43 protein-coding genes (1 of these 43 only partly in view) are annotated in these 57,671 nt (G+C 74.0%); 22 read left to right on the top strand and 21 right to left on the bottom strand.

Going from position 1 to position 57,671, the window contains the following annotated elements; translation table 11 throughout:
* From BMZ16_RS00455 to BMZ16_RS00445, 3 genes are all read right to left on the bottom strand, one after another.
* A protein-coding gene (locus BMZ16_RS00455) for an FG-GAP repeat domain-containing protein (RefSeq protein ID WP_089797476.1) crosses the window boundary here: on the bottom strand, positions 1-3,510 show its 5' portion. Its footprint begins 108 nt before the window's first position; the window shows 3,510 of its 3,618 coding nt (coding positions 1-3,510); it begins with the start codon at positions 3,508-3,510; the stop codon falls past the left edge of the window.
* A 289-nt stretch (positions 3,511-3,799) separates the two neighbouring features.
* Positions 3,800-4,366 (bottom strand): HEAT repeat domain-containing protein, encoded by a 567-nt coding sequence (locus BMZ16_RS00450; RefSeq protein WP_143082692.1) that lies wholly within the window; start codon positions 4,364-4,366, stop codon positions 3,800-3,802.
* A gap of 30 nt (positions 4,367-4,396) precedes the next feature.
* Positions 4,397-11,440, bottom strand: a complete 7,044-nt coding sequence (locus BMZ16_RS00445) for a putative toxin (protein WP_143082691.1) — start codon at positions 11,438-11,440, stop codon at positions 4,397-4,399.
* Positions 11,441-11,826: 386 nt separating this feature from the next.
* Here BMZ16_RS00445 and BMZ16_RS00440 point away from each other — a divergent pair, with 386 nt between their 5' ends.
* The gene (locus tag BMZ16_RS00440) at positions 11,827-13,314 is read left to right on the top strand and encodes a cellulose binding domain-containing protein (RefSeq protein ID WP_089797470.1); all 1,488 of its coding nucleotides are present in this window, start codon (positions 11,827-11,829) and stop codon (positions 13,312-13,314) included.
* Positions 13,315-13,405: 91 nt separating this feature from the next.
* Here the strand turns inward: BMZ16_RS00440 and BMZ16_RS00435 are convergent, their stop codons facing one another.
* From BMZ16_RS00435 to BMZ16_RS00425, 3 genes are all read right to left on the bottom strand, one after another.
* Positions 13,406-14,158: an HAD-IIB family hydrolase gene (locus tag BMZ16_RS00435; protein ID WP_089797468.1), complete on the bottom strand. Its 753-nt coding sequence runs from the start codon at positions 14,156-14,158 to the stop codon at positions 13,406-13,408.
* A gap of 231 nt (positions 14,159-14,389) precedes the next feature.
* On the bottom strand, positions 14,390-15,058 hold the full coding sequence (locus BMZ16_RS00430) for a YceI family protein (protein ID WP_089797466.1): 669 nt from the start codon (positions 15,056-15,058) through the stop codon (positions 14,390-14,392).
* A gap of 35 nt (positions 15,059-15,093) precedes the next feature.
* Positions 15,094-15,618, bottom strand: a complete 525-nt coding sequence (locus tag BMZ16_RS00425; protein WP_089797463.1) for a GNAT family N-acetyltransferase — start codon at positions 15,616-15,618, stop codon at positions 15,094-15,096.
* 138 nt (positions 15,619-15,756) lie between these two features.
* On the opposite strand from BMZ16_RS00425, the gene BMZ16_RS00420 reads away from it, so the two are divergent.
* Positions 15,757-16,371: a VanZ family protein gene (locus tag BMZ16_RS00420; protein ID WP_143082690.1), complete on the top strand. Its 615-nt coding sequence runs from the start codon at positions 15,757-15,759 to the stop codon at positions 16,369-16,371.
* Here BMZ16_RS00420 and BMZ16_RS00415 read toward each other — a convergent pair.
* Together BMZ16_RS00415 and BMZ16_RS00410 are read right to left on the bottom strand one after the other, a co-directional pair.
* A complete protein-coding gene (locus tag BMZ16_RS00415; protein WP_089797459.1) occupies positions 16,361-17,149 on the bottom strand; it encodes an alpha/beta fold hydrolase in 789 nt (262 codons plus the stop codon). The genes BMZ16_RS00420 and BMZ16_RS00415 overlap by 11 nt on opposite strands.
* Positions 17,146-18,672, bottom strand: coding sequence for an alpha-N-arabinofuranosidase (locus tag BMZ16_RS00410; RefSeq protein ID WP_089797456.1), 1,527 nt, complete (start codon positions 18,670-18,672; stop codon positions 17,146-17,148). Before BMZ16_RS00410 ends, BMZ16_RS00415 begins: the two co-directional genes overlap by 4 nt.
* A 240-nt stretch (positions 18,673-18,912) precedes the next feature.
* Here BMZ16_RS00410 and BMZ16_RS00405 point away from each other — a divergent pair, with 240 nt between their 5' ends.
* The gene (locus BMZ16_RS00405) at positions 18,913-19,914 is read left to right on the top strand and encodes a LacI family DNA-binding transcriptional regulator (protein WP_089797453.1); all 1,002 of its coding nucleotides are present in this window, start codon (positions 18,913-18,915) and stop codon (positions 19,912-19,914) included.
* 49 nt (positions 19,915-19,963) lie between these two features.
* Here the strand turns inward: BMZ16_RS00405 and BMZ16_RS00400 are convergent, their stop codons facing one another.
* Positions 19,964-21,613 carry an FAD-binding protein gene (locus BMZ16_RS00400; protein WP_089797451.1) on the bottom strand — a complete coding sequence of 550 codons (1,650 nt, stop codon included), beginning with the start codon at positions 21,611-21,613 and terminating at the stop codon, positions 19,964-19,966.
* A 54-nt stretch (positions 21,614-21,667) separates the two neighbouring features.
* Between BMZ16_RS00400 and BMZ16_RS00395 the strand changes: the two genes are divergently transcribed.
* On the top strand, positions 21,668-22,252 hold the full coding sequence (locus BMZ16_RS00395; protein WP_089797449.1) for a TetR/AcrR family transcriptional regulator: 585 nt from the start codon (positions 21,668-21,670) through the stop codon (positions 22,250-22,252).
* Here BMZ16_RS00395 and BMZ16_RS00390 read toward each other — a convergent pair.
* Positions 22,240-22,695, bottom strand: a complete 456-nt coding sequence (locus tag BMZ16_RS00390) for a ScoMcrA-related endonuclease (protein ID WP_089797447.1) — start codon at positions 22,693-22,695, stop codon at positions 22,240-22,242. The two genes, BMZ16_RS00395 and BMZ16_RS00390, sit on opposite strands and share 13 nt — an antisense overlap.
* Before the next feature lie 78 nt (positions 22,696-22,773).
* On the opposite strand from BMZ16_RS00390, the gene BMZ16_RS00385 reads away from it, so the two are divergent.
* Positions 22,774-23,448, top strand: a complete 675-nt coding sequence (locus tag BMZ16_RS00385) for a class I SAM-dependent methyltransferase (protein WP_089797445.1) — start codon at positions 22,774-22,776, stop codon at positions 23,446-23,448.
* Here the strand turns inward: BMZ16_RS00385 and BMZ16_RS00380 are convergent.
* On the bottom strand, positions 23,445-24,506 hold the full coding sequence (locus tag BMZ16_RS00380) for a hypothetical protein (protein WP_089797444.1): 1,062 nt from the start codon (positions 24,504-24,506) through the stop codon (positions 23,445-23,447). The genes BMZ16_RS00385 and BMZ16_RS00380 overlap by 4 nt on opposite strands.
* Before the next feature lie 218 nt (positions 24,507-24,724).
* Here BMZ16_RS00380 and BMZ16_RS00375 point away from each other — a divergent pair, with 218 nt between their 5' ends.
* The 5 genes from BMZ16_RS00375 (at position 24,725) to BMZ16_RS00355 (ending at position 32,205) form a co-directional block, all read left to right on the top strand.
* Positions 24,725-26,929, top strand: a complete 2,205-nt coding sequence (locus BMZ16_RS00375) for a catalase (protein ID WP_089797441.1) — start codon at positions 24,725-24,727, stop codon at positions 26,927-26,929.
* Positions 26,930-27,164: 235 nt separating this feature from the next.
* On the top strand, positions 27,165-28,649 hold the full coding sequence (locus BMZ16_RS00370; RefSeq protein ID WP_089797439.1) for a hypothetical protein: 1,485 nt from the start codon (positions 27,165-27,167) through the stop codon (positions 28,647-28,649).
* A 66-nt stretch (positions 28,650-28,715) separates the two neighbouring features.
* Complete coding sequence (locus BMZ16_RS00365) at positions 28,716-30,521, top strand: FAD-dependent oxidoreductase (protein WP_089797437.1); 1,806 nt, start codon at positions 28,716-28,718, stop codon at positions 30,519-30,521.
* Positions 30,518-30,811 (top strand): GNAT family N-acetyltransferase, encoded by a 294-nt coding sequence (locus tag BMZ16_RS00360; protein WP_089797435.1) that lies wholly within the window; start codon positions 30,518-30,520, stop codon positions 30,809-30,811. The genes BMZ16_RS00365 and BMZ16_RS00360 overlap by 4 nt, the downstream gene beginning before the upstream one ends.
* Before the next feature lie 125 nt (positions 30,812-30,936).
* On the top strand, positions 30,937-32,205 hold the full coding sequence (locus BMZ16_RS00355) for an FAD-dependent oxidoreductase (protein ID WP_089797433.1): 1,269 nt from the start codon (positions 30,937-30,939) through the stop codon (positions 32,203-32,205).
* Positions 32,206-32,252: 47 nt separating this feature from the next.
* On the opposite strand, the gene BMZ16_RS00350 is transcribed toward BMZ16_RS00355, so the two are convergent.
* The 5 genes from BMZ16_RS00350 to BMZ16_RS00330 form a co-directional block, all read right to left on the bottom strand.
* Positions 32,253-33,434: a hypothetical protein gene (locus BMZ16_RS00350; protein WP_089797431.1), complete on the bottom strand. Its 1,182-nt coding sequence runs from the start codon at positions 33,432-33,434 to the stop codon at positions 32,253-32,255.
* Positions 33,431-34,579 carry a hypothetical protein gene (locus tag BMZ16_RS00345; RefSeq protein ID WP_218143288.1) on the bottom strand — a complete coding sequence of 383 codons (1,149 nt, stop codon included), beginning with the start codon at positions 34,577-34,579 and terminating at the stop codon, positions 33,431-33,433. The genes BMZ16_RS00350 and BMZ16_RS00345 overlap by 4 nt, the downstream gene beginning before the upstream one ends.
* Complete coding sequence (locus BMZ16_RS19085) at positions 34,576-35,388, bottom strand: hypothetical protein (RefSeq protein ID WP_177199540.1); 813 nt, start codon at positions 35,386-35,388, stop codon at positions 34,576-34,578. The genes BMZ16_RS00345 and BMZ16_RS19085 overlap by 4 nt, the downstream gene beginning before the upstream one ends.
* Positions 35,388-37,049 carry a phenylacetate--CoA ligase family protein gene (locus BMZ16_RS00335; protein WP_255366269.1) on the bottom strand — a complete coding sequence of 554 codons (1,662 nt, stop codon included), beginning with the start codon at positions 37,047-37,049 and terminating at the stop codon, positions 35,388-35,390. Before BMZ16_RS00335 ends, BMZ16_RS19085 begins: the two co-directional genes overlap by 1 nt.
* A 114-nt stretch (positions 37,050-37,163) precedes the next feature.
* Positions 37,164-38,006 (bottom strand): SMP-30/gluconolactonase/LRE family protein, encoded by an 843-nt coding sequence (locus tag BMZ16_RS00330; protein ID WP_177199539.1) that lies wholly within the window; start codon positions 38,004-38,006, stop codon positions 37,164-37,166.
* A gap of 98 nt (positions 38,007-38,104) precedes the next feature.
* Between BMZ16_RS00330 and BMZ16_RS00325 the strand changes: the two genes are divergently transcribed.
* Entirely contained in the window at positions 38,105-39,250 is a 1,146-nt protein-coding gene (locus tag BMZ16_RS00325; protein WP_089797429.1) for an endo-1,4-beta-xylanase, read from the top strand.
* Positions 39,251-39,307: 57 nt separating this feature from the next.
* Here BMZ16_RS00325 and BMZ16_RS00320 read toward each other — a convergent pair whose 3' ends face one another.
* Positions 39,308-39,889, bottom strand: coding sequence for a DinB family protein (locus tag BMZ16_RS00320; protein ID WP_089798621.1), 582 nt, complete (start codon positions 39,887-39,889; stop codon positions 39,308-39,310).
* 196 nt (positions 39,890-40,085) lie between these two features.
* Between BMZ16_RS00320 and BMZ16_RS00315 the strand changes: the two genes are divergently transcribed.
* Positions 40,086-41,507, top strand: a complete 1,422-nt coding sequence (locus BMZ16_RS00315) for a glycoside hydrolase family 10 protein (RefSeq protein WP_089797428.1) — start codon at positions 40,086-40,088, stop codon at positions 41,505-41,507.
* Positions 41,508-41,654: 147 nt separating this feature from the next.
* Positions 41,655-42,599 (top strand): pseudouridine synthase, encoded by a 945-nt coding sequence (locus BMZ16_RS00310; protein WP_089797426.1) that lies wholly within the window; start codon positions 41,655-41,657, stop codon positions 42,597-42,599.
* A gap of 47 nt (positions 42,600-42,646) precedes the next feature.
* On the opposite strand, the gene BMZ16_RS00305 is transcribed toward BMZ16_RS00310, so the two are convergent.
* Positions 42,647-43,483, bottom strand: a complete 837-nt coding sequence (locus tag BMZ16_RS00305) for an ALF repeat-containing protein (protein WP_177199538.1) — start codon at positions 43,481-43,483, stop codon at positions 42,647-42,649.
* A 179-nt stretch (positions 43,484-43,662) separates the two neighbouring features.
* Positions 43,663-45,297 (bottom strand): MFS transporter, encoded by a 1,635-nt coding sequence (locus BMZ16_RS00300; protein WP_177199537.1) that lies wholly within the window; start codon positions 45,295-45,297, stop codon positions 43,663-43,665.
* A 175-nt stretch (positions 45,298-45,472) separates the two neighbouring features.
* Between BMZ16_RS00300 and BMZ16_RS00295 the strand changes: the two genes are divergently transcribed.
* Positions 45,473-46,279, top strand: a complete 807-nt coding sequence (locus BMZ16_RS00295; protein ID WP_089797422.1) for an MBL fold metallo-hydrolase — start codon at positions 45,473-45,475, stop codon at positions 46,277-46,279.
* A gap of 30 nt (positions 46,280-46,309) precedes the next feature.
* Here the strand turns inward: BMZ16_RS00295 and BMZ16_RS00290 are convergent, their stop codons facing one another.
* Both BMZ16_RS00290 and BMZ16_RS00285 read right to left on the bottom strand, forming a co-directional pair.
* Positions 46,310-48,418, bottom strand: coding sequence for an endo-1,4-beta-xylanase (locus BMZ16_RS00290; protein ID WP_177199536.1), 2,109 nt, complete (start codon positions 48,416-48,418; stop codon positions 46,310-46,312).
* A 219-nt stretch (positions 48,419-48,637) separates the two neighbouring features.
* Complete coding sequence (locus BMZ16_RS00285) at positions 48,638-49,897, bottom strand: MFS transporter (RefSeq protein ID WP_218143287.1); 1,260 nt, start codon at positions 49,895-49,897, stop codon at positions 48,638-48,640.
* A gap of 331 nt (positions 49,898-50,228) precedes the next feature.
* Here BMZ16_RS00285 and BMZ16_RS00280 point away from each other — a divergent pair, with 331 nt between their 5' ends.
* The 8 genes from BMZ16_RS00280 to BMZ16_RS19075 form a co-directional block, all read left to right on the top strand.
* On the top strand, positions 50,229-51,656 hold the full coding sequence (locus BMZ16_RS00280; RefSeq protein ID WP_089797418.1) for a serine hydrolase domain-containing protein: 1,428 nt from the start codon (positions 50,229-50,231) through the stop codon (positions 51,654-51,656).
* Positions 51,657-51,752: 96 nt separating this feature from the next.
* Positions 51,753-52,070: an ArsR/SmtB family transcription factor gene (locus tag BMZ16_RS00275; RefSeq protein WP_089797416.1), complete on the top strand. Its 318-nt coding sequence runs from the start codon at positions 51,753-51,755 to the stop codon at positions 52,068-52,070.
* A complete protein-coding gene (locus BMZ16_RS00270; protein WP_089797414.1) occupies positions 52,067-52,594 on the top strand; it encodes an SRPBCC domain-containing protein in 528 nt (175 codons plus the stop codon). Before BMZ16_RS00275 ends, BMZ16_RS00270 begins: the two co-directional genes overlap by 4 nt.
* Positions 52,591-53,013 carry a VOC family protein gene (locus BMZ16_RS00265; protein ID WP_089797412.1) on the top strand — a complete coding sequence of 141 codons (423 nt, stop codon included), beginning with the start codon at positions 52,591-52,593 and terminating at the stop codon, positions 53,011-53,013. The genes BMZ16_RS00270 and BMZ16_RS00265 overlap by 4 nt, the downstream gene beginning before the upstream one ends.
* Positions 53,014-53,141: 128 nt before the next feature.
* On the top strand, positions 53,142-53,309 hold the full coding sequence (locus BMZ16_RS19080) for a hypothetical protein (RefSeq protein ID WP_177199535.1): 168 nt from the start codon (positions 53,142-53,144) through the stop codon (positions 53,307-53,309).
* 163 nt (positions 53,310-53,472) lie between these two features.
* Positions 53,473-56,253, top strand: a complete 2,781-nt coding sequence (locus BMZ16_RS00260) for a glycoside hydrolase family 9 protein (protein ID WP_089797410.1) — start codon at positions 53,473-53,475, stop codon at positions 56,251-56,253.
* A gap of 212 nt (positions 56,254-56,465) precedes the next feature.
* Positions 56,466-57,092, top strand: a complete 627-nt coding sequence (locus tag BMZ16_RS00255; protein WP_143082689.1) for a hypothetical protein — start codon at positions 56,466-56,468, stop codon at positions 57,090-57,092.
* Positions 57,089-57,671, top strand: a 583-nt coding sequence (locus BMZ16_RS19075; RefSeq protein ID WP_218143286.1) for a zinc metalloprotease, incomplete at its 3' end; no start/stop codon positions are given. The genes BMZ16_RS00255 and BMZ16_RS19075, both read left to right, overlap by 4 nt.

Genomic DNA, 57,671 nt, shown 5'->3' with positions numbered 1-57,671 from the left:
GACGTCGTCCTTGCCGTCCCCGTCGAAGTCGGCGAGCTGCAGCTGCTGCGTCGTCACACCGGTCACGCCGGTCCGCAGGACCTTCCACCCGGCCCTGCCGCCGGACGACATCCGCCACGTGCCGTCGCCCGAGGCCCAGAAGATGTCGGCCTTGCCGTCACCGTCGAGGTCGCCGAGCTTCACACCCGGGCCCGAGGCGCTGCCGCCCGTGCCGTAGACCTGCCAGGCGCTCGTGCCGTTGTGCGACACGAGGTACCGGCCGTCGTGGACGAGGAAGACGTCGTCCGCGCCGTCGCCGTTCATGTCCGCCAGCTGGAAGCTCTCGGTGCCGAAGGCGCCCGCGTTGTTGACGACCTTCCAGGCCCGGCGGCCCTCGTACGACACCCGCCAGTTCCCGTCGGCGCTGTTCGACCAGAAGATGTCGCCCTTGCCGTCACCGTCGAGGTCGCCGATCTTGACGTTGCCCCTCGGGGATGAGTCGCCGCCGTACCGCTCCCAGCCCGTGACACCGCTGTGGGAGACGAGGAAGCGCCCGTCCGGGTGCGTGAGCACGACGTCGTCCTTGCCGTCGCCGTCCATGTCGGCGAAGTGGAACCAGCTCATGTCGGTGACGCCCGCGTTGCCGATCGTGGCCCACGGGGCCGCGCCGCCGAACGAGGTGCGCCAGTAGGCCGACGGGTCGATCCAGAACGCGTCGGCGGTGCCGCTGCCGTCGAGGTCGATACCGGCGGCGTTCCTCGCGGCGGGGCGCGGCGGCGCCGGGTCGAACGACGTGGGCTCGGTGTACGGGTTGCCGCACGCCGTGCGGACCTTGAGTGTCGACAGCACGTCCGTGTAGGTCAGGACTCGACCGACGGCACCACGCCAGGGACGAGTCACCGAGCCTGCGGCCAGCCCGCCCCCGACGCGGAACGCCCCGCCGCTGCTCCAGCTGGTCGCCGTCTGTCCGTCGGCCGTGACCGGTGCCGTACTGGCCAACGGGTTCGCGCTGATCGAGCAGACGTGCAGGGCGAGCGCCCCGGTCGCGCTGCGCGACCCGATGAGCTGCACCCACTCCCCCTTCTCGACCTCCTGTGACGACCGGACGACGACCTGGTCCCCTCCGGCGGCGTCGGCGTCCGGCACGGTGAACGCCCAGCAGCTGCCCGAGGTGGTCGGGCAGTCCGCGTCGACGCGGTGCCCCAGCTCGAACCCGCTCACGACCGTGCCGTCCTGGCTGACGGCGGTCCGGGACGCCGAGGTGTCGTCGAGCCGGACGTGCGCCACGACGGTGTAGGCGCCGTCGCTCTGCAGCACGGGCCCCGCGGTCGCCGCGCGGGCGGTGTCCGCGCCGAACAGCGCTGCGCGGTCACCGGCGAGCTTGCCCGTGACGATGCCGGGACCGTCGACGCCCAGCTGCACGTTCGACAGCGTCAGCGGTCGCGGAGCGCCCGGTGCGGCGTCTGCGGCCGTCGTGCCGCTCGTCTCGTCGAGCCGCCACATGTCACCGGCGGGCGCGAACTGCACGGTGAACCGGTACAGGCGCTCGGGGCCCGTGTTGCCGGCGCGGTCGACCGCCTTCACGCGCAGGGTCTGGCTCCCGACGGTGGAAGGGGTGAACGTCGCGACCGCGGCGTCGGCGGGCGCGGACCTGTCCAGCGCGCTCGAGTTGAAGGAGTACCGGTAGGACGTCACGTCCGCGGAGCCCGGCGTCGAGAACCGGAAGAGGCCCGGCTGGCCGATGCCGCCCGCCCACGCGTCCTCCGCGTAGACCGCCGCCTGGCCGGCGATCGCCGCGACCTGCGGCCCCGGCGGCGGGGTGAGGTCGACCGTGAACTCGCACGCGACGGTGGCGCTCGCGGCACCCGAGGGGTCGACACCCAGCACGAGCCACCGATACTGGCCGCCGTCCTGCAGCTTGCCGGACGGTATCTGGAGCGCGTGCTCAGCCCCGGATCCCTGCGCGGGCAGCGCGCCCGGGTCCCAGACGACGACGTTGGTGTTCACCGCGCTGACGACCGCGAAGTCCGCTGCGGCGTTCCCCCCGTCGGGGTCGCTGATCACAGCGCGCAGAGTGGGCGTCGTCGAGCGGATCGCGGGACGGCTCCCGCCGACGACGCAGCCGGCGTCGGGAGCCGTGACGCGCACGTTCGACGGCCGCGCCGGGGGGCGGTTGTACGTGACGGAGAACGACGCGTCCCAGGCGTAGCGCTTCCACGAGGCCATCGCCCCCTCGTCGGCGGCCATGCCGAACGACGCGACACCGGTGTTCGCGGCGGCCACGTCACGGGCCTGCTGGGTCGCGTCGAACTCGATACGACGCGGCTCCTTGCCCGCACCGCAGCCGGACCGGTGCGTGATGGTCTGCGTCTGCAGCGCCTTCCAGTACCCGCCACCGGGGTAGACCGTGCCCGCGTCGAAGTCCGCGACCGCGTGCAACGTCACGGGCATCGGGGTGCAGGAGTACGAGTGGGTCCCCGTGACGGCGAACACAGCGCTCTGGACGTCGGACGGCTCGAGGTTGCCCACGCCCTGCAGACCGGCGAACTGCCACAGGATGCGCGCCCTGTACGTCGCGTCGCAGTCGGCGATGACCCGTACGTCGCACACCCCGACACCCTCGTCTCCGGTGAAGTTGTACCGGTTGCCGAACGACGTGCGCAGCCCCATCCGCTGGTTCAACGACCCCGAGACGCCCGGGTCGATGAAGACCGGCCACCGGGTCGTGGGATCCGTGAGCAGGTCTGCGTCGGGGGTGACCACGACGGCGTCCTCGCCGACCTCCGCCTGCATCGCCACGACGTCCGCCCCGTCCGCCGGCGCCACCGCAGGATCCACGCTGTCAGGCGCCACACCCCCGACCAGGTCGGGCCCTTGCAGCCACGGCGAGGTGGCCGACGAGGCAGGACCGGCGTCCCACATCGTCGGCACCGGGCTGGTGAAGACGGGCTCCCCGGAGTCGTCGGCCGCGACGAAGCCGCCGTCGGCCGCCTCCAGCTCGATCCCCTCGGACGTCTCGACGTCGAACGTCAGCTCCGCCAGCGCGGGGTGCGCGGCTGCCTCCGGGGACTCCACGCGCAGGACCTCGGAGAACCCGGTCGCGTCCTCGTTGACCGTGACCACCAGGTCCACACCCGGAAGCACCTGCGCGTAGGTCACCTGCGACCCCTCCACGCCCGGGACCGGCAGGTCGAACGGCGCGTCGAACACCACCTCGTGCCCGTCGCGCTCGATCCGCGCCAACGGCGCACCGTCCGACCCGTCGGAGAACGTCATCGGGGTCACCGCCGAGGCGACCACCAGACCCCCGTCACCCTCGACGACGGACGGATCGACCGGAGCCCACTCCCCCGACACGTCCGTGCGCACCGCCGCGATCGACGTGTCCACCCGCATCGACCCGTCCGGCAACGCGAAGGTGGTCGCCCACTCGCTCCGCGCGTCCAGGACCTCGACCTCACGGTCGCACGCCACTGCGGCCACCGCCGCCGCCGCGGCGTCCGGGGCACGCTCGACGCAGTCGACCGGCAACAGAGTCGGCGATGACGGCGCCATCCCCGGTTCGGTCATCTCGGCTGCGGCACTGGCGGGGATGCCACACGACAGAACCAGGACAACACCGAGGGGAGCGACCCACAAGCCCGTCCTCGATCGATCACTCTGCGTCACGCCGGTCACATCCTTTGGTGTATGCCAGACCGCTCGATCAAGCTCTTCATAGAAAACACATCTCACGCTCGCCGCGAGACGCTCTTCGAGACATATCTCACCTGCGCTGGGCTCCGCGACGCCTGCGGGCGTGACATCGCCCGTGCAGCCATCATTCGAGATTTCTGAGCGCTCTTTCGGCGGCCTTCCGCACCCAACTCCGTGAGTCCGACGACATGCGCTCCAAGCCCGACCTGGCACGCGGCACCTTGAATTTTGTGAGCGCCTTCACAGCATGGCCGTTAACGTCGGCGTCGTCAAGGAGTTCAATGAGGATGTCGGGAGCCTCGGGACGCTTGGACCGCGCCATTCCAAGGACGACCATCTCGCGGCTCCGCCCGTACGAATCATCCTTGACGATGTCTGCCAACTGATCGAAGTAGCGGTCGTCCCACACGACTTCCAGCGCGTTTCCTATAGTCCATCGCAAGCCCAGTTCGCGCGGATCATCTACGTCTCGAAAAAGTCTGATGAGGGGCTCCGTCGCGGCCGGACGCGCCCACGGGACAGTGAGGGCCCGTACGATCTCCTCGGTCCGCTTCCCGTCTTCCAGAGCCGCACTGAGCGATTCGACAAGAATCGGAACAGCCTTCGTGTACTTGACACCAGAACGCCGCAGCTCTGCCAACGACTGGACGTCGTACCCCGCATCCCGGACCTTCTCCAAAAGTGCATCCATCTGGCGCACACTATCACCGGCCAGGACAAGTCACGGTAGCCCTCGGATCAGATTGATCGTGCCGTTATCGACCGCCTCCTGCAGCGGCCCACTCAGCCTCGTTCCCGCCCGAACCGTGAGGTCGAAGCGGAGGCCTTTCTCCCCCGCATAGGCAGCAAAGTCTCGAAGCTGGCGCGTATAGCTCAGTCGTGACACGTTCTTCACCTCGCCGATCGCGATCTCGCTCAACGAGTCAGGGATCCGATACGCCGCCGTTCCTGACGCCGACGGGATTCGCTCCGTGTTCTTGACGATGCCTGCGGCTTCCTCGCCAGCACGCCCATCGGCTCGAACATTCTCCATTCGGGACGCGGCGCTCTCACCACAGTTGTGCACAAGGACCGGCGACTCTCCGACGTAGTACGTGTGGAGCTCGTCGACCGTGAGGTTGTAGGCGGTGAGGTCGGCGGTGTAGGAGATCGCGGAGACGATCGCAACGGCGGCGCCGGCCGAGAGGACCGTTTGCCCTGCCTTGAGGTCGACCGCGTCAGCGAACCTCCGCCTCGTGGCATCCCAGAACGGGTGGCGGTCCGTCGCGTGGAGCGTCACGCCGTTGGCGAGGGTGAGCTCGACCATCCGATGGTCGCCCGAGTTCCGGATCAGGCGCGTGACCGGACGGTTGCCGGTCACGCCGGTGGCAGGGTCGGTGGCGATGACCAGGTCATCCAGCTTGACGTCCTTGATCGGCTTCTTGCCACCGTCGGCCATCAGGACGAGGGTTCCGGCCGTGAAGCTGTTGGGCGCACAGCTCGGCGCATCAGCCTTGCCTGCTTGCGGCTCGGCTTTCGACGCGGCGTTCGTGTTCGGCTTCGCCGCCGGCGGTACCGCGTTCGGTTTCGACCCGGACTGCGTCACGTTCGACGCGCGGTTGGTCACCGCCGTGGTAGGTCGCCTGGTGGCTCCCCTGAGAGCGTTGCCCGCAGCCGTCGCCGCCCTCTGCACGCCCGGGATCTTCATCACCAGACGCCCGGCCACCCCGCCCGCGGCCGCGGTGAGACCGCCGATCGCGGTGTCTCGCGCGAGCGACCGCCACGAGAACTTCTGGGTCTTCTGGACCTTCGCCTTCCACAGGTTCGTGGCGGCGGACCCGGCGGCGCCGCCGAGCGCCATGCAGCCGATGCTGCCGGCGCCACCGGTCGCCGCGAGGCAGCCGGCAGTGACGATCGAGCCGACGGCGAAGCCGACGATCTCGCCCTGGTACCGCTTGACGAACCCGCCGACCTTGCCGAAGCCCTTCTTGACGCCCTTCCAGATCGAGCCCCACGACCGCAGGCCCGTCGGGTCCCAGAAGGTCATCGGGTTGTTCTCGGCGTACGTGTACGCCGCCCACTGCTGCGGCTGGCCCATGTCCATCACCGGGTCGACGGAGATGAACCTGCCGATCGCGGCGTCGTAGTACCGCGCCCCGACCTGGGTGAGCCCGGTGGTGTCGGTCGGCTTGTCGAGGAAGCCGTGGTCACCGGGCCACGTGGGCGCCGCCCCGCCGCGCGGGTTGCCGTACGGGTCCATGCGCCGGGCGGTGACGACGTGCGTCTCGTTCGCGATCGACAGGCTCGCGGTCTGGTGCGGGTCGTTGACCAGGCTCGTGACGTCCTTGTAGTCCGGCCCGGTGCGCACGGCGACGGTGTTGCCGCCGAAGGCGTAGTAGCGCACCGCCTTGACCGCACCGGTCGCCACCGTGAGGTTGAGCTCCTGCCCACCCGGCAGGTAGACGGTGGTCACGCCGTCCTGGCGCCGGATCAGCCGGTCACCCTCGGGCGTGTAGACGTACGAGCCCGCGGAGTTCACGCCCGACTCGGTGACCGTCGACAGGCGGCCGTCGGCGTCCCACGTCAGCGTCTGCGACGCCTTGCCCGCACGGTTGCGGGTGGTGGTGTTGCCGGCGGCGTCGTAGCCGTAGCTGCTGGTCGTCGTGCCCGTCGGGCCCGTCGCCGTCACCTTGGTGACGCCGTGCGGGCGCGGCTGGCCGGGTGCCGGGTACGTGTACGCGTAGGTCGTCGTGCCGACGGCGGTGTTCTGCACCTCGCTGGTGCGGTTGCCGACGGTGTCGAACCCGTACTCGTGCCAGTACGGCGCGGGGCCACCCAGCCTGGCGATGCTCGGTGCGGCGGTGCAGCTCGCGTTGGCGGGCGTCCACGCACGGTTCAGGCGCTGCAGACCGTCGTAGCCGTAGCACTGGGCGTCGGCGGGCTTGCCGGTCGGCCGGTCGACGACGGACGTCGGGTTGCCCGCGTCGTCGTACGCGTAGGTGATGTCCTGGTCGTAACCGTCGACGCCCTCGCGCTGCGTCCACGTCTTGGCCAGACGCCGCGTGCCCGTCTCGTAGGAGTAGTTGACGAAGTCGACGAACGTGTTGCCGACGCTGTAGCGCAGCAGCTCGCCGTAGACGTCGTACAGCGACCCCGACACGTACGTGCCGTGGTTGCCGCTGCCACCCATCCACTCCGGCACGGACAGGTCGTCGAAGAACGTCTCGACCCGCTCGGCCTCCAGCCCGCCCGCGGCGGGCAGGGTGACGGCCTTGACCTGGCCGTCGACCGCGTACTCGTACGACGTGGTGTACGTGCCGGCGACGGCGCCCTCGACCGACGGGATCGTGACCTTCTGGCCGAGCGGCTGGTACGCGTCGTCGTAGCCGGTGACGGCCGTGGTGTATGCGGCGCCGGAGACGTGCCGCGTCGACGACGTCAGCTGGCCCTTCGCGAGCGTGTCGTACACCCACGACGCCTGCACCGTGCCGGTCGCCGAGCCGAGGCGCTGCTCGACCGGACGTCCCAGCAGGTCACGGACCACCACGGACGTCACGCCGCGCGCGTCGGTGGTCGAGACGACCTGGTCCGCCACGTCGTACGTCGTGCTCGACGCACCCTTGTCGGGGTCGGTCGTGGCGATCTGCCGGCCGCGCACGTCGTACGTGTACGTCCAGCGGTTGCCCGCGGCGTCCTGGACCGCCGTGCGTCGCCCGGCCCGGTCGTACTCGAACGTCGCGGCGGTGTACGCACCGGCCGGACCCGACCCGGTGTACTGGCGCAGCTCGACGAGCTGCCCCCGCGCGTCGGTGATCGACGTCTCCGGCACCGTGCCCGCCGGCGGGTCGACGCTGACGCGGTCGCCCTCGTACGTCGTCGTCGTGCGCCAGCGCTCCTGCTCGCCGACGTCGAAGATCTCCGCCGTGGTGCGGCCCGCGCCGTCGTACAGGTAGCGGGTGCGCGAGGGCACGGCGACCGTGGACCGCACCAGCGTCGAGCTCGGCGCCCCGGTGGTGAACCACGGGCCGTTCTCGTACGCCACGAGGCCGCGGCTGTCGTACGCCGTGTCCGTGATGATGCGGCCGGTCGTGCCGCGCGCGGCGGACACCGACTGCGTCTGACGCGGGCGCAGCATGCCGTCGTACAGCTCGACGGTCGCCTGGTAGCCGCCGCGGGCCGTCAGGGACCTGGTGGTCACCGTGTTGGGACCGGTCGCGGACACCGTGTACGCGAACGTCATGTTCGCGGTCGACGTCAACGGGCGCTCCGGCAGCCACACGGCCGTGGTGCGACCGAGCGCGTCGACCGTCGCCGTGGTGACCTTGCCGTTCGGGTCGGTCTGCTTGGTGGGCGTGCCCCACGCGGGGTGGACGACGGTCGACGTCGTCAAGGCGGTCCTCGGCCCCGAGCCGTCCGGGTCGGGCGTCGTCTGCGACACGCCCGTGACGGGACCGCCGGTGGCCGGGGTGTACGCGGTGGTCGAGGTGCGACCGAGCGCGTCCGTCGAGGTCAGCGCCCGGCCGTGCACGTCGTGCGTGACCGTGGAGGTCGTCTGGTAGGTCGGCGTCGAGCCGTTCCACCCCGACAGGCTCTGCGACGACGTCAGCAGACCGCGCGTGGGGGCGACCCCGACGGCCTGGCCGTCGTACGCCGCCCGCGAGTCACTGATGACGTCCGCGGGGCGCGCGGGCGTCGCACCGCAGCCCACGGCCACGACCTCGGTGCGCAGCGACGTCGCCACGATGTACGCGGCGGTGTTGCGGACGTACTCGATGCGCGTGCAGCGGTCGTCGTCGGCACGGGCGACGTCGCCCTGGTCGTCGACCTGCGTCGGCAGCCCGTAGGTGCCGTCGTAGGTGGTCGCGATGCGGGTCGTGCGCCGGCCGCCGGGCAGCGCGGGGGCCGCCGTGCGCTCCTCGACCGCACCGACGCCGATGAACGTCGCCTTCAGACCGTCCGCACCGGTGGCCGTCGGCGCCGACACCCACGGCGTGTTCAGCGTGCCGGTGATCTCCGCGCCGCCGACGCCGTCGTACGTGACCTCCTCGCGGACGAACCCGTTGAGCCGGTCGTCGTCCGGGATGCCGTCGACCAGCACGCTGCGGGTGCCGCCCGCCGCCAGCTTGTCGCCGTGCATGCCGCGGAAGTACCGCGTGCGGGACATGGAGCGCTGCGCCGTCGAGGCACCCGTGACCACGTCGACCGTGGCGTACCCGCGGAACTCGTTCCACGTGCGCTCCGCGACCGGGACCAGCGGGTTGTCGTCGAACCGCCACGCCGCGTCACCGTGGTACGTGTACGCCGTCTGGACCGACAGGCTGCCGTCGTCGTTCGGGTTCTCCACGACGGACGCCACGAGGTACTTGTGGAAGTACTCGACGATCGGGCCGCCGGTCCCCACGGGCTGCCAGCGCACCGGGAAGCACCGGCGGGTGTTGGAGTCCGGCGACGCGGGCAGGCTCGCGGTCGTGCAGTCCCGCGGCGTGTAGTTGACCGACACCCGCGAGCCCGTCTCGCTGTCGATCGCGTTGATGCGGTACCGGTTCATCGGCGGCCCGGCGTCACCGAGGGTGTCCACGCGGTTGGCCATCTGCGTGCCGTAGAAGCGCACGTCCGGCAGCGTGATGGCGGTGCCGACGACGCCCTGGTGACCGATCCGGTCCAGCCACAGGGCCTTGTCCGTCGAGTCGCCGGGGTCCGGGAACGCGTGCATGAGCGTCCACACGTCGACCGACTGGTACGTCGAGCCCGAGCGCACCTTGGTGGTGACGCCCGTCAGCCGCTTGCGCGTGAAGAAGGACGGCGAGGTGACCGACGGGCACGACGTCGTGGAGGCGCAGATGAGGTCGGCCGGCACGTCCGGCCACGAGGACGCCGTCGAGGCCGTGAGGCCCGACTCGGCGCAGGTGACGCCCGAGGTCGGCAGGCACCGCTCGGCGACCGTGAAGTCGACGCGCTGGGGGGCCGGCGTGGACGCCTCGGTGCCCGCCCGCTGGCCGTACTCGATGGACGTCGGGTAGCCGCCGCGGACGTAGGACGAGACGCCCTCGCCGAGGTTCCGCGCGTAGTTGTTCGTCTCCTTCGCGTACGTCGTCGTCAGCGAGTTGCCCGACGTGTCGACGATGTACTCGAGGTTCCAGCGCCACGTCTGGTGGCACACCGACGCCCCGAACGTCGCCGCGTAGCAGGGCTCACCGGGGTGGTTGCCGTAGACCGGCACCGACCACGCCGAGTTCGTCGCCGTCGTGTCGCTCGCCGACCGCTGCCCGCGCCCGAAGAAGTACTGGGTGCCGTCGGTCGTCGTGACCTTCCAGTACTCCTTGTCGTTGTCGTCGTTGAAGCCGCCCGTGAGCCGCTCGACGCGCGTGCCGTCGTCCTCCTTGAGCCGCCAGGCGCCCGTCGCGGCGTCCTTGACGAGCTCGCTGGAGTGGCCCGCCAGGGCGAGCGTCGCGTTGTCGGACTGCCAGCACAGGTCACCCGTCACGCGGTTCGCGTTGTTGGCGGCGCCGGCCCGGTCCTGCGCGCAGGAGACGTACTTGCGCTCGACGAACCCCGTCGCCATGTCCCAGCCCTCGCCGATCCACGACGCCTGGTTGTTGGTGGAGGCGACCTTGCCGTCCACCGCGCTGGACGAGTACGAGAGCGACAGGGCCGGCTCCGGACCTCCCACGGCCGGCGGGACGCGCAGCGGGTAGGACCAGCTGAAGGTGCCCGTCTGGCCCGAGACCTGCCACGACGAGGACGGCGCCAGCGGGGTCGCCCCGAACGAGCCGGCGCTCCCTCCCGCAGCGGCCGACAGCGCCATGACACCGGCGGACGTGGGCACGACGGCGGTGACCGTGCGGGCGGTCGTGTCGTTGCGCGACTCGAGCGGGGTCTGCTGACGGCACTCCGCGCTTTCCGGGGTGGTCAGTGCGCAGTCGGGAAGGGTGACGAGCTGCAGACGCGCGGACCAGGCGCCGCCGTACGCCTGGGCGAACGCCGTGTAGTCGACCTCGACCTCGAGCGGCGCGTCGGTGCCGTCCGGGTCCGCGCCCGGCGGGGGAACCGCGTCGGGCGTGGCCTCGGGCGTCGCCGTCTGCTCGGGCACCGGTGCGGCCGTGGGTGCCTCGGACGTCTCCGGCGCGGGTGCCGCTGGGGTGGACGGTCCGGGCGTGGTCGTCGGGCCCGTCCCGGTCGCGTCCGGCGCGGGGGACGCCTCGGCGTCCGGTGTCGGCTGGTTCACCGACACGAACGCTGCCCGCACCACCCCGTCCGTGGTGACGGACGTACCTGCGTCGGTCACGGACGCACCGGTCACCTCGGCGTCCGCTCCCGCCGGTGCGGCACCCAGCCGCAGCAGGAGCCCGTCGACGCCGGCGGCGGTCGCGTCGCCGCGGCTGAGCACCTCGACCGGGATCTGCGCGGGGGCGGCCGCGCCGCCGTCCACACCCTGACGGCCTAGCCGCACGACGGGTGAGCCGGCGCTGTCGCCCGAGCGCTCGGCGGCACCGGCACCCTCGGGTGCGACGGCCTCGACGCCCGACCACGCCTCGGGGAACTGGGGCGCCTTCGCCCGCGAGAGGAGCATCGACCCGAGCACCGGCTTGAGCGCGGCGGGGACGTTGCGGGTCTTCAGCGCCTCGGTCGCGTCGTCCCGTTCGGGTGCGAGCCGTTCGGCGCGCTCACGCAGCTCTTCCACGCTCGGACGGGTGTCGGCGGCCCGCGCCTCGGGCGTCGGAGCGACCAGACCGAGCGTCACGACCAGTGCCGCGGCTACCCCCGCGACGGTGGCCCGTCGCGCCATGACCTGCATCGACGCACGCCGAAGGCGGACACCAGCCACGTTGAGCCCCCCTGCTCGAACGGGCACGGCGCCCGGTTGCGCAAAAGGTAGCGGGCCGGACACAGGGGTGAGGGGGTTCTGTGAATTCGCTGTGACTGGACGGCCGCGATTCCCCCGGGAGAGTGAACCGCGCGACTCTGCCGCGGGGCGCGGAGCGGCCCCAAGCGGCACCGACCGGCGGCGGGCCCGGCCGGGGTGGGTGGGGCGCGCGCAGCACGCGGCGTGCAGCCGTGCCGCCGACGGGCTCACCGCGCGAAGCGCTTCACCCCGTGCGCCTCACCGGGTCGCCCGGTACGAAGGTCACAGCCGCCACCCGGCCGGCGCCCACCCGTCGAAGGGACCTGCGCGTGCGAGCCCTGCGTGCCACCGTCGCCCTGACCGCGCTCGCGACCTGCGTGGCGGTGCTGCCCGCCGCCGCGGCGTCCGCCGCCGACCTGGCGGACACCGTCCACACCGCGGGCCGGGTGACGGAGTCCGTCGGCACCTGGCAGCACGCCTGGCCGGGCGTCTACTTCGAAGGGCGGTTCCGGGGCACGGGGGTCGGGATCGTCCTCGACGACGCCACGGGCGACTACGACGTCGCGATCGACGGCCGCACGGTGGCCACGCTCGTCGCGCCCGGGCGCGTCACGCACGTGGTCGACGGGCTGAGCGCGGGCGAGCACACCGTCCGCGTCGTCAAGCGCTCGGAGGCACCGTGGGCCGTCAGCCGGTTCGGCGGGTTCGTGCCCGTCGGCGGCAGCACGATCCTGCCCGCACCGGCACCGCGGGACCTGCAGATCGAGCTCGTCGGGGACTCGTACACGGTCGGGTACGGCAACACGTCGACGAGCCGCGAGTGCACGTCCGCCCAGCTCACGCGCACCACCAACGCCGACCTGGGCTTCGGTGCCCTGACCGCCCGCGCGCTGGGCGCGGACTACCAGGTCAACGCCTTCTCCGGCCGCGGCATGGTCCGCAACTACGGCGGCAGCGACGCGGGCACCAGCTACCGCACGCACTACGACCGCGTCCTGCCGACGGACCCCTCGACCGCGAGCGGCCCGGCCGCCGGGTGGGACCCCGACGTCGTCGTGATCGGCCTGGGCATCAACGACTTCTCGACCCCGGTCGGCAGCGGCGAGCAGTGGACCACGGCGTCCCTCCGCGAGGCGTGGGTCGACGCGTACGACGGCTTCCTCGACACGCTCCGCGAGCGCTACGGGGACGACGCGTACCTCGTCGTGACGGGCACGTACGTCCACACCGGCACCGACCTGCCGGACCTCGCCCAGCGGGTGGTCGCCGAGCGCAACGCCGCCGGGGACGACCGCGTCCGCTACTGGTACTACGGCAACGAGGGGCTCGACCACGGCGGCTGCGACTGGCACCCGTCGGCGGCCGACCACCGGGTCATCGCGGGGCAGCTCACGGACTTCCTGCGGACGCTGGACCTGGGCACGGACCCCGGCCCGACGCCCACGCCCAGCGCCACACGCACGCCCAGCCCCACGGCGACGACCACCCCCGCACCGACGTTCACGATGCCGCCGGCACCGACGGGCTGCCGGGCCGCGCTCACGGTCGGCAGCACGTGGCCCGGCGGCTACCAGGCGTCGGTGCGGGTCACCGCCGGCACGGCCCCGATCACGCGGTGGTCGACGACGTTCGCACTGCCGCCCGGTGGCGCGCTGGCCCAGGCCTGGTCGGCGCAGACGTCGACGTCCGGCAGCGTCGTGACGGCCCGCGACGCCGGGTGGAACGGCACGCTGGGTGCCGGCGCGTCGACCGAGTTCGGGTTCCTCGGCACCGGCGCCCCGCCGGCGGCGGGCGAGCTCCCCTGCACGACGTCGTGACGCACGGCCGTCACCGGCCCCGGAAGCGTGAAGGGTTGCTGCCGGGTCCCGGCAACAACCCTTCACGCACCGCTGGGTGACGCGGGGTGCGTCAGGCGAACGCCTCCGGCAGGGCCGCGCGGACCTTGGCCGGGGTGTCCTCCCAGCCCTCGACCGCGATGCACGGGACGCCGGTGGAGATGACCGGGTAGTCGTTGCCGCCCTCGTCGAGGCGGTCGCCGAAGAACACGGCCTGCGTCGGCTCCAGGCCCAGGCGCGCGAGCAGCCGGTTCACGCCGTACGCCTTGTCGATGCCCTTGCGGGTGATGTCGACGGACGTCGAGCCGCCGGAGCGGACCTCGAGGTCGGGCAGCTGCTCGGCGACGGCCGCGCGCAGCTTCTCCTTCTTGGCACCGTCCGGGTCCCAGGCCGCCTTCGCGTCGACCGGGGCCTCCTGGCCGAGGGCCGAGAACGTCACCTGGCTGCCGCGCAGCTCGATGCGGTCGCCCCAGGTGCTCTCCTCCCACAGCCCCAGCTCGCGCGCCGACTTCTCGACGGCGGCGGCGGCGCGGGCGGACTCGTCCTCGGTCAGCGGCTCGCTGTAGACCTCGGTCCACGCGGAGCCGTCGTGCACGAGGTAGCGCGTGCCGCAGGTCGGCAGCACGTGCAGCCGGGAGAGGGCCGCGGCGTCGTCGATCGACGACAGCAGCTGGGCGTCGAACTGCTCGAACCGGCCGCCGGAGATGATGCCGACCTGCGCGACGCGCGTGAGCGCGACGATCATGTCGACGATCTGCGGGTGCACCTTGCTCTTCGAGGGCGCGAGGGTGTCGTCCAGGTCGAAGAGCGCGAGCTCGTAGGTCATCGGTCCTCCGTGTGCGGGCGTCGCCCACCGACGTGGGCCTGCGCGGGCGGCCGCCGCGGGATGACGCGTGGGCGGCCGGGATCGGCGGGGCCTGGTGGCCCCGCAACCGGAACACGGTACCCGCTGCACCTGGGGGCGCGTCCGGTATGTGCGCGACCGCACGTCTCCGGGCAGTTCGCCGGCGGGGACGCCGCGGTCGGGACGCTGCGGGGGCGCGCCGCTCCCCGCCCGTCAGGACGCGGTCAGCCGCAGGTCGAACTCGATCCAGCCGTCGTCCTCGACCGTCACGAAGCCGAGGCTCGGCGCCTGCACGCCGTAGTCCTCGAACGTGATCGGCACCGACCCCACGACCTGCACGACGTCGCCCGACGCCGCGAGGTCGGCGTCCACCGTGACCTCGCGCGTGACGTCGCGGATCGTGAGGTCGCCCGTGAGCTGCGCGCTCGTCGCGTCCTGCGGCAGGTCGACCGGCTCGGTGAGCGTGAACATCGCTGTGGGGTACCGCACCACCTGGATCGCCTGGTCACGGAAGTACCCGTCGCGCGGCGGCTGGTCCGTGGCGATGCTCGCCATGTCGACCACGACCTCGGCAGCGGTGAGCGCGCCGTCCGCGACCGTGAGCGTGCCGGTCACCTGGTCGGTGCGCCCGGTCACGGTGACGTCCTGGCCGCGCAGCACCTCCTCGAGGCGGTACCCGGCGAAGGAGCCGTCGGTGACGGTCCACTCGCCGTCCGTCGCCGTGACGGGTGCGCCCTGCACCTGCGCCTCGAGGGTCGGGGCGGCGTCGGCGCGGTCGTTGGCCCAGTCGGCGTACAGCCCGGGCCCGACGACGGCGGCCACGACCCCCAGCACCACCACGCCGGCACCGATCCCGACCCAGACCCTGGTCCGCTGCTGCATCGTCCTGTCCTCCCTCACCGGGCCGCGACGTGCCCTCACGGGGACGACGGTACGTCGCCTGCGGCAGTTCCCCCGTGCACGGGGCGCTGCATCAGCACCACCGCGAACCCCGGACGGTCGGTCACACCGACCGGCTCGAACCCCCAGGACCGGTACACGTCGTCGAGGTGCGGGTTGGACGCGCGGTGGTCCAGCCGCAGCCACGTCACGCCCGCGTCGCGCGCCCGCTGCCCCACCCACTCGACCAGCGCCCGCCCCAGGCCGCTGCCCGACGCCCGCCGGTCGACCATCAGCCCGTGCACGTACAGCGCCGGTGCGTCGTCGTCGCCCCAGTACTCGGGGTCCGTGGCGACGACGCGCACGACGCCCCGCAGCCCGTCGCCGTCGCGCACCACCCACCACTGGCCGTCGGCCACCTGCGCCGCGACGCGCTCGGCCGGCAGGGACCCGACGGGCCACTGGTCGATCCCGCGGGCCGCCATCCAGTCCTCGAGCGCACGGCGCAGCGCGTGGATCGCGGGGATGTCGTCGGCGACGGCCTGCTGGGGGTGGACGTCCACGGCACCCGACCGTACCGGCGCCGTCGTCCCCCGGGTGGACGCCGTCCGCCGGACGGCAGCCCCGGTGGGTGACGCGCCCGGCGACCCGCGGCGCCTAGGGTCGACCGACCGGTGGCGTGCCGGTCGGACGACGGGAGGGTGCACGTGCCGGGGTGGCTCGAGGTGTGGTGGCGGCACACGCCGTACGCACCGCTGGTGCTGGCGGTCACGGCCGTGGCGGTCGTGGTGCTGGCGCGACCCGTGGGGCGCCGGCTGCGGCTGCCCGCGCTCGGTGTGGCCGCGTGGGTCGCGGCCCTGGGCCTGGTGGTGGCGCTCACCCTGACGCCGCGCGAGCCGCAGCGCTCCGGCGAACGGGTCTGCGCCCTGGACTCCTGGACGCCGCTGGACCTGCACAACGTGCTGGCGCTCGACCAGCGCGCGGCGAACGTGCTGCTGCTGGTCCCGCTCGCGCTGCTGGCGGCGCTGCCCCGCGACGCCCGCACCCGCCGCGCCCTGCTGGGCCTGGTCGTGGCGCTGCCGTTCGTCGTGGAGGCGGTGCAGTACGCGGTGCCGCGGATCTCGCGCATCTGCGACTCGAACGACCTGGTGGACAACCTGGTGGGCGTGGCGGTGGGTGCCGCGGTCGGCACGGCGGTACGGCTCGTCGCGTCCCTGGCCCACCGGCGCCGCAGGGGCGGGAAGGGCCGTCCGCGGCGGGCGTCGCAGGACACCCGCCGCGGGACGAGCCGCACCCCACGGGGCGTCAGGCGGTGAGGTGCTCCGCCAGGAACGCGTCGACCGCCGCGTGGTACGCGTCGGGCCGGTCGCGCCGCACGCAGTGCCCCGCCCCGGGCACCACGACGGTGCGCACCAGCGGGTTGTCGAACCCGTCGGGCCGCGGCGCCATGAGGGCCTCCTCCGGCAGGACGAGCAGCGTCGGCACCGCCAGTGCGCCGAACGCCTCCTCCCACGCGGCGTCCCCGAGGAACAGCCCGTGCCGCAGGTACTCCTGGTCGACGTCCGCGCGGGTGGCCGCCCACGCCTCGATCTCCGTGTCGCTCCACGGGGTCTCGCGGCGCATGCGGGCGATCTCGGCGCCGCGGTCCTCGATCACCACGCGGGTCTGACCGAGCAGCATCGCCGAGAACTGCGGGTCCGGGACCCGTGCCCCCGTCGGCCTGGCGGGGTCCTCGACCACGAGCGCCCGCACCCGCTCCGGGCGTGCCAGCGCCGCCCGCAGGGCGAGCAGCCCGCCGAGGGAGTGCCCCACCAGCGCGACGGGCAGCGGCAGGCCGTCGAGCAGCGCGACGACGTCCGCCAGCATGACCTCGGGCGCCAGCGGCAGCTGCTCGGGCGTGAACCGTGGGGACGCCCCGTGCCCGCGCAGGTCCGGCGCGTGGACGTCGTACCGGTCGCCCCAGTGCGTCAGCAGGTCCGGCCACGTGGTGCCCGAGTCCGTCACACCGTGCAGCAGGACCACCGTCGGGGCCGTGGGGTCACCCGAGCGGTGGACGGTCAGCGGGTCACCGACCAGCGCCTCCGCCCCGCTCATGCGCCGAGCCCGAGACGCACCGTGGTGTAGGAGCGCGCGGGCAGGTCGACCTCGAGCCCGCGGGGGTGGCGCCGGACGCCGTCGTGTGCGACGGGCGCGACGGCGTCCGGCTGCTCGGGGGTGTTGTGCGCCTGGATCGACGGCGCCGTCAGGACGCGGGCCGAGAACTCGACGACCTCACGGCCGCGCAGGTCCAGCACCACGGTCGTCGGGGTGTCGGCGTCGAGGTTCGACAGGGACACCAGCGCCGCGTCGTCCTTGGTCGACGCGGACATCGACAGCAACGGCAGCGCCTTGCCCTCGACGTCGCGCGTGGGCACCGCGCCCTTGACGTTCACCGCGAGCGCGGAGGCGTCGTGGTGGCCGGTGTTCATCTCGAACACGTGGTAGCTGGGCGTGAGGACCAGGGCACCGGTCGTCGGGTCCGTGAGGATCATCGCCTGCAGCACGTTGACCGTCTGCGCGATGTTCGCCATGGAGATGCGGTGCGCGTAGCGGTGGAACGTGTCGAAGTGCAGGCTCGCGACCAGGGCGTCGCGCAGCGTGTTCTGCTGGTACAGGAACCCCGGGTTGGTGCCCTCCTCGACGTTCCACCACGTGCCCCACTCGTCGACGACGAGGCCGATGCGGTGCTCGGGGTCGTACGCGTCCATGACGTTGGAGTGCCCGCGGACGAGCTCCTCGATCTTGTGGGCGCGGCGCATGGTGACGTACCAGTCGTCGGTGTCGAACGCCGTCGCGTGGCCCTTGTCGCTCCAGTCGCCGGACATCGTGTAGTAGTGCATCGAGATGCCCTGGAAGAAGCCGCGCGGGTCGCAGCCGCAGCCCAGCTTCTGCGAGACCTTCATCAGGGTCTCGGTCCACGCGTAGTCGTCGGCGTTGGCGCCGGCGGCGATCTTGTAGACGGTGTTGCCGCCGTGGTTGCGCACGTAGGTGGCGTACTGGCGGGCGAGGTCGGCGTAGTGCTGCGCGGTCATGTTGCCGCCGCAGCCCCACGGCTCGTTGCCGATGCCGAAGAACGGCAGCGCCCACGGCTCGTCGCGGCCGTTGGCCCGGCGCAGGGCCGCCATCGGCGAGTCGTCCGCGCGGGTGAGGTACTCGACCCACTCGCTCATCTCGCGGACCGTGCCGGAGCCGACGTTGCCGTTGACGTACGGCTCCGCGCCGAGCATCTCGCACAGGTCCATGAACTCGTGGGTGCCGAAGGAGTTGTCCTCGACGACGTCGCCCCAGTGGGAGTTGACCATCCGGGGACGCTCGTCGCGCGGGCCGATGCCGTCGCGCCAGTGGTAGTCGTCGGCGAAGCAGCCACCGGGCCAGCGCAGGTTGGGGATGCGCAGCGCGCGCAGCGCCTCGACGACGTCGGTGCGGATGCCCCGGACGTTCGGGATCTCCGAGTCCTCACCGACCCAGAAGCCGCCGTAGATGCAGCGCCCCAGGTGCTCGGCGAAGTGCCCGTAGACGTGGCGGCTGATCGTCGGCCCGGGAAGGTCGAGGTCGATGACGGCAGTCAGGGAAGACACGAAGGTCCCTTCGAGGTCGGTGCCGGGCGTCGGCTCTGACGCACCGGGAGTCGCGTGGCCGCCGTGCGCGCAGACCTCCGGACGGGCGACGGGGTCCGGCTGCCGGGGGCGGAGGGAGCCTCGTCGTCGAGTCCTCGGGTTTATCGTTACACGCGGCGCAACCCGACCTTCGGGTACACGATCGGAAAAGTCAAGCGGATCGGCTCCCGCGCGACGGCCCACACTCCGTAGGGTGGCGACATGCCCACACTGAAGGACGTCGCCAAGGCGTCCGGTGTCTCCGTGATGACGGTGTCGAACGTGGTGAACGGCCGCCCGCGCGTCAGCGAGGCCACCCGCCGCCGCGTCCTGGCGGCGGTCGACGAGCTGGGCTACCAGGTGAACCTGACGGCCCGCAGCCTGCGAGCCGGCCGCAGCGGCACCATCGCGCTGTCCATCCCCCGCGCCGACCACCCCTACTTCGCCGAGCTCGCGGCCGCCGTGACCGACGCCCTGCGGCCCGCCGGCCGGCACCTGGTGATCGAGCAGACCGGGGCCAGCCGGGAGGGCGAGCTGAGCGCGCTCTCACAGGCGCGGCTGCAGATGTACGACGGCGTCCTGCTGTCCGTCGTCGGCATGCACGACGACGAGGTGGCCCGCCTGCAGAGCGACATGCCGCTCGTGCTGCTCGGCGAGAAGCGGATGCCCGACCACCTCGACCAGGTGATGCTCGGCAACTTCGACGGCGCCCACCTGGCGACCGCGCACCTCATCGCCCGCGGTGCGCGGCACATCGCCATCGCCGGCGGCACGCGCGACCCGGCCGAGACCGGCATGGTCGGCATGCGCACGGCCGGGTGGCGCGCCGCGCACGTCGAGGCCGGGCTCGTCCCCGACGAGCGCCTCGTCCTGCCGCCCCTGCACTTCGAGATGTCCGAGAGCCGCGAGCAGATCCGCACCGCCGTGGCCGAGGGCCTGCCGATCGACGGCGTCTTCGCCGTCACCGACCAGGTGGCGATCGGCGTCATGGCGGGGCTGCACGACTGCGGCCTGCGCATCCCGGACGACGTGCAGGTGGTCGGCTTCGACAACCTGGCCGTCAGCGCGCACCTCACACCGGGCCTCACGACGGTGGACCCCCGCACGGACCTGGTGATCGAGGAGTCGCTGCGCCTGCTCGACCGTCGGCTGTCCGGTGAGGACGTCCAGGCCGAGCACCTGGTGATGCCCGTGCGGCTCGTGGTGCGCGGCACCACGCGCTGAGCCCGGCCGGGTCCTGCCCGCCCCGGCCGGGCTCTGCGCGACCGACCTGTCAGGCGCGGGCGGCGGCCATGTGGCGGGCACCGCGCAGACCGAAGACGACCGCCGGACCGATCGTCGACCCCGGCCCGGGGTACGTGCGGCCCATGACCGAGGCCGAGCAGTTGCCCGCGGCGTACAGGCCCTCGATGACGCTGCCGTCCTCACGCAGGGCGCGGGCGTGGGCGTCGGTGAGCACGCCACCCTTCGTCCCCAGGTCGCCGACCACGACGCGGTACGCCACGAACGGGCCCTTCTCGATGGGGCCGAGGTTCGGGTTGGGGTGCACCAGCGGGTCGCCGTAGTACCGGTCGTACGCGGAGTTGCCGCGCCCGAACTCGCCGTCGACGCCGGTGCGCGCGAACCCGTTGAACCGCTCGATCGTCGCGCGGAACGTCTCGGGGTCCACGCCCATCGCGTCGGCCAGGGCGGCGAGCGTGGGCGCCTTCACCGTGATGCCCGCTTCCGTCCACGCCTTCTTCTGGCGCGGGTCCATGGCGAACATGCGCAGGTAGCGCCGGCCGTGGCGGGCGTCGAAGACGAGCCAGTACGCGCCGTCCTTGTCGTGCTCGAGCATGTGGTGCCCGAGGTCCACGTAGGACTCGGACTCGTTGGCGAACCGCGCCCCCGTCGCGTCGACCATCAGCGAGAACGGCATGGACCGCTCGCCGACGATGAACGAGGCGGGCTCACCGTCGACCGTGGCGATGGAGGCCCCCCACCACGCGTCGTCCATCAGGTCGAGCGCCGCGCCGGCACGGGCCGCGACCTCGATCGGGTGCCCGACGTTGCCGGGGTTCCCCGACGGCGCACCGTCGATGCCCTGGTACCTGCGCCGCCACTCGACGTTGGCCTCGAAGCCGCCCGAGGCCAGCATGACGCCGCGCGTGGCGCGGATGCGCTCGGTGCGGCCGTCCCGGGTCACGGTGATCCCGGTGACCCGGCCGTCCTCGACGATCAGGTCGTCCATGGGCGTCTCGAGCCACATCGGCGCCCGCCCGTCGATCACGACGGCCTTGCAGAACGCGGCCGCGAGCGCGTTGCCGATGCCGACCAGCCGCTTGCCGGTGACGACGCCGCCCAGGGCGCGGAACACGAGCTGCGCGCCGCGGACGAACCCGCTGGGGGTGGACCAGGCGCGCCCGAGCAACCACACGTCGTCGGTCTTGGCGGGCAGCGGCACGGCCGAGCGCAGCGAGCCCCACCACGGCCCGAGCCTGCGGGAGTCGTGCGGCTCGATCTCGATGGCGCGCCCGATCTTGCCGCCCGGCCGCTCGGGGTAGTAGTCGGGGTAGTCGGCCGCGCGGGCGAACACCATGCCGTGCTTCTCGGCGGTGACGACGAAGTCCTCGACGCCGTCGACGAACGCCTCCTTGCGGGCGCGGTCGGTGGCCGGGCCGGCGTCGCCGACGGTCGCCTCGAGGTAGGTGAGCGCCTCCTCGCGGGAGTCGCCGACGCGGTCGCGGCGCATCAGCGGGTTGTCCGGCATCCACATGCCGCCACCGGACATCGCGGTGCTGCCGCCCCACTTGTCGGTGCTCTCGACCAGCAGGACGCTCAGTCCCTCGTCGATCGCGCCCATCGCGGTGGCGAAGCCGGCGGCGCCGGTGCCCACCACGACGACGTCGTAGGTGTGGTCGTAGGTCTGCTCGCGGTCGGACACGTGCCCTCGCTCCCGGTAAACCGGACAACATTGTCCGGATGGTTGAATGCCACTATGCCCAGAACCACGGGGCGCGTCAATCGAGGTCCCGCGGCCGCCGCGGGAAACCGGCGCGCGATCCTCGCCGCCGCCCGCCGCCTCTTCGCCGAGCGCGGCTACCACGTGCCGCTCAGCGCGATCGCGCAGGAGGCCGGCACGGGCCAGGGCGTGCTCTACCGGCACTTCCCCACCCGCCTCGACCTCGCCCGTGCGGTCTTCGAGACGCACCTCGAGGAGCTGACGGCCGTCGCCCACGACGACGCACCGGACACGTTCGTCCGCCTGTGGTCACGCCTGCTCGACCTCGTGGTCGAGGAGTCGGCGTTCGTCGAGATGGTCGTCGACGCCCGACGCTCGATGCCCGACTACGACGGCGGCCACCGGCTGCGCGTGCTGGTCGAGGAGACCCTGCCGCGCGCGCAACGGGCCGGGCTCGTCGCGCCCGCCCTCACCACCGCCGACGTGCTGCTGGCCGTGCGGATGGCCTACGGGATCGTCGCCACCAGCGAGGGCGGCGAGGACGTGCGCGCGCTGGTGGACGGCGTGCTGCCCTCACCCCCGCCTGAGCGACGGCGGTCGCGCCGCGGTCAGGCGCAGTAGTCGCAGATCCCGGTCGCGGGCAGCGTCATCGAGCACGTCGGGCAGACCGGGGCGACGCGCTCCGGCTCCGACGCCCGGCGCGGCTTGGCGGGGGCGGCGGCCGTGGTCGTCCGGCGGGCGCGGGGGGCGGCGGCCGCACGGACCGCCCGCGCGGTCGAGGCACCGGCGGGCTCCGTCACCTCGAAGCCCCGCTTGCGCAGGATCGCACCGGCGACCGGCAGGCTGCCGGCCAGGTCGTCCGACGTCGCCAGGCGTCCCGTCGCGTAGCGGTGGGCGACGCCGACCACGGCCGGCAGGTCGTACTCGCGGCCCTCGTGCCGGATCGTCCACGCGGGGTTCGGGGCGAACCCGTAGACCGCGAGGAAGTCGTCGGCCCCGCGGCGGTCGTACTCCTCGATCGCCTGGAGGACGTGCTGACGCGCTACGGAGGAGAAGGTGGCCACGGCACGAGCCTACGTCGCGCCGCGACGGGCACCGCCGTGACCCTTGACACCGGTCGGCCGCGGTCCGACGTTGGGCGGGTGACCGCCTGCCGCCACCCGGTCTTCGCGCGCGTCTACGCCCGCGCGTCACCGGCCCTCGACGCCCAGGGGGTCGCCGCGCACCGGCGCCGGATCCTGGCGGGCCTGCGCGGGCAGGTCGTCGAGGTGGGGGCGGGCGACGGCGCCAACTTCCCGCACTACCCCGCCGCCGTCACCTCGGTCGTCGCCGTCGAGCCCGAGCCGTACCTGCGCGGGCGGGCCGAGCGACGGGTCACGGACGCCACCGTCCCCGTGCGGGTGCTCGACGCGGTCGCCGAGCGGCTGCCGTTCGCGGACGCGTCGGCCGACGTGGTGGTCGCCTCGCTCGTGCTCTGCTCGGTCGGGGACCCGCCCGCGGCGCTGCGCGAGGCGTTCCGGGTGCTCCGACCCGGCGGTGAGCTGCGGTTCTACGAGCACGTGGCCGCGCAGACCCCGACGCTGCGGCGCGTGCAGCGCGTCGTGGACGCCACGCTGTGGCCGTTCCTCAGCGGCGGCTGCCACACCGGCCGTGACACGGTCGCCGCGATCACGGCGGCCGGGTTCGTCATCGACGACCTCGAGCGGTTCATGTTCCCGCCCGGCCGGACGCAGCCCGCGTCACCGCACGTGCTGGGGCGGGCCTCACGCCCGGCGGTCCCGGCCCCTGCGCGACCCGTGCACCGGACCGGTCCCTAGCCGTCCTGCCGGCCGCCGCCCCAGCGCGACGTCAGGTCGTCCCGCAGTCCGCTCACGGCCCGCCGCCAGCTCGCGCCCCGCCGGATGACCGACCCGATGCTCGTGTCCACCGCAGGCACGTGCCGTACGGGGACGCCGTGCGCACGGGCCGTCTCCACGATCGTCCCGGCCGTGCCCGGCAGCACCAGCTGCAGCAGCGCCGACGGTGCGCTGACGGTCGCCTCGCCCGTGCCGAACCGGCGCCGGTACACCACGGTCGTGACGACCCGGGACAGCAGACCGGCCTCCGCGTCGGCCTGCACCTCCGCGAGCGCGTCCTCGAGCGCGTCCTCGGGCGCGTCCTCGGGCGGCAGCACCGAGAGGTAGAGCGACATCAGCAGCTCGCTGATCCGCCGCAGCACCCAGCCCCGCCCGGGCACCGGCGGGATGACGGTGACGAACCGCGCGAGGTCCGCCTCGAACATCTCCGCCGAGAGGCAGGTCCACGCCGGCTCGGTGCGGACCTCGACGACCCGGTCCCAGGTGACGTCCTTGCCGTCGAGCCCGACCTTCTGCGGTGACAGGGTGACGGCACCGAAGCGGTCGAGCAGCGCGAGCGGTGCGGTGGCGAACCGCGGGACGAACGGCACGAGCCGCACCAGCCCCTGGATCGACACGTCCCACTCGCGCGCCATCGGGTACGTCGGGCGCGGGTAGGCGTCGATCACGCGGGCCACCCAGGGCGGGAGCCGGTCGCCGGCGTCCCCGCCGTCCGGCGCCGTGTCCGGCTCCGTGTCCGGCTCCGTGACCCCGGCGCCCGGCAGCGCGGGGTCGAGCGCCACGGCCTCCGCCAGCGCGGCGCCGAGCGCCCCCACGGGGGCGTCGTCGGGCTGCCCGGGCACGGCCGGGGGGTCGGGCACGGCCGGCGGGTCGGGCACGGCCGGCAGGTCGGGCACGGCCGGCAGGTCCGGCACCGGCGCGGCGACCGTGCCGGCCGGGTACGGCTCACCCGCCGGCGGCGGCGGGACGACGTCGTCGTCCAGCAGCACGTCGTCGTGCGCGTCGTCCGTCTGCCTCATCGTCCCCCGCCTCGCTCCGGGCGTCCGGGACGGCCGAGCCCGGACGCGGTGCGTGCAGTGTGCCGCACACGCGCCGTCCGCGACGGGCTCATCCGGCCGCCGCGACCCCGGGAGGACGTCGATCCTCGGGATGCGGACCTCACCCACCCACCCGATAGTGGACCGGGCACGAGCCGTCCCACCGGGCGGCCGACGAACCAGAGCACAGGAGCGTCCTCGTGACCGACACCCCCGTTCAGCCCGGCGCCCCGGGCTCCGCTCCCGCCCCGCTCGAGGAGCCCACCGAGCCCCGCGAGCCGCTGCCCCCGAAGGACGCGAGCACCGGCCCCGCCGCGGTCTCCCCCACCGGTCGCCCCTGGGGCGGTGATCCCGCGACCCGGTCCCAGGACGGCGCGTTCCTCACCACCGCGAGCGGCGCCCCGCTGCGGGACACGGACCACTCGCTGAAGGCGGGCCGCCGCGGCCCGACGCTGCTGCAGGACCACCACCTGCGCGAGAAGATCACGCACTTCGACCACGAGCGGATCCCCGAGCGCGTCGTCCACGCCCGCGGTGCGGCCGCGCACGGCCGGTTCGAGTCCTACGGGACGGCGTCCAGGCTCACCTGCGCGCAGTTCCTGCAGCCCGACGTCACGACGCCGGTGTTCGTCCGCTTCTCCACCGTCGTCGGCTCGCGCGGCTCGGCGGACACCGTGCGTGACACCCGCGGGTTCGCGACGAAGTTCTACACGTCCGAGGGCACGTTCGACCTGGTCGGCAACAACATCCCGGTGTTCTTCATCCAGGACGCCATCAAGTTCCCCGACGTGATCCACGCGGTCAAGCCGCACCCGGACGTCGAGATCCCGCAGGCGCAGTCGGCGCACGACACGTTCTGGGACTTCGTCTCGCTGCACACCGAGGCGCAGCACCACACGATGTGGAACATGTCCGACCGCGGCATCCCGCGCTCGTACCGGACGATGGAGGGCTTCGGCGTCCACACCTTCCGGCTCGTCGCCGAGGACGGGTCGACGTCGCTGGTGAAGTTCCACTGGAAGCCGAAGCTGGGCGTGCACTCCCAGACGTGGGAGGAGGCGCAGCTCACCGCCGGCACCGACCCGGACTTCCACCGCCGCGACCTGGCGCTGGCCATCGAGCACGGCGCGTACCCGCAGTGGGAGCTCGGCATCCAGGTGTTCCCCGACACCGAGGACGAGACGTTCGAGGGCATCGACCTGCTCGACCCGACCAAGCTGGTGCCCGAGGAGCTCGCGCCCGTGCAGCCGATCGGCCTGCTGACGCTCGACGCGAACCCGCGCAACTACTTCGCCGAGACCGAGCAGGTCGCGTTCCACGTCGGGCACCTGGTGCGCGGCATCGACGTCACCAACGACCCGCTGATGCAGGGCCGGCTGTTCTCGTACCTCGACACCCAGCTCAGCCGGCTCGGCGGGCCGAACTTCGAGCAGCTGCCCATCAACCGGCCGCACGCCCCGGTCAACGACATGCTGCGTGACGGCATGCACCAGACCGCCGACCACATCGGCGTCGCGCCGTACAAGCCGAACTCGCTGGACGGCGGCTGCCCGTTCCACGCGGGCGCGGACCTGGCGTTCATCGACCTGCCGACGCGCGTGGCGGAGGGCGTCAAGGAGCGCGCGAACCCCGCGTCGTACGACGACCACTACAGCCAGGTGCGGATGTTCTGGCGCAGCCTGACGCCCGTCGAGCAGGCGCACACCGCCCAGGCGTACACGTTCGAGCTCGGCAAGTGCTTCGAGCAGGCGATCAAGGAGCGGCAGCTGCAGGCGCTGGCGAACATCGACGCCGGCCTGTGCGCGACCGTCGCCGCGGGTCTCGGTCTGCCGGCGCCCGCGCCGACCGTCGAGGTCCCGGACGTCCAGCCCAGCCCGACGCTGTCGCAGGTGGGCAAGCAGTGGCCCGTGGACGGGCGCGTGGTCGGCCTGGTCGCCGACCCGACGACCGACCTCGGGACCCTCACCGCGGTCCGCGACGCGCTCGACGCCGCGGGCGTGCTGCCCCTGGTGGTCGCGCCGCACGGCGGTCCGCTGGACCCGGCACGTCCCGACGTCGTCGCGCAGCGCACCTGGCTGACCGCGGCGTCGCCGGAGTTCGACGCGCTCGTCCTGCTGGGCGCCGCCGCACCCGCGCCGGACGCGCAGCCGTCGTTCGACGCCAAGGCCGGCGGGCCGGGTGTGGCCGTCGACCCGCGGGTCGTCCTGCTCGTCCAGCAGGCGTACCGGCACGCGAAGTCGGTGGCCGCCGTGCCCGCCGCCACGGCGGTGCTCGACGCGGCGGGCGTCGACCCGCAGGCGCCGGGTGTGCTGCTCGCCGACGACGCGACGACGATCGCCGAGACGCTGCTCGCGCAGCTCGCGCTGCACCGCGCGTGGGAGAGGTTCCCCGCGGCGGTGGTGTGACGCACCCCGGAGCCGCGCGTCCCGTCACCCGGCGGGCGCGCGGCTCCGGCGCGACGGGCACCGTCGGTCCTGCCGGTCCGCGGCGTGCGCGGCGCAGCGGAGGCCGACGGACCGCCGCACCGGGTCGCGGATGTGACCCAGGTCACATCCGAAGTGCCCCCACCGGCCACCCCGCCCGGGATGGGATGTGCCTGCACGCGGGCGCGCCGGACCCGCCCGCGACCAGGTGGTGGCCATGCCCGAGATCGACGCCGACGCGCTGCTGGGGGCCTGGCGGGGCGCCGCCGACACCATGGACGAGTTCGACGTGGTGCGGGGACTCGTCGAGACCCACGCGCGGCGCACCCCCGACGCCGACACCCGCGCCGCGCGGGCACGGGCCGCGATGTTCGACGGCGACCCGGCCGCCGCCCTCGACATCCTCGGTGACGTCGGCGAGATCGACCTGGACGCCGCCGGCAGCGTCAGCTGGGCCGACGTCGTCGCCGTCGCGGCACGCGCCGCCCTGGGCGACGAGGACGCGCTGGGCGCCCTGCACCGGGTCGGCCAGGGCCTGCAGGGGCCCGTCGCCGTCACGCACGGCTACATCCTCGCCCGCGCCGCCGAGCTGGCCGGGCGGCACGAGGTGGCGGACGCCACCTGGCACCTGCTGCAGGAGATCGCGCCGGGGACCACCCTGCTGACCCGGCGCGTGCTGGTCGTCGACACCCTCGCGCGGTCCACCACCGACGCCGCCGCCGCGACCCGACGCGTCGGGGCCACCGCCCGCACGCTGGTGGAGATGGTGCCCGCACCCGAGGACGGGCAGCGGCACGTCGTCGAGGTCGTGCGAGCCCTGGAGGAGCGCGGCGACGCGGCGGGGGCCCGACTCGTCCTCGAGGCGCTCGTCGCCATGCGACCCACGGCCACGGAGGTCGTCGCGATGCGCGACGCCCGGGCGACGCCCGAGCGGTGGTGGCGCGAGCGGCTGCCGGGGCTGGTCACCGCCGCCGTCGCCACGGTGCTGGTCGCGGTCGGGATCGTCGCGTCCTGGCCCGTGTGGGTGCCGGCGCTGGCGGCCGTCGTCACCGTCGTCGTGTGGCGGCGCTGGCGCCTGCCGCACACCCCGGGCCTGTCGGCGACGGACGCCCGCGTCCTGGCGTACATCCGCCAGTGGCTCCCGGACGTGGCGGACGACTTCGGCGCCGGCCGGCGTCGTGCGGGTCTGGCGGTCACCGGCGCCGGGGCGGGGTTCGTCGTCGGTCTCGTCGTCATGGGAGTCGTCACCGAGGGCCTGCTCGCCGACCTGTACGCCACGCACGCCCGCGAGGTGGACGCCGTCGCCTGGGCGCTCGTGCTGCTCGCGACGTTCCTCGGCGGCGTCGGGGCGCAGCGTCTGCTGCGCCGCCCGCTCGCGGCCGCGACGCAGCGGCTCGTCGACCAGCACCGCACCACGGTCGAGGAGGAGTGCAGCCGGTGCACGTGCCTGCGCACGGTCGGCATCCGCGGCCCCGGCGCCGAGACCTACCTCACCCGGCACCTCACGGGTGCGGCCGGCGACGTCGCCGCCCTCGCCCCGCAGGTCCCCGGCGCGACGGTCAGCGTCCACCAGTGCCCGATGTCGCGGACCCCGTGGCTCGCGGTGCGCCGGCCCGGGTACGAGACGCTCGTGCTGCGCGGGGTGCTCACGCACGTGGAGGAGGAGGCCACCCCGCAGACGACGACGGGCGGCTACCTCTGACCCCGGGTCCCCGGTGCGGCTATCGTCGGGCCTCCGACCTGCTGCGACACCCCGGAGGTGCGCTCGATGCCGAGCCCCGACGCCCCGCACGTCGTCGTCGTGGGCTCCGGGTTCGGCGGCTCGGTCGCTGCCCTACGACTGTCGGAGAAGGGCTACCGGGTGACCGTCCTGGAGGCGGGCCGCCGGTTCACCCCCGACACCCTGCCGCGCACGTCCTGGGACGTGCGCCGGTTCCTGTGGGCGCCGCGGCTGGGGTGCCGCGGCATCCAGCGCATCCACGTGCTGCCCGACGTCGTGGTGCTGGCCGGGGCCGGGGTCGGCGGCGGGTCCCTGGTGTACGCCAACACGCTCTACCGCCCGGAGTCCGACGACTTCTACCGCGACCCCCAGTGGGCGTCCCTCACGGACTGGCGCGACGAGCTCGCCCCCCACTACGACCAGGCGCAGCGGATGCTCGGGGTGGTGCAGAACCCCACCCTCACCCCGGCCGACGAGGTGGTCCGCGCGGCCGCGCACGAGCTCGGCGTCGCCGGGACGTTCCGGCTCGCGCCGGTCGGCGTCGTGTTCGGCGAGCCCGGGGCCGCGGTGCCGGACCCGTTCTTCGGCGGCGTCGGCCCCGAGCGCCGCGGCTGCCTCGAGTGCGGGGAGTGCATGACGGGCTGCCGGCACGGCGCCAAGAACACACTGGAGACGAACTACCTGTGGCTCGCCGAGCGCGCGGGCGCGCGCATCGTCCCGGACACGACGGTCGTCTCGCTCGTCCCGCACGACGACGGCCGCTGGGACGTCGTCACCGTCCCCACCGGCCGGCGGCGCCCGCGCACGATCGTGGCCGTGGACCAGGTCGTGCTCGCCGCCGGGGCCTGGGGCACCCAGGAGCTGCTGCACCGTCTCAAGGCCGACGGGACGCTGCCGCACCTGTCCGACCGGCTCGGGCACCTGACGCGCACCAACTCCGAGGCGCTCGGCGGTGCCGCCCGCCGGCCCCGCGCACGTGGGCCGCGGGTCAACGGCGGCGTGGCCATCACGTCCTCCGTGTGGCTCGACGAGCGCACGCACATCGAGCCGGTCCGGTACGGGCGCGGGTCCAACCTCATGGGGCTGCTCGGCACGGTCCTCACCGACGGCGGCGGGCGCGTGCCGCGCTGGGCGCGCTGGCTCGGGCAGGTCGTACGGCACCCGGGGCACGCGGCGTCCGTGCTCGGCGGGCTGCGGACGTGGTCGGACCGGTCGGTCATCGGCCTCGTCATGCAGACCGGCGGCGCCTCGCTCACCGTGCGCCCGCGCCGCACGTGGACGGGCCGGTGGCGGCTGACGTCGACCCGTGGCGACGGCGAGCCGAACCCCACGTGGCTGCCGCAGGCCAACGCCGCGTACCGGGCGATGGCCCGCCACCTCGACGGCATCCCCATGAGCACCCTCGGGGAGATCGCCGACGTCCCCATGACGGCGCACTTCCTCGGCGGCTGCACGATCGGCGCGGACGCCTCGACGGGCGTCATCGACGCGTACCACCGGGTGTTCGGGCACCCGGGGCTGCACGTCGTGGACGGGTCGGCGATCTCCGCGAACCTCGGGGTCAACCCGTCGCTGACGATCACCGCGCAGGCCGAGCGGGCGTGCGCGACGTGGCCGAACGCCGGGCAGCCCGACCCGCGGCCCGCCCTCGGTGAGCCGTACCGCCGGGTGGCGCCGGTCGCGCCCGCGCGGCCCGCCGTCCCGGCGCACGCCGCGGCGGCGCTGCCACTGACGGTCGTGCGGCACCGGGCGCCCGCGGGCGACGCCACGCGGACGGACCCGTCCGCCCGAGGGGTCGCGGACCCCTCGCTAGGCTCGCCGGGACCCGTCCGTCGACGTGAGGTGGAGCGATGACGCAGGAGACGCACGAGCCCGTGGTCGAGCACGACGAGGCCGGGCACCGCTACGTCCTGCGCATCGACGGGCAGGAGGCCGGCGAGCTCGGGTACGCGGTCGACGGCGACCGCGTCGTCCTCGAGCACACCGTCGTCGACCCCGCGCGCCGCGAGAAGGGCCTCGGCTCCCGCCTCGCCGCGTACGCGCTCGACGACGCACGGTCGGCGGGCCGCCGGGTCGTCCCGCAGTGCCCGTTCGTCCGGGCCTACGTCGACGAGCACCCGCGGTACGCCGACCTCGTGGACTGACTGTGAGGGTTGTGCCCGCGGCTCGCTGAGGACGCGCTCCCGCGCGCGACCGGACCTCGACGCACGGGACCCTGGACAGACCGGGCAGATCGGGCAGGATGTCCCTGCGAGGACAGGGGGTCCCCATGACGTCGGACGGCACCACCACGGCACGGACGACGTGCGCGATCGTCGGTGGCGGGCCCGCCGGGCTCGTCCTCGGCCTGCTGCTGGCCCGCGCCGGGGTCGAGGTGACGGTCCTGGAGAAGCACGCCGACTTCCTGCGGGACTTCCGCGGCGACACCGTGCACCCCTCGACGATGCAGGCGCTGGACGACCTCGGCCTCATCGACCGGTTCCTCGCGCTGCCGCACTCCCGCGTCGAGGGCATCACGCTGCCGGACCCCGCGGGCGGCGACCCCGTACCGGTCGTCGACTTCTCGCGCCTGCGCGTGCCGTACCCCTACATCGCGATGGTCCCGCAGTGGGACCTGCTCGACCTCGTCGCGGACGCCGGCGACGCCGAGCCCACGTTCACGCTGCTGCGCGAGCACGAGGTCACGGACGTCGTGCGCACCGGCGAGCGCGTCACCGGCGTGCGGTACCGCACCCCGCAGGGCGAGGGGACGCTGCACGCCGACCTCGTCGTGGCGTGCGACGGCCGCTGGTCGGTGGTCCGCCGGGCGGTCGGGCTGCCCGCCCGGGCGTTCCCGGTCCCGTTCGACGTCTGGTGGTTCAAGGTCCCGACGAGCCGACCCGTCGGCGGCGCGCTCGTGCCGCGGATCCACCCCGGCCGCGCGCTCGTGACCATCCCGCGCGAGGGGTACCTGCAGATGGCGTACCTCGGCCCCAAGGGCACCGACGCGGCGCTGCGTGCCCGGGGGATCGAGGCGTTCCGCGCCGAGGTCGCCGAGCTCGTGCCGGAGCTCGCCGGCGACGTCCACCGGCTCGCCTCGATGGACGACGTCAAGCACCTCGACGTGCGCCTCGAGCGACTGCGGCGCTGGTCGGCCCCGGGGGTGCTGTGCCTCGGCGACGCCGCGCACGCCATGTCCCCCATCGGCGGGGTCGGCGTCAACCTCGCGGTGCAGGACGCCATCGCCGCGGCCCGGCTGCTGGCCGGACCGCTGCGGTCGGGGGTGTTCCGCGGGCCGTTCCCCACGCACCTCGTCGGGCGGGTGCAGGCCCGCCGACGGATGCCGACCGCCGTCGTCCAGGGGGTGCAGCGCGTCATGCACGCGCGCGCGATCGGGCCGGCGATCGCCGGGGACCCGGGCGTCGCACCGGACCGCGGTCCACGGCTCTTCCGCCGGGTGCCCGCGCTCAGCGGACTGACGGCACGCCTCGTGGGTCTCGGGCCGCGGCCCGAGCGGGTGCCGGCGTGGGGCCGACGCCCGCGGACGCCGGTGCCCTGACGACGCCCACCGGCGACCGGCCGCTCGCCGTCAGGCGGGCGCGTCCGTCAGGCGGGCGCGTCCGTCAGGCGCGGCGAGGCCGGCGCGGGCGCGGTCGGCCGGCCCACGCTGAACACCGCCAGCGCCACCTGCGTGCGGCGCAGGCCGAGGCGCCGGCGCAGCCCCGCCACGGCGTGCGGGGAGTCGACGACCTCCGAGTGCGGCGCCACCGCCAGCCCCGCGCGGTGCGCGTGCAGCCACGTGCGCTGCAGCGCCCGCCCGGCCTCGACCACGTCGGCGGGCGGCAGGCCGAGCCTCGCGTCGAGCTCCTCGGTGCCGCTGCGGACGCCGGGCGTGCGGGCCACCAGCACGAGGTGCTGCGGACCGGTCAGGGGCTCGTCGGGCGCCGGCGGCGCGGGCAGCGGGCGGGTGCGACCGACCGCCTCGACCGCGCGCCCGGCGACGCCCACCACGGTGAGCGCGGCGTCGTGCAGCGCCGGGCGGCGCGTCAGCGGTGCGGCGAGGCGTGCCAGGGGTGCCGGCAGCAGCAGCATGCGGTCCGTCATGCCGTCCCGGGCGTAGCGGGGGTGGGCGGGGGCCAGCCGCAGCCAGCGCACGAGCTCGGCCGCGACCGCACGGCGCGAGGCCGTCCACGCGCCACCGAGCCGCACCAGGTGCCGCATGGCCGCGTCGTCCACCTGGAGCAGCGCGAGCCCGGCGGGCAGCGTCGGGACGTCGGCCCGCAGGTCGGGGGCCGGGTCGAGGTGCCCCCGGTGCGTGCGCCGGTCGCGGACGTCCGCCGGGGTGAAGGGCGTCGCGTACGGCGCCGCCTGCGGGTGCAGCACGAGGACGGGCGCACCGGGGTCGGCCGGGCCACGCACCGGCAGGTCCGCGAGCCGGTCGAGCCGGTCGGTCGGCGACACGCGCACCCCCCGGCCGTCGGCGGCCGCCGCGATCGCGAAGGACTCGACCCACGCACCGAGCGAGAGGAGCAGGTCACGGAAGGACGGGTCGCCCGCCGCGAGCACGCGGTCGGGGACGACCGCGACCTCGACGGTGCCGTCGACGACGCGCGGCGACCACGGCTGCGTGTTGTGCGCGGACGGCGCGCGCCCGGCGACGCGCACCCAACGGTGCAGGTCGTCGTCGGTGACCGGCGGCACCCGGGTGGCGCCGGTCGCGGCGGTGCCCTCGGGGGTGGCACCGGGGGTGGCACCGTCGGGGGTGCGACCGCGGGGGGTCGGGGTCATCGGGTCTCCTTCGCCGCCGGGGCGGCGGTCGTCGGGCCGGGGGCGACCGGCCTGCGGTAGAACGTCACGCCGTGCAGCGGGCGGCCGCCGAACCGTTGGAGCTGGCGGGCCGAGGCGGGGTTGTCGCGGCCGACGAACGTCGAGCGCAGGCGCCCGTACCCGCCCCGGGCCAGGTGCGCCTGCAGCGTGCGGGACAGCAGCGTCAGCACCCCCTGGCCCTGACGGTCGGGCTCGGTGCCCTGGATGACGAGGACCGCGTCGCGCCGGTACCGGCGCCGGGTCGCCAGCAGCCGCAGCTGCTGCAGCGGGCCCAGACGCCCGCCGACGCGCTGCAGGAACGCCGTGATGTCCGGCACCACCAGCACGAACGCGACGAGTGCCCCGGTCGTCACGTCGCGGGCCAGCAGCAGCAGGTCCTCGTCGACCAGGTGGCCCAGCCCGTCGGTCGCGAACGCCATCTCCGCGTCCGTGATGGGCGTGTAGTACGGCAGCGCCGCGAAGGACCGGTTGAGCACCGTGAGCACCTCGGGCACCAGCCGCCCCACCTGCGAGCGCCGCCCGCGCTCGAGGCGCAGCCCGGCCGCCGCCCACTCCGCCTCCGACGGCAGCCCGTCGCGCGACGCCGCGGTCACGTCGACCACCCACGTGTCCGCCTCGCCCCAGCGCTCGAACCCGAGCGCCTCGTACGTCGCCGGCACGTGCGCGGGGTTCCACGGGGAGTCCACGAAGCCGCGGGTCGCGAACCCCGAGGTGATCACCCCGCCGGACTGGTTGGGCAGCAGCGAGACGGGCCCGAAGAGCTGGGCGCGGCCGGCCGCGCGGTCCTCGAGCGCGCGCAGGAGCGCGGCGGCTGCGGCCGCGTCGGCGAACTCGGTGGCACCGAACAGCAGCGACGGCGCGCCCAGGCGGGCGTCGAGACGCGCGTCGGTGTGGACGGTCGTGCGTCCGACGGCCCGGCCCGCACCGTCGCGCACCAGCAGCAGCTCGACCGGCTCGGGGTGCGGGGACGTGCCGCGCCACCACGCCCGCACCGTCGAGGCGAGCAGCGGCACCGCGAGCTCGCGCGGGTGCAGCCGCAGCGGCAGGTCGACGAAGTCGCGCAGGTCGGCGCGCGACGCGACCGGCTCCACCCGCAGGTCGCTCACGCGGCACCCCCGGAGGCGTCGGCGGCGACATGCACCCGGATGTACCCGCCGGTGCCGTGGCGGCGGTCCCGGGTGATCCAGGTCATGAGCCGCCGGTGCGCGGGCAGCCGGGCGAAGAGCAGCAGCGCGTCGCGGTCGGTGAAGAACGCGATCGTCCCCAGGGTGAACGGCGGCTCCCAGTACACCCGGTGCCACACGTGCCCGCGCATGCGGCGCATCGCCGCGACCATGGGGTACCACTCGCGCGAGAGCACCGCCCACGAGTGCGGACCGCGGTAGCGGGTCGCCCCGAGGAACATCGCCCCGCCGCGGGCCGGGGTACGGGCCGTACCGGCGTCCCCGTGCCCCGGTGGCCCGCCCCGTCGGCCCGCGGGGTCGTCGGCCGTGCGCGCGGCGCGCCGTGGCGGCGCGGGCGCGACGGCCGGCGGGGTGCGCCCGCGCGACGTCTCGCTGCTCAGCGCCGTGAACCGCTCGATGTGCGCCATGGTGTCGCCCTCGGCCCGCCACACACCGTTGGTGTACCCCTCGGGGTCGGCCCGGAACACCCGCGCACGGTCCCGCACCGGGTCCGCACCGGCCGCGAACGCGTCGGCGTGCGCGGGCGTGGCGAAGCAGACGACCAGCCCGCGCACGCGTCGGCCGTCGGCGTCGCGGGCCCGCACCCCGGCGGTCCACACGTGCCCGGCCGCCGCCCGGGCCGCGCGGCGCGCCCGCCGTGCCCACGCCCGGTCCCCGCCGGGCCGCTCCACGACGGCCAGCGCCCCCGCACGGGCCTGCACCGGCGCCCGCGAGAAGTCGCGCGAGCGCATCAGGCGCGGCCCGGGGCGGTCGGGCGCGCCGCCGTCGGGTGCGCGGTCGTCGGGCGCGCGGTCGTCGGGTGCGCGGTCGTGGCGTCCCGGTCGCCCGGGTCGACCAGGTAGACGTTCTTGATCGTCGTCTGCCCGCCGGCGAAGGGCCCGGTGCCGTGGTCGTGCACGTGGACGCGCAGGTCGGCGGCCGTCGGGTCCTCCTCGAGGGACTGCGCCACGTCGCGGGACACCGAGGCGAGGTGGTCCAGCACGCCCGCCGCCGCCCGCGTCGCGAGGTCCGCGCGGGCCGCGTCGTCCAGGTCGGCGTCCGCCCGCAGCTGCAGGTGGATCGCCGGGCGCTGCTCGTGGTCCCCCACGTCGACGAGCGCCAGCCTGAACGACTCGATCGCGGCGGCGTGCGGGTTGTCGAGGTACAGGCCGTTCTCGACGTCCAACGGGTACAGGTGCGCGCCCATGTACGACACCGTCGAGTCCTTGCGCCCGTAGAGCAGCAGGAACGGCAGCCGCATGCGCTGGATCGCGTGGGCGCGCTCGAACCCGAACGCCAGGCGGTCGCGCGCCGGCTCGGGCAGCTCCGCGATCGCGGCCTTGAGCCGGTCGAAGGTGACGATCCGCGCCTCGTCCCCGATGTCGTAGCGCAGCTTGGGGCTCATGATGTCCGCCGAGTTGAGCGTCACGAGCAGGCGGCCGTCGGGCGTGGTCTCCATGTACGTCTCGAGCGGGTTGTACTGGAAGACCATGGGCGTGCGGGTCTCGTCCGGGCCCAGCACGGCGTCGCGCAGCGGGCCGCCCGCGGCCAGCGTGCGCCGCACCCACACGGCCAGGTCGCTCTCCCCCGCCATGCCGATGGTCAGGTCGGACGCGCCGTACCCGGAGTACACGCGACCGAAGCGGTCCTCGAGGTAGTCGCGCAGCCCCTCGGTGAGCGCCTCCCCGCCGACGAACCCGTTGAGGTCGTACGCGTCCCAGTCGAACCCCGCGGCGTCGAGCCGGTCGCGCAGGTGCTTGAGGAACGGCGGGTACGCGCACACCAGGTACGTGTAGCCGGGGCCGAAGTGCCGCAGGGTGTCGACGATCTTGTCGATGTCGGGGCCGGTGTTCTTCACCATCGCGATGCGCGACATCGCGATGCCCGTGTTGGTGCCCGTGGCCCAGGCGCCCATCGAGAACGCGTTGATCGCGAACAGCCGGCGCGTGCCGAACAGCGACGTCACGTACCCCGCGACGTTCTTGTGGACGGTCGCCAGCTCCCGCCGTGAGCGCATCCAGTTGTACGGCGTGCCCGATGACCCGCTGGACTCGTCGACCACGGTGCCGACGGTCTCGATGAGGCCGTTCCAGCACCGCTGGTCCTCGGGGTACCGGTCGACGTACCCGTGCTTGGACGTCGGGCGGTACGTCGTCAGGTCCCACCACCGGAACCGGAAGCCGCCCTCCTCGACGTGGTGCCGGTACGCCGGGACGTCGAGGTACGCGTGCTGGCAGATCATCCACGCGTTGAGCCGCGCGAACCGCTCCATGGCCGGGTGGTAGTTGCGGGCCGTGAACCGCCACAGCGCCGGGTGCAGCCGGTACAGGCGGTACGCGGCGGTCACGAACCAGGTGGCCAGCCGCAGGGCGGCCTGCCGCACGGCGCTCGTCAGCGGGGCCGGGGAGGTCACGCCGGGCACCCTACAAGCCGCGTCCGACGGCAGGGGTGCGCGTCGTCGCAGGTCGCGCACCATCCCGGGTGAACTTCACCTGCCGCGTCCGACGGCCGCACGCGCCGCGGGCGGTCAGCCGCCGAACGGCAGCACGGGCCGCCCGGGCACGTCGACCCGCACCCGGAACAGCGCACCGGCCTCCGGCTCCGGGTCGTCCAGGTTCTCCCGCGAGGTCGTGACGTACAGGTCGCGCAGGTCGGGTCCGCCCAGGGTGCACGCCGTGACCAGCCGCACCGGCAGCTCCACCTCGGCGAGCGTGCGTCCGTCCGGGGAGACGCAGCGCACGCGACCGTCCCCGTGGAGCGCCACCCACACGTTGCCCGCGGAGTCGACGACGAGCCCGTCGGGGCTCTCGTCGGTCCCGGTGACGAACGGGCGGCGGTTCGTCAGGCGCCCGTCGACGACGTCGAACACGTCGGTCCGGCCCGTGGCGGTGTCGTCGTAGTAGGCCAGGGTGCCGTCGGGCGAGAAGTCGATGCCGTTGGAGATCGTCACGTCGTCGAGCACGACCTCGACGTCACCGGCGGGGGTGATGCGGTACAGCGTCGCGCCGCCGGGGCGCGCGTCGTAGGCCATCGAGCCGGCGTACAGCACGCCCCACGGGTCGCACCCGGCCTCGTTGAGCCGCACCCCGGTGTCCGACCACAGCTCGGGCTGCGGCACGGGCAGGCCGTCGGGCGCGTCCGCCAGGGCGATGCCGCGCTCCAGCCCCACGACGTACCCGCCGCGGCTGCGCGGCCGGACGAACGCGGCGACGTCGCCCACGTGCAGCCGGTCCACGGACCCGTCGTCCCGCAGGGTCAGCAGGTCGCCCGCCAGCATGTCCACCCAGCGCAGCCCGCCCCACGTGGGTGACCAGCACGGACCCTCCCCGTGGTAGGCGACGGCGTCGGTGACCTGCTCTGCTCGCAGCAACGGTGCTCCTCGGGACGGGGACGGCGGTGCGTCCGAGCCTCGCGTGCCCGCGAGCGGGGCGCACGTCGGCACGCGGGCTGCCCGTACGATCCGGCCCCATGAGAGCAACGAGGCTCGTCCTTCCCGGGGCCGCGCTGGGCGCCGTCGCCGCGCTCGCCCTCGGTGGCTGCACCGCCACCGCCGACCCTGGCCCCACGCCGTCCACCAGCTCCGCCACACCGGACGCGGCCGCGCCGGGCGTCGCGCTGCGCGACCTGCCCCGCGACGGCCTCGCGGTCGGCGTGGCCGTCGCCGGCGGCGGCCACCTCGCCGCGTCGGGCTACCCCGACCCGTTCGGCAGCGACGACGCCTACCGCGCGGTGGTCGCCGAGCAGTTCTCGTCCCTGACGCACGAGAACCAGCTCAAGTGGGAGTTCCTGCGCCCCACGCGCGACGAGTTCCGGTTCGAGGGCGCCGACGCGGTGATCGACTTCGCCGAGGAGAACGGCCAGCAGGTGCGCGGTCACACGCTGCTGTGGCACTCGCAGAACCCCCGCTGGCTGACCACCGGCACCTTCACGGACGACGAGCTGCGCGCCCTCCTGCAGGAGCACGTCACCACGGTCGTCGGCCGGTACGCGGGCCGGATCGTGCACTGGGACGTCGCCAACGAGATCTTCGACGACGACGGTGTGCTGCGCACCGAGCAGAACCCGTTCCTCGCGCGCTTCGGCACCGCGATCGTCGCGGACGCTCTGCGGTGGGCGCACGAGGCCGACCCCGACGCGGTCCTGTACCTCAACGACTTCAACGTCGAGGCGGTCGGACCCAAGTCCGACGCGTACCTCGCGCTGGTCCAGGAGCTGCTGGCGGCCGGTGCACCGGTCGGCGGGTTCGGCGTGCAGGGCCACCTGTCGACCCAGTACCCCTTCCCGGACGACCTCGAGACGAACCTGCGCCGCTTCACCGACCTCGGCCTGGAGGTCGCGATCACCGAGCTCGACGTCCGCGTGCCCGTGGACGCCGACGGTCGCGCCGAGCCGGACGACGTCGAGAAGCAGGTCGACTACTACGGTCGCGCGGTCGCCGCGTGCGTCGCCGTCGAGCGCTGCACGTCCCTGACGCTGTGGGGCGTGACGGACCGCTACTCGTGGGTCCCCAGCTGGTCGCCGGGCGAGGGCGCGGCCACCGTCCTGGACGAGGACCTCGCGGTGAAGCCCGCGTTCGAGGCGGTCGTCGAGGCACTGCGGGCTCCGACGTCCTGACCGGCGGCGACGCGGCCGGGAGCGACGCGGCCGGGACGACCTCGGCGGCCGGGCCCGTCAGCGTCCCGCGGCCTCGCGGGCCGCCTGCTCGATGCGCCCCCGGAACGCGGCCCACTCGTCCGTGGTGCGGTCCGGCACGTTCGGGTCGCCCGCGACCAGGCCCGTGGCGCCGTCGAGCTGCTCGCGCAGCACGTCGGCGTGCCCGGCGTGCCGGGCGACCTCGGCGACCAGGTGCACCAGGACCTCGTGGAGCGTCGCCTGCGGCTCGGACCACCACGGGACCTCACCGACCGCGTCGAGCGGCAGGGCCTCGACGGTCGCGTCCGCGTGCTCCGCGGAGTGCCGCCACACGTCGAGGACCAGGTCACGGCTCTCGTCCGCCGTGGCCCAGAGGTCCGCGTCGCGCTCGACGCCCGCGGCGGACCAGGGCAGGTCGAGCGGGCTCGGGCGTCCGAACACCAGGCCCAGGTACTCGACCTGCACGCTGGCGACGTGCTTGACCAGGCCCAGCAGGTTGGTGCCGGTGCCCGTCAGTGGCCGCCGGACGTCGTACTCGTCGAGCCCCTCGAGCTTGCCGACGAGGCCGTCGCGCTGCCGGCGCAGCGCGCGGTGCAGCGTGGTCTTCGGGTCGGTGTCCATGGTGCCGACCATGCCACCGGCCACCGACGTCCGGCGGGGCCCGGCCGACCACAGGGGCGGCGCCGTCGACTATCGGAGGGCACACCGAAACGTGAAGCGTTTACGTGCGTTGACGGGCCCACCCCCTGGTCGAAGAGTGGGGCGTCCGCCGACCGGCTCGCTGACGACCCGGCCATCGGCTCATCAAGGAGGAACGATGACCCCCCCACCCCAGCTCCGACGCGGGCGCCCCCTGGTCGCACGCGGCGCCTCCGCCCTCGCGATCGTCGCGCTCGCCGTCACGACGGCCGCGGCGATCCCGGCGCAGGCCGCCGGCTCGACCCTCCAGGAGGCCGCCGCGCAGAGCGGCCGCTACTTCGGCACCGCGATCGCCGCCGGCCGCCTCAGCGACTCCACGTACTCCACCATCGCGAACCGTGAGTTCAACATGATCACGGCCGAGAACGAGATGAAGATGGACGCGACGGAGCCCAACCAGAACCAGTTCAACTACAGCCAGGGCGACCGGATCCTCAACTGGGCCAAGCAGAACGGCAAGCAGGTCCGCGGGCACGCGCTCGCGTGGTACTCCCAGCAGCCGGAGTGGATGAAGCGCATGGAGGGACCCTCGCTGCGCAGCGCGATGGTCAACCACGTCACGCAGGTCGCGACCCACTACAAGGGCCAGATCTACGCCTGGGACGTCGTGAACGAGGCGTTCGCCGACGGCAGCTCCGGCGGCCGCCGCGACTCCAACCTGGAGCGCACCGGCAGCGACTGGATCGAGGTGGCCTTCCGTGCCGCGCGCGCCGCCGACCCGGGCGCGATCCTCTGCTACAACGACTACAACATCGACGACTGGTCGCACGCCAAGACCCAGGGCGTCTACCGCATGGTCCGTGACTTCAAGCAGCGCGGCGTGCCGATCGACTGCGTCGGCCTGCAGTCGCACTTCAACCCGCAGAGCCCGGTCCCGGCCAACTACCAGACGACGATCGAGAGCTTCGCCGCCCTCGGCGTCGACGTGCAGATCACCGAGCTCGACATCGAGGGCTCCGGCTCGGCGCAGGCGGAGAACTTCCGCAAGGTGACCCAGGCCTGCCTCAACGTCGCCCGCTGCACCGGCATCACGGTGTGGGGCGTGCGTGACACGGACTCGTGGCGTGCCTCGGGCACCCCGCTGCTGTTCGACGGCAACGGCAACAAGAAGCAGGCGTACACCTCGGTGCTCAACACGCTGAACGCGGCGAGCCCGACCACGCCGCCGCCCACGACGCCGCCGCCGACGACCCCGCCGCCGACGACGCCCCCGCCCACGACCCCGCCGCCCACCACGCCGCCGCCGACGACCCCGCCGCCGGTGACGGGCAGCTGCTCCGCCGCCCTGACCATCGCCAACGCGTGGCCGGGTGGCTACCAGGGCACGGTCACGGTCACGGCCGGCTCGTCGTCCCTCAACGGGTGGCGGGTGACCCTGCCGGGTGACGTCTCCACGAACAACGTGTGGAACGGCGTGGTCTCCGGCAACGTCGTGAGCAACGCGCCCTACAACGGCTCCGTCGGAGCCGGGCAGTCGACGACCTTCGGGTTCATCGGTCAGGGTTCCGCCCCGAGCGGCGCCACGCTGACCTGCGGCTGACACGCTCCACCTGACCGGCCCGCACCGGTCACCACGACGACGGCGCTGCACCCCCGGGGTGCGGCGCCGTCGTCGTGCGCCCTCGTGCGCGAGGGGTCGGCCCGGCCTCGTGCTCCCGCAGGCAGCGCCGCCTCGTAGCATCGACGCGTGCCACCCCGCTCGCCCCTGCCGGCACGCCACGGCCTCGACGCCGCCCGCCTGTGCACCCCGCCCCCCGCCCGCGGGGTCCCCGCGGCGTGGCCCACGATGGGCGCCTGGTTGCGTCACCGGCTCCCCACGCACGTCGACGTCGCCGGGATGCTCGCGGCGGGCGAGTTCGTGGACGAGGACGGCCGCGCGCTGCGGGACGACGACCCGTTCGTCCCCGCGCGGCACGTGTGGTTCCACCGGGTCCTGCGCGAGGAGCCCGTGGTCCCCGGGACGATCCACGTGGTGCACCGCGACGAGCGGCTCGTCGTGGTCGACAAGCCCCCGTTCCTCTCGACCATCCCCCGCGGACGGCACATCGTGCAGAGCGTCGTCGTGCGGCTGCGCGCCGAGCTGGACCTGCCCGAGCTCTCGCCGCTGCACCGCCTCGACCGCGGGACGTCCGGGGTCCTCCTGCTCGCCACCGAACGACGCTGGCGCGGCGCCTACCAGACGGCCTTCGAGCGCCGCGCGATGGACAAGACGTACCGCGCGCTGGCACCGCTGCGCGCCGACCTGGAGCTGCCCACGGTGGTGCGCAACCACCTGCGCAAGGTGCGCGGAACCCCGCGTGCCGAGGTCGTGCCGGACGCCCCGGTCAACGCCGAGACGCTCGTCGAGCTCGAGCGTGAGGTCGACGGCCTGGGGGTCTACCGCCTGACCCCCCGCACCGGGCGCACGCACCAGCTGCGCCTGCACCTGGCGGGGCTCGGCATCCCGATCGAGGGTGACCCGCTGTACCCGGTGCTCCGCGACGTCGACCTCGACGACTTCCGCGAACCGCTGCAGCTGCTGGCGGCCGAGATCGCGTTCACCGACCCGGTGGACGGGCGGCGCCGGCAGTTCCGTGCGGTGCGGGAGCTGCCGCTGACGACGCAGGCCGGCGAGGACCGCACCGGCGACTGACGCCGTGCGGTGACCGTCCTGCCATCACCTGCTCCGACGGCTCCCGCTCAGACGGCGCGGCGGCGGCGCGACAGGACCAGCAGCCCGGTCCCCGCGGCGAGCGACGACGCCGCCAGCAGCGCCAACGGAATCTCGCCCGGCACCCCGGTAGCCGCCAGCTGCACCGGGCGAGCGGTGGCGCGGGCCGGCGCGGCGGTCGACGGCGCGGCGGCCGGGGCGCCGGGGGCGGGAGCTGCCGGCGCGGGGGCGGGAGCTGCCGGCGCGGGGGCGGCGGGGGCAGGAGCCGCAGCAGCGTTCGCCGCGTCCGTGGCACGGGCGACGAACTGGCCGTTGACGATGAACTCCCGCAGCGCGGCCTGAGGGCCCGCCAGCGCCGTCTGCGTCGCCTGCCACAGCACCGGCGACGACTCCTGCGTGATCACGTCGAGGATGCGGGCGGCCGCCAGCCGGTCGTCCAGGACCTGCGCCGCGCGCAGGCCGTTCGTGAGGAACTCCGTCCACACCGCGGGGTCGTCGCTGGCCAGTGCCCGCTGAACGCCCGCGTCGACGTAGGGCTCCGTGGCCGTGCTGATCAGACGCGAGAGCCGGATCCTCTCGTCGGCGTGGAACGCCGCCAGGTACCCGCCGTCGACGAACGCCCGAAGGTCCTCGTCGGGCCCGGCCAGCGCCCGGGTCGCCGCAGCGCTCAGCGCGGGGCCGTCCGGGGACCCGGCGAGGGCCTCGACCCAGGCACGGTACTCGTCGTCCGTCGTGCCCGTGAACCCTGCCAGGACGAACGCCCTGTGGTCCGCGGCCTCGTCCGCCGCGGCAGGGAGCGCACCGATCCCGAGACCCGCCACCACCAGCACCACCGCGACCAGCAGCGACCGCATCAGCTCCCGCACGCACGCACCTTTCGTCATCCCCCTGCACCTGACGGTGCGGTGCCCATGGACGGGCATCCGCGCGGCACTGTATCCGGGTTCGTCACCCGGATGTGTGGCGTTTCACCGCTCTTGTCCAGGTCGGTGGCGCGGTGCGCCAGGAGCCGGCCCTCGGCACACCGGGGCGCGGGCGCCGGGTGTCAGCCCGCGGTCTCCCCGGCGCGGCGCCGCCGGCCGCGCGCGGTCTCCCCTGCGCCGGACGTCCGGCCGTCCGGGGGCGCCTGGTCGGCGGCCCGGTGCGGCAGGGCGAACGTCACCGCGACGCCGACCAGCAGGACGCCGGCGGCGACGCCCGTCGTGATGCGGCTGGCCTGGACGAGCGCCAGCTCGGCCTCGACGGCCGCGTCGGCGGTCGAGGGGTCGGCTGCGAGCGCAGGGATCCCGGCGCCCGCCGAGTCGTGGACGACGTCGACGACCTGCTCCTGCACCTCGGTCGGCAGGCCGGTGTCGTCCAGCCGCGCCTCGGTCTGCGAGGTCATGGTCGAGATGAGCAGACCACCGAGGAGGGCGACGCCCAGGGCGGACCCGAGCTGCCGGATCGTCGTCTGGAAGCCGGACGCCTGGCCGCTCTCCGCGACCGGGACGTCGACGAGGATGACGCTCGTCAGCTGCGCGGTGGCCATGCCGACCCCGACCCCGTAGAGGAACAGCCAGGCGGCGATGGCCGCACCGGGGATCGTCAGGCTCATCGTGAGCGCCAGGCCTCCGATGGCGACGGCCTCGAGCACCAGCCCGATCCGCACGACCCTGGTCTGGCCGAGGCGCGCGGCCAGCCGCGGCGTCGCACCGGACACGAGGAACGTGCCGAGGGCGAGCCACAGCACGATCCAGCCGGTGCCCAGCGCGGAGTACCCGAGCGCGCCCTGCAGCAGCAGCGGCAGCGTGAACAGCAGGCCGAACTCCCCGGCCGCCACGATGAGCGCGGCGGTGATGCCGTAGCGGAACGACGGGATGCCCAGCAGCGTGAGGTCGACGAGCGCGACCTTTCCCTGGCGCACCCGCCGCCGCTCGACGACGACGAACAGCGCCACGAGCAGCACGCCGAGCGCGAGCGCGACGGGGACGGGCGACAGGTCGCCGGCGTCGGTGAGCCACCAGCCGTAGTAGTCGCCCTCGATGAGCCCGAAGACGATGCCGGCCAGGCCGATGCTGGACAGCAGCACCCCGGGGACGTCCGCACCGCGCTGCAGGGAGGGGTCGCGCGTCTCGTCCAGGGTCCTAGCGATGCCCACGAGCGCGAGCAGGCCGAACGGGATGTTGAGCCAGAAGGCCCACCGCCACGACACGTCGGTGGCCAGCCACCCGCCGATCAGCGGCCCGACGGCGGCCATGCCGCCGATGGTCGAGCCCCAGATGGCGAAGGCGATGCCGCGCGCCCGGCCGGTGAACATCGCGTTCAGCGTGGACAGGGTGCTGGGCAGCACCATCGCGGCGCCGAGACCCTGCACGAGCCGGGACGCGATCAGCATGGCCGGGCTGGTGGCCGCGCCGGCACCGAGGCTGGCGAGCATGAACACGACGAGCCCGATCGCGTACAGCCGCTTGCGGCCGTACAGGTCGCCGATCCGCCCCACCGTGAGCATGAGGGAGGCGAAGACGAGCGAGTAGATGGCGTTCATCCACTGCGCCCCGGCGGAGTCCAGACCGAGGTCCTCGATCACCACCGGGAGGGCGACGTTGACGATCGTCGCGTCCATGATGACCAGGGAGACCCCGAGGGACAGCGTTCCCATCGCGAGCCAGTGGCGACGGGTGATGACGGTGGACTCGCTCATGCTGCGCTCCTCGATCCACCGGTGGTGCACCGGCGCGTCCAGCCTAGGTTATCGACGCAGCGTCGGTAAAACTGGGCGGGTCGGTGCGGCTCCCGGCGTGCCGCAGGACGTCGACCCCGATGAGCGGACGCGCCCCCGACGGTCGACACCCCAAAGCCCTCGAGAAGGAGCCGCCATGCTCACCCAGGTCGCCGACGCCACGCACGTGCACACGAGCGGGTTCGTCCTCAGCAACGCCGTCCTCGTCGAGGGCACGGCCGGTGCGCTGCTCGTCGACCCCGGGGTGACGAGCAGCGAGATCGACTGCCTCGCCGCCGACGTCGGGGCGCTCGGCACGACCGTGGTCGCGGCGTTCTCCACGCACCCCGACTGGGACCACGTGCTGTGGCGGCCGGCGCTCGGGGACGTCCCGCGCTACGCGACCGCCCGGGCCGCCGACACCATGGCCGGGGTGCTGCGCGACCCGCAGACGCTGGTCCGCATCGCCGATCACCTGCCGCCCGAGATCCACGGGCAGGTCCCCCTGGAGCTGCTCGGGCTGCTGACCCCGCTGCCGGACGCCACGACGCACCTGCCGTGGGACGGGCCGCGCGCCCGCGTCGCCGAGCACCGCGCGCACGCATCCGGTCACGCCGCCCTGCTCGTCGAGGAGCAAGGGGTCCTCGTCGCGGGGGACATGCTGTCCGACGTCTTCGTCCCCATGCTGGACCTGGACTCCGACGGCGACCCGGTCACGGAGTACCTCGCCGCGCTCGACCTGCTCGAACGCGTAGCTGCGGACGCGGACGTCGCCGTCCCGGGGCACGGGACCGTCGCCCGCGGCCCGGCGATCGGCGCCCGGATCGCCCTCGACCGGGCCTACGTGCACGCACTGCGGGACGGCGAGGACCCCGACGACCCCCGGATCGGGTCGTCCGCGCCGCAGGGGTGGGAGTGGGTCACGGGCATCCACGAGTGGCAGGCGGAGCGGCTGGGTCGCTGACCCCGCCGCGCCGCCCGCCCTCGTCGCGGGTCAGGCGCCGCAGACCTCGTCCGGCGCGACGACGACGTCGACCCTGCCGCCACCGGGACGGAACGTGACGCACCGTTCCTCCTCGACCGCGCCCGCCGAGTCCACGCTGCGGTAGCCGAGGGTCTGCCGGTCGGCGCGCTTGAGGCGGAGCGGACCGTCGTAGGCCGTCCACTCGCCGCCGTCGAGCCGGTACTCGGTGCGGGCGAGGGTGGCCGGCGCCGTGACCTGGGCATCGAGCGTCACCGTGACCCAGTTGGTGCCCTGGTAGGTCAGCGTCGTTGCCGGCGGCACGGACGGCTCGGGGTCGGGTTCGGCGATGCCCTGCGGCCAGCTGACCAGGAGCTCGTCGCCGGTCGCCGTCACCTCCTCCACCGTGATCGTGTTGATCGAGAAGGCGTTCCCGCCCCCGCCGCCACGGATGCCGATGTTGCCGATCAGGCCGTCGGCCGGCTGCGACCCGTCGAGGGTGATCTCGCTGACCAGCGTGTAGCTGCCCATGTTCACCATGCCGCTGTTGAAGTACGCGGGCAGCTGCGTGGCGACCTGGTCGGCCGCGTACGGGTGGGCGTTGACCAGCGCGCCGTCGGCCGTCGTGTAGCCGCCGTTGCTGTTGTCCTTCAACCACCGCACGCGGATGGCCGTCGTGCCCTTGGCCGTGTAGTTCGCCGCGATGCGGTACGTGGACCCGGGCTCGGGGCGGAAGGCCACCTCGCCGTCGTCGGTCGTGGACCAGGGCCACGCGGAGGCGTCGTCGCCCAGGACGATGGTCGCGCCGCTCCACGGGTCACCGGCCGACGTGTCGAACACGTGCACGCCGGGGACCGGGGGACGCTCCCCGCCACCCGGTGCGTCGATGTAGTCGTGGGTCGCCAGGAACTCGTCCGGGTACAGGATGCCGAGCAGCGCGAGCTTGGCGTTGCCGTCGTAGTCGTAGGGCATGGCGAACTCGCCGCCCTTCCAGCCGGTCCGCACGTCGCGGACGCCCGCGAGCTTCACTGCTGCGACGACCTTCGGGTTGTCCGTCGTGTTGCCCGGGCCGGCCGCGTGGTCGCGGTACACCTGGAACAGCTCGGCGTACTTCATGCCCTGGTTGTTCTCGTTCTCGGGCGTCAGCTCGCCCGGCGGCAGGGCGATGTCCATCTCGGTGACGTGGACCTCGACGTTCCCCAGCGTCGCGAAGAGCCGGATGTTCTGCTCGACGGCCGCGACGTCGGTGGCCAGGTTGTAGTGCCCCTGCATGCCGATGACCTCGATCAGCGGCTTGCCGCCCGGGCGGGTGCCCGCGTGGCGCTCGTTGATGTCCCTGACCATCTCGAAGACCACGCGCGCCTTGGCCGGGGAGTCCAGCCCGAAGTCGTTGTACGTGAGCCTCACGTCCCAGCCGCGGGCGTCGACCACCTGCGCGGCCCGCAGGAACGCCAGTTCCACCCAGTCGGCGCCCAGCGCCTGGTACCACCCCTCGCCCTTGGCCAGCGAGGCGCGCCAGTCCGCCGGGTCCGCGGTGCCGACGGCCTCGTTGACGACGTCGACCGCGACCAGCCGGTCACCGAAGTGGCCCAGCACGTTGTCGATGTGGGTGTGCAGGTTCTCCAGCGCGACGTCGCGGTCGAACGTGCCGGGCTGCCCGAACCGGGCCGGCGGCGCGTCCCACATCCACGTCGGCGTCTGCGAGTGCCACGCCAGGGTGTGCCCGTAGAGGTCCAGGTCGGGGTTGCGCGACGTGTAGCGGGCGAACGCCGCCTCGGCCGCGTCGTACGTGAACACACCCTTGTCGCGCTGCGTGCTCTCGGGCTTCATCTCGTTGCCCGGGGTGTAGGAGGCGTAGTTGTACAGCAGCCCCTCGACCTCACCGGCGCCGAAGATGCCGAACGAGAAGTGGTCCGCGTAGACGTCCTTCAGGGCCGGGTAGTGCTCGAACGTCCGGCCCGCCGGGGGCAGGGTCGGCTCGGCGTCCGCGACGGCGGGCTGGGCCGGGCCCAGCGCGGCGAGCGTCAGCAGACCCGCGAGCGCCGTGGCGACGACGGGCCTGACCGGGCCCCTCGCCGCACGGGCCGCCCGTGACCGGGCCGCCCCTCCGATCGTGCCGCCGTCCGGTCGCGCATCCGTCATGGGATCCCCTCCAGGCACTCCCGCAGCGCGTCGTTGCGCCGGGGTCTCGGTGTGGCAAACGTTTTCCATCGAGAACGTGCCTCAACCTAGCCGCTGCGGCGCGGGGGCTGTCAAGAGGTGCGGGAGCGCGCGGCCTCGGGCCCCGCCGGCCCCTGCGGACGGCCGACGGGGGCGCAGGGGCGACACGGTGACGGGCGCAGCGGCCGACGCCGTGCCAGGTCAGCGAGTGTCGGACACGCTCGCACGACCGCCCGTGCGCAGCCCTGCCGCGGCGCAGATACCGAGGACGCCCGCCAGGGCTGCCGGCCAGAAGGCGTGCGCCAGGGATCCCGCGAGCGCCCCGCTCGCCGCTGCCCCCGCGGAGACTCCCAGCACCAGCGCGGTGGCCAGCAGCGCCATCGTCGAGGCGACCAGCCGCGGCGGCGCGACACGCTCGGCACGGGCATAGCCGCTGACCAGCAGCGTCCCGGCGCCGACGCCGAGCACGAGCGCGCACGCCGCGGCGCCCCACGCGCCGGGGAGCGTGGCCAGGCCGACGGCCCCGACCAGCACCGCGACACCACCGAGGGCGACGCGCACCGCGAGACTCCCGAGACGGACCAGGCGGGAGAGCACCAGGCTCGCGATCGCGCTGCCGATCCCGGCGCAGGCGTAGACCACACCGGTCAGCTCCTCGGTGCCGCGCGCGGCGTTCACGGCCGTGAGCCCGGTCTGGGTCGAGCCGAACGCGGCGCCGACGGCCAGGGCGGCGAGCATGGGCGCGACGAGCGGACGCAGGTCGAGCCGCGTGCCGTCGTGGTGCGCACCCGCGACCGGTGCGGTGCGCCGGGGCCACGTGGCCCGGTCGGTCCACAGGTACGCCGCGAAGGCGCCCTGCCCGACGACCGCGAACCCGACCAGGACCCACAGCGCGGGCACCGGCCCCAGCAGCGCCACGAGCAGACCGGCGGCCACGGGCCCGACGACGAAGCCGAGCTCGTCGGCGGCCACCTCGTACCCCAGCGCGCGACGGACGAGGTCGAGACGTCCGTCGCGCCGCGCCAGGTGGGACCACCGCGAGCGCGCGATGGAGCCGACCTGCGGGTTCGCGGCGCCGACGACCGCCGCGCACAGCAGCAGTGCCCACGTGTCCGCGTCCCGCGAGGTGACCGCGAGCACCGCCAGCAGGCCGGCCACCTGCACCGCCGTCGCGACCGCGACGACGGGCAGCGGCCCCCACCGGTCGACGCTGCGCCCCACGAGCGGGGCGCCGACGGCCGTGCCGATGCCGACGGCCGCGACGGCCGCACCGCCGAGCCCGACGCCGAGGCCGGACGAGGCCACGAACATCAGCAGACCCAGCTGGATCATCGACGACGGGATCCGCCCGACGAGGGCGGTGACGAGGAACGGCAGGCCGCCGGCGGCGGGCAGCGAGAGGGGCGCCGAGGGCGCGCGCGTGAGGGACTCCGCGCGCGAGGGCGCGAGCTGGGACGTCAAGGTGGGTGCTCCAGGGTGCGTCGACTGCCCGTGCGCCCCACCCCACACACGGAAGACTGCCCCTGATCTGGTCCCAGGATACGGGCGCCTGCAACAACCGCCACCTCCGGCGGCCTCACCGACGTCGACGCGGATCGCCCCCTCACGCAGCCGACCACTGGTCACTTGGGAGGACCCCGGACCCCCGAGACGAGCCCCTACTGACCAGTGGTCACCCCGGGGGGCGACTGCCGGCGCGCAAGTGACCAGTGGTCACTGCGGGCCAGAGTGCCGGGCGCCAGGTCCACGCAGCGCACGGGCGGCGGACGGCGCGTCTCGCTACTGTGCCCGGATGCCGTCCCGACTCGCGCTCCTCCCCCGGTCGACACCTGCCGCGACCGGCGTCGACTCCCGCGCCGTCGCGGCGATGCTCGACGACCTCGAGGCGCGCGACGTGGAGTGCCACTCCCTCATGGTGGTGCGCCACGGGCACGTCGTCGCCGAGGGGTGGTGGGCGCCCTACTCCGCAGACCGCCCGCACCTCCTCTACTCGCTCACCAAGTCGTTCACGTCGGTCGCGGTGGGCCTGGCGATCGCCGACGGCCTGCTCGCGCTGGACGACCGGGTGGTGGACGTCCTGCCCGAGCACGTGCCGCCCGACGTCCCCGACCAGGGCCGCAGCCTGACGGTGCACCACCTGCTCTCGATGACGACCGGGCACGCCACGGACACCCTCGAGGACGCGTGGAGCCTGGAGCCCGGCGACCTGGTGAAGGGGTTCCTGCGCGTGCCGTTCGCCGAACCCGAGGGGACGCGCCACGCCTACGACAACGCCACGACGTTCGTCCTCGCGCGGATGGTCGAGCGCGCCACCGGGCGCGGCCTGCCCGAGCTGCTCGACGAGCGCCTGTTCCGCCCGATGGGCGTCGATCACGCCGAGTGGGACCGCGTCGGCAGCGGGGCCGCGTTCGGGTTCCACGGCCTGCACCTGACGACCGAGGCGGTCGCCGCGTTCGGCCAGCTGCTGCTGCGCGGCGGGCGGTGGGGCGACCAGCAGCTCGTCCCCCGGGACTGGGTCGAGGCGGCGACGCGCCAGCACGTCGCGACGGGGCACGTCGAGGGGTCGGTGGAGGGGCCGGACGCGTGGTGCGGGTACGGCTACCAGTTCTGGATGTCGAGGCACGGGTACCGGGCGCACGGGGCGTACGGCCAGCGGTGCGTCGTCGTCCCGTCGCACGACCTCGTCGTGGCCGCGACCGGCGCGACCGAGCCGCAGGACGTGCTGGACGCGATCTGGGAGCACCTGCTGCCCGGCCTGGACGGCCCGACGAGCGCGCACGACGACGAGGCGCTCGCCGACCGGATGCGGCGGCTGTCGCTGCCGACGGTGAAGGGGTCGGGGCCCGGGGAGCGCGCCGTGACGGCCCACGTCGTCGCGCCGGACCCCGACTCGCCCCTGGCGGACGGGACCCCCGTGGTCGTCCACCCCGCCGACGAGGGCTGGATCGTCCGGCTCGGACCCTCGATCGAGGTCGCGGTCGGCCACGACGCGTGGCGGGAGAGCGCGCCGCTCGGCCGGCCCGTCGTCGCGGCGGGAGCCTGCCAGGGCGGCACCTTCGTCGCCGACCTGGCCGTCATCACCACCCCGCACCGGGTCCGCCTGGTCGTCGACGCGGGCTCCGGCACCGCCGTCGCGACGTGGAGCACCCCACCCCTGACGACGCCCGACCTCGCGCTGCACCTGCGCGCGCCGTTGATGACCCGTCCCGCTCACGCGTAGCCGGGTGGGCCGGGTCCGGGAGCACCGCGGGTCCGGTCGCGGGACGGAGTTGTCCGTACCTGTTGTGTTACGTACCCATACGGGTACGCTCGTCCCATGGATGCCGTCCTCCACGCACTCGCCGACCCGAGCCGGCGCACCGTGCTCGCGATCCTGCGCGACCACGACGCCACCGCCGGCGAGCTCGCCGAGGCCCTGCCCATCGCCCGGCCCGGGGTCTCACGCCACCTGCGGGTGCTGCGGGAGGCCGGCCTGGTCGAGGCCCGGCAGGACGCGCAGCGGCGCATCTACCGGCTGCGACCGGAGCCGCTGATCGACGTCGACGCCTGGCTCGACGACTACCGCGCGCTGTGGACGAACCGCCTCGACGCGCTGCACACCGAGATCAGCCGAGGGAAGAGGGCCAGGACATGACCACGACAGCGACCATGCGTGCGATCGACGCCACGACCGGGGCGATCCGGGTCGAGGACGTCTACGACACCGACATCGACGACCTGTGGCAGGCGTGCACCGTGCCCGGGCGGCTCGCCCGGTGGGTGGCGCAGGTCTCCGGCAACCTGCAGCCCGGCGGCGTCCTCCGGGTGACGCTCACCAGCTCCTGGACGGGCATGGCACGCGTCGAGCTCTGCGACGCGCCGCACCACCTGCTCCTGAGCACCTCCTCCCCCGACGGCGGCGCCGACGGCCGACTCGAGGCGTGGCTGACCACCGAGGGCGACCGCACGCGCCTCGTCGTCGAGGAGCGCGGGCTGCCGCTGGCGAACCTGCACGCCCACGGCGCCGGCTGGCAGACCCACCTCGAGGACCTCGGACGCGCGCTCGCCCTCGACGCGACCGCCCACCCCGAGGGCTGGTCCGCGACTCGGCCTGCGCCCCGGTGGGAACGCCGCTGGGCGGAGCTGGCGCCGACGTACCAGGCCCTGGACGTGTCATGACCTCCGACGCCATCCGCTTGAGCGCCGTCACGCTGAACGCCCCCGACGCCCTCGCGCTGGCCCGCTTCTACGCCGAGATCACCGGTGGCCTGGTCCAGGGCGAGGCCGTGTGGGCCCGCGTCGCCGGCCCCGGCGGAGACATCGAGTTCCAGCAGGTCGCGGACCTGCGCCCGCCCACCTGGCCGGAGGGCGACACCCCGATGCACATCCACCTGGACTTCCACGTCGAGGACCTCGCCGCCGCCGAAGCGCGGGTGCTCGCCGCCGGCGCGACCCGCTTCGACACCCAGCCCAACGCCGACCACTGCCTGGTCTACGCCGACCCGGCGGGCCACCCCTTCTGCCTGTCGCTGTGGGACTGGCCGCAGATCGTCGAGCACCTGGGGGTGCCGGGAGACGCCCCGCGCCCCCCGGGGTGATCCCTCAGCACCCCGTTCCTCCCCGTGTGCCCTCCCGCGGTCGAGAGTGGCGAGCGCTCGTCCGGCCGCACCGGGACCGGCGTCGGCGTCACCGGACGGCGTGGCACTCCAGGTCCGCGACCGTCGGCATGCTGGAGTCGATGGCGTACTGGGACGCGGGCTACACGCACGAGGACGGCGTGGCCCTCGGCGCGCTGTGGGGTGTGGACGCCTACGAGGCCAAGGCCAGGGCGGGCGCCCTGCTCCATGCCGGGCAGACGCTCCCGATCGAACCGAGCGGTACCCCGTCCTCCTGACCACCGGACCGCCGGACCTAATCGATTCCGCGACCACGCACCCCTCGGACCCACCGGTCGGCCGACCTACCGTGACGGAAGCGCTCCCGCACCGTGCCCCAGCGTCGGGGCCGCGCGGCCGGGCGTCGTCCCGCACACCGTCGGCCCCACCCCGAGGACTGCCATGCCACCGATCACCCGCGAGCGCGCCCGACGCCGTGGCCGGCTCTCCGGCCTCGCGGCCACCGCCGCGCGCACCGTCGCCGTCGTCGCCGCCCTGGCCGTCGTCGGCGGCACCGTCCCCGCGGCCGTCGCCGCACCCGACCCGGGCACGCCGGTGAAGGTCAACCAGGTCGCCTACGTGCCCGGTGTCGCCAAGGTCGCGACGCTCGTGAGCACGTCGACGGCGCCCGTCGCCTGGACGCTGCGCGACGCCGCGGGCCGCACCGTGGCCGAGGGGACGTCGACGGTCAAGGGTGCCGACGCCCTGTCCGGCGACCGGACGCACCTCATCGACTTCTCGTCGTACGACACCCCGGGCACGGGGTACGTCCTGTCGGCCGGCGGCTCGAGCAGCCTGCCGTTCGACATCTCCGCCGACCCGCTGAAGAAGCTGCGGTACGACGCGCTCGCGTTCTTCTACCACCAGCGCTCGGGCATCGCGATCGAGGCGCAGTACGTCGGCAGCACGTACGCGCGGGCGGCCGGGCACCTGGGCGTCGCCCCCAACCAGGGCGACACGAACGTGCCGTGCCGGCAGTCGTGCGGGTACAGCCTGGACGTGCGCGGCGGCTGGTACGACGCGGGTGACCAGGGCAAGTACGTCGTCAACGGCGGCATCGCGACGTGGCAGCTGCAGAACGCGTACGAGCGGACGCTGCACGTCGAGGGTGCGGACCGCGCGGCGCTGGGCGACGGCACCCTGGCGATCCCGGAGCGCTCCAACGGCGTCCCGGACGTGCTCGACGAGGCACGGTGGGAGGTCGACTTCCTGCTGCGCATGCAGGTGCCCGCGGGCCGCACCGACGCCGGCATGGTCCACCACAAGATGCACGACGAGAACTGGACGGGGATCCCGACGATCCCGTCGCAGGACTCCCAGCGGCGCGTCCTCGCGCCGGTCAGCACGGCCGCGACGCTCAACATGGCGGCGGTCGCGGCGCAGGCGGCGCGCCTGTGGCAGCCGTACGACGCCACGTTCTCCGCGAAGGCGCTCACCGCCGCACGCACCGCGTACGCGGCGGCGAAGGCGAACCCGAACCGGATCGCGTCGGCCACCGACGGCACGGGCGGCGGCGCCTACGGCGACACGTCCGTGACCGACGAGTTCTACTGGGCGGCGGCCGAGCTCTACGCCACGACGGGCGAGTCGTCCTACCGCGCCGACGTCACCGGCTCGTCGTTCTACAAGGGCGTGAGCTTCGCGCAGCGCGGCTACGACTGGGGCTGGACCGGCGGCCTGGGCGACACGACGCTCGCCCTGGTCCCGACCGACCTGCCCGCGGCGGACGTCGCCGCGACGCGCTCCGCGATCGTGTCGTTCGCCGACGCCGCGCTCTCACGCCTGGCCAGCCAGGCGTACCCGGCCCCCAACAACGCGGGCTCCGTGTACTACTGGGGCTCGAACGGGCAGGTCGCCAACAACGCCAACGCGCTGGCCCTGGCGCACGACTTCACCGGCCAGGCGAGGTACCGGACCGCCGTGTACGGCGCGCTCGACTACTTCCAGGGCCGCAACCCGCTGAACCAGTCCTACGTCGCGGGCTACGGCGAGAAGGCCGTGCGCAACGTGCACCACCGGTTCTGGGCCAACCAGGCGGACTCCTCCCTGCCGATCGCCCCGCCCGGGTCGTTCTCCGGCGGACCCAACAGCGAGCTGCAGGACCCTGTCGCCGCCGCCGAGCTCGCCGGCTGCGCCGCGCAGAAGTGCTTCGTCGACGACATCGAGGCGTACTCCGTCAACGAGGTGGCGATCAACTGGAACTCGGCGCTCGCGTGGCTCACGGCCTGGGCGGCGGAGCAGGCGGGCGAGGCGACGCCCGCCGACACCACCGCACCCAGCACCCCCGGTACCCCGACCGCGAGCGCCGTCGCGGACACGTCGGTGACGCTGACGTGGGCCGCGTCGACCGACGCGGAGAGCGGGGTCGCGGGCTACGACGTGCTCGACACCGCCGGGGCGGTCGTGGCGACGTCGACCACGACGAGCGCGACGGTCTCCGGGCTGACGGCCGACACGGCGTACACGTTCACGGTCCGCGCCCGCAACGGCGCCGGTCTGGCGTCGACGTCGGCACCGCTGGCGGTCCGCACCACGGGCGGCGGCACACCCGTGGACGCCCCGCCGTCGACGCCGGGCACGCCCGTCGCCTCCAACGTGACGGCGACGGGGATGACGCTCACGTGGACCGCCTCGACCGACGACGTCCGCGTCGCCGGGTACGACGTGCTCCAGGTCGAGGGCGCCGCACAGACGGTCGTCGCCACCTCGACCACCCCGTCCGTGACCCTCAGCGGGCTCGCGGCGGACGGCGTGTACACGTTCGTCGTGCGCGCGCGGGACTCCGCCGGACAGCTCTCCGGTGTCTCGGCACCGGTCACGGTCGACACGTCGCCCCGCATCACGCCGACACCGACGCCGCCCCCGGTCACCGCCGCCTGCACGGTGACGTACACGGCGAACTCGTGGGGCACGGGCTTCACGGCCGCGGTCACGGTGACCAACACCGGCTCGACCGCCTGGTCGTCGTGGCACCTCGGCTTCACGTTCCCGGGCGACCAGAAGGTCACCCAGGGCTGGAGCGCGACGTGGAGCCAGACGGGCGCGACCGTCACCGCGACCAACGCCGCCTGGAACGGCTCGCTCGCCGCGGGCGGGTCGACGAGCATCGGGTTCAACGGCTCGTACAGCGGCACCAACGCCGCACCCACCGGGTTCACGGTCAACGGGGCGGCCTGCTCCTGAGTGCACGGCCCGGGGCGGTCCCCGGGGGCGACGGCGGCCGTCGGTCCACGTGACCGGCGGCCGTCGCCGTGCGTGGGTCCCACGCGACCACGAGGCCACCGGGGGCAAATTCCCATCGATTTCGAGGCCGGCGGGCAGGCGATTTTCGCCGACTGTTGACAGCCGCTTGTCGGGGGACGATCGTGGCAGCGGGACAACCGGGGGGAATCATCATGTCCGAGTGGGTGGACCTGGCATTCGTGACAGCAGGATCGAGAGATCTTCCGGTCGATGAACGTGTCGCGGTGGTGCAGCGGTACGGTCGCGTCGTCATCGCCACCGTCGCGGAGGACGCGGTCGACGACGTCGAGGCCGTCGAGTCCGCGGGACTGACGGTGGCACGGCGACGTGGCGACGTGGACGAGGACGTCTGGGAATCACTGGGCCGGGCGGAACGCCTCGCGCTCGACGCCTACTGGCTCCGCCATTCCCAGGAATACCGGCGGGGAAAGGACGACCGACCCGGGCAGGGCGCCTCCTGGAACCATCCGGACTTCACACCGCCGGACCCGCCGCAAGGTGTGGATCTCGACCCCGCCGCCGGGCTGAACGACCGGCTCCGCGGCTCGGTGGGGCTGGCACTGGTCATCGTCAGCGGCCCGGGAGACCTCGCCTTCACCAACTACCAGCGTGAGCACGTCGTCGCGGAGGTGCAGTCCGGCCTGCGGTGGCTGGGCAACATGTGGCAGCTGCAGCGCGTCACGTTCGAGGTGGACATCTACGTCCCGACGATCACGGCACCGGCCGACCCGGGCCTGCCCCCCAGAAGCGGGAGGCGCTCTGGCGTGACCCGGCCATGACGGCCATCGGCCGCGGGACCGGACCGGCCGCCGTCCGCGCCTTCGCCGAGTCGCTGAAGACCCACAGGTCCACGGACAGCGCGTACGTCGCCTTCTTCACCCACTACCCCCTGCAGCACTTCGCGTACGCGGTCCGCGGGTACTCGGAAGTGGTCGTGCAGTACGAGAACGACAACTGGGGGCCGTACCTGCTCGACGGGACGTTCGCGCACGAGACCGGTCACATCTTCGGCGCGCCGGACGAGTACGAGCCCTGCGAGTGCGCCACGAGGTACGGGTACTACGCCGTGCCGAACCACAACTGTGCCAGCTGCCCGGGTCGCAGCAGCTCCTGCGTCATGAAGGGCCCGTGGTTCTCGATGTGCGCCTGGACCCCGCGGCACCTCGGCGTCCCCGTCTGGTGGGTCAACGGAGACAACTACACGGCCTCCACGCCGGTGGTCGTCGACGGCTTCATCTACTACCGGGGCACGAACGACTACCTGTACCGGGTCAGGACCGACGGCACGGACGGCCTTCGGATCGGCGACGACAAGACGTCCTCGACCCCGTTCGTCACCGACGGCGTCATCTACTACC

The sequence above is a fragment of the Cellulomonas sp. KH9 genome (assembly GCF_900114185.1).
Classification (GTDB): Bacteria; Actinomycetota; Actinomycetes; order Actinomycetales; family Cellulomonadaceae; genus Cellulomonas.
This window is presented reverse-complemented; position numbering and strand designations above follow the sequence as displayed.

Excerpts from the sequence above, each read along its gene's own strand:
- BMZ16_RS00320 (WP_089798621.1), bottom strand. The coding sequence starts at position 39,889 with ATGGACACCGACCCGAAGACCACGCTGCACCGCGCGCTGCGCCGGCAG.
- BMZ16_RS00325 (WP_089797429.1), top strand. The coding sequence starts at position 38,105 with ATGAGAGCAACGAGGCTCGTCCTTCCCGGGGCCGCGCTGGGCGCCGTC.
- BMZ16_RS00295 (WP_089797422.1), top strand. The coding sequence starts at position 45,473 with ATGCTCACCCAGGTCGCCGACGCCACGCACGTGCACACGAGCGGGTTC.
- BMZ16_RS00380 (WP_089797444.1), bottom strand. The coding sequence starts at position 24,506 with ATGAGGCAGACGGACGACGCGCACGACGACGTGCTGCTGGACGACGAC.
- BMZ16_RS00415 (WP_089797459.1), bottom strand. The coding sequence starts at position 17,149 with ATGAGCGGGGCGGAGGCGCTGGTCGGTGACCCGCTGACCGTCCACCGC.
- BMZ16_RS00275 (WP_089797416.1), top strand. The coding sequence starts at position 51,753 with ATGGATGCCGTCCTCCACGCACTCGCCGACCCGAGCCGGCGCACCGTG.
- BMZ16_RS00355 (WP_089797433.1), top strand. The coding sequence starts at position 30,937 with ATGACGTCGGACGGCACCACCACGGCACGGACGACGTGCGCGATCGTC.
- BMZ16_RS00290 (WP_177199536.1), bottom strand. The coding sequence starts at position 48,418 with ATGACGGATGCGCGACCGGACGGCGGCACGATCGGAGGGGCGGCCCGG.
- BMZ16_RS00300 (WP_177199537.1), bottom strand. The coding sequence starts at position 45,297 with ATGAGCGAGTCCACCGTCATCACCCGTCGCCACTGGCTCGCGATGGGA.
- BMZ16_RS00450 (WP_143082692.1), bottom strand. The coding sequence starts at position 4,366 with ATGGATGCACTTTTGGAGAAGGTCCGGGATGCGGGGTACGACGTCCAG.
- BMZ16_RS00360 (WP_089797435.1), top strand. The coding sequence starts at position 30,518 with ATGACGCAGGAGACGCACGAGCCCGTGGTCGAGCACGACGAGGCCGGG.
- BMZ16_RS19080 (WP_177199535.1), top strand. The coding sequence starts at position 53,142 with ATGCTGGAGTCGATGGCGTACTGGGACGCGGGCTACACGCACGAGGAC.
- BMZ16_RS00435 (WP_089797468.1), bottom strand. The coding sequence starts at position 14,158 with ATGACCTACGAGCTCGCGCTCTTCGACCTGGACGACACCCTCGCGCCC.
- BMZ16_RS00365 (WP_089797437.1), top strand. The coding sequence starts at position 28,716 with ATGCCGAGCCCCGACGCCCCGCACGTCGTCGTCGTGGGCTCCGGGTTC.
- BMZ16_RS00395 (WP_089797449.1), top strand. The coding sequence starts at position 21,668 with ATGCCCAGAACCACGGGGCGCGTCAATCGAGGTCCCGCGGCCGCCGCG.
- BMZ16_RS19085 (WP_177199540.1), bottom strand. The coding sequence starts at position 35,388 with ATGCGCTCGCGCGACTTCTCGCGGGCGCCGGTGCAGGCCCGTGCGGGG.
- BMZ16_RS00265 (WP_089797412.1), top strand. The coding sequence starts at position 52,591 with ATGACCTCCGACGCCATCCGCTTGAGCGCCGTCACGCTGAACGCCCCC.
- BMZ16_RS00315 (WP_089797428.1), top strand. The coding sequence starts at position 40,086 with ATGACCCCCCCACCCCAGCTCCGACGCGGGCGCCCCCTGGTCGCACGC.
- BMZ16_RS00270 (WP_089797414.1), top strand. The coding sequence starts at position 52,067 with ATGACCACGACAGCGACCATGCGTGCGATCGACGCCACGACCGGGGCG.
- BMZ16_RS00430 (WP_089797466.1), bottom strand. The coding sequence starts at position 15,058 with ATGCAGCAGCGGACCAGGGTCTGGGTCGGGATCGGTGCCGGCGTGGTG.
- BMZ16_RS00405 (WP_089797453.1), top strand. The coding sequence starts at position 18,913 with ATGCCCACACTGAAGGACGTCGCCAAGGCGTCCGGTGTCTCCGTGATG.
- BMZ16_RS00255 (WP_143082689.1), top strand. The coding sequence starts at position 56,466 with ATGTCCGAGTGGGTGGACCTGGCATTCGTGACAGCAGGATCGAGAGAT.
- BMZ16_RS00445 (WP_143082691.1), bottom strand. The coding sequence starts at position 11,440 with ATGGCGCGACGGGCCACCGTCGCGGGGGTAGCCGCGGCACTGGTCGTG.
- BMZ16_RS00280 (WP_089797418.1), top strand. The coding sequence starts at position 50,229 with ATGCCGTCCCGACTCGCGCTCCTCCCCCGGTCGACACCTGCCGCGACC.
- BMZ16_RS00370 (WP_089797439.1), top strand. The coding sequence starts at position 27,165 with ATGCCCGAGATCGACGCCGACGCGCTGCTGGGGGCCTGGCGGGGCGCC.
- BMZ16_RS00260 (WP_089797410.1), top strand. The coding sequence starts at position 53,473 with ATGCCACCGATCACCCGCGAGCGCGCCCGACGCCGTGGCCGGCTCTCC.
- BMZ16_RS00350 (WP_089797431.1), bottom strand. The coding sequence starts at position 33,434 with ATGACCCCGACCCCCCGCGGTCGCACCCCCGACGGTGCCACCCCCGGT.